The organism is Mycobacterium sp. 3519A (assembly GCF_900240945.1).
Classification (GTDB): domain Bacteria; phylum Actinomycetota; class Actinomycetes; order Mycobacteriales; family Mycobacteriaceae; genus Mycobacterium.
The window spans coordinates 2,682,853-2,740,523 of sequence record NZ_OESG01000013.1; the positions used below are offsets into that span (position 1 = coordinate 2,682,853).

Genomic DNA, 57,671 nt, shown 5'->3' on the forward strand with positions numbered 1-57,671 from the left:
GCCGCCCGTGTCGGCGCGGGTGCATAGAGTAGGGCCGTGAGCCCAGCCAGTACCGCCACCGACAAGAAGACGGCGTCCGGCAGCGCCGACCAGAAGCCGACATTGATGCTGCTGGACGGCAATTCGCTGGCGTACCGGGCCTTCTACGCGCTGCCCGCGGAGAACTTCAAGACCCAGGGCGGGTTGACCACCAACGCGGTGTACGGCTTCACCGCGATGCTGATCAACCTGCTGCGTGACGAGCAGCCTTCGCACATCGCCGCCGCGTTCGACGTCTCGCGCCAGACCTTCCGCGTCGAGAAGTACCCGGAGTACAAGGCGGGCCGCGCGTCCACGCCCGACGAGTTCCGCGGCCAGATCGACATCACCAAGGAGGTGCTGGTCGCCCTCGGCATCACCGTGCTCGCGGAGCCCGGGTTCGAGGCCGACGACATCATCGCCACGCTCGCCACCCAGGCTCAGGACGAGGGCTACCGGGTGCTGGTCGTCACCGGCGACCGGGACTCGCTACAACTGGTCAGCGACGACGTCACGGTGCTGTACCCGCGCAAGGGCGTCAGCGAGCTGACCAGGTTCACCCCGGAGGCGGTGCTCGAGAAATACGGGTTGACCCCGCAGCAGTATCCGGACTTCGCTGCCCTGCGCGGAGACCCCAGCGACAACCTGCCCGGCATCCCGGGCGTGGGGGAGAAGACCGCCACCAAGTGGATCGCCGAGTACGGTTCCCTGCAGGCGCTCGTCGACCAGGTCGACACGGTCAAGGGCAAGGTCGGCGACGCGCTTCGGGCGCATCTGTCCAGCGTCGTGCTCAACCGTGAGCTCACCGATCTGGTCAAGGACGTGCCGCTGGCGCAGACACCGGACACGCTGCGGATGCAGCCCTGGAATCGCGACCAGATCCATCGCCTGTTCGACGACCTGGAGTTCCGGGTGCTGCGCGACCGGCTGTTCGACACGCTGGCCTCGGCCGATCCGGAGGTCGACCAGGGCTTCGACGTCAAGGGCGGAATGCTGGAGCCCGGCGAACTTGCGGGCTGGCTCGCCGAGCACACCACGGGCAAGCGGTCCGGCATGGCCGTCGTCGGCACGCACCTGGCCTTCGACGCCGACGCCACCGCCCTTGCCATCGTCGCCGCGGACGGCGACGGTCGCTACCTCGACACCGCCACCCTGCACCCCGACGACGAGGCCGCGCTGGCGAAGTGGCTGGCCGACCCAAACCAGCCGAAGGCGCTGCACGAAGCCAAGCTGGCGATGCACGATCTCGAGGGACGCGGGTGGAAGCTGGCCGGCGTCACCTCCGACACTGCACTGGCCGCCTATCTGGTCCGCCCCGGACAGCGCAGCTTCGCGCTCGACGATCTGTCGCTTCGCTATCTGAAACGCGAGCTGCGCGCGGATAACCCTGAGCAACAACAGCTTTCGCTGCTCGACGACAGTGACGGCGTAGACGATCAGGCCGTACAAACCGTCATCCTGCGTGCCAGCGCCGTGATGGATCTGGCCGATGCGCTCGACGAGGAACTGGCGCGGATGGAGTGCTCGTCGCTGCTCGGCGACATGGAGTTGCCGGTCCAGCGGGCGCTCGCCGAGATGGAATCAGCGGGCATCGCCGTCGACCTCAAGCAGCTGGGTGAGCTGCAGAGCGAGTTCGCGGACCTGATCCGTGACGCGGCGGAGGCGGCGTATGCCGTGATCGGCAAGCAGATCAACCTCGGGTCGCCGAAGCAGCTGCAGGTGGTGCTGTTCGACGAGCTGGAGATGCCGAAGACCAAGCGCACCAAGACCGGTTACACCACCGACGCCGACGCGCTGCAGTCACTGTTCGACAAGACCGGCCACCCGTTCCTGCAGCACCTGCTGGCCCACCGCGACGCCACCAGGCTCAAGGTCACCGTCGACGGGCTGATCGCAGCCGTGGCCGGAGACGGGCGAATTCATACCACGTTCAACCAGACCATCGCGGCCACCGGACGGTTGTCGTCCACCGAACCGAACCTGCAGAACATCCCGATCCGCACCGAGGCGGGCCGCCGCATCCGGGACGCGTTCGTGGTCGGCAAGGGCTACCACGAGTTGATGACGGCCGACTACAGCCAGATCGAGATGCGGATCATGGCGCACCTGTCGAAGGACGCCGGCCTGATCGAGGCGTTCAACACCGGTGAGGACCTGCACTCGTTCGTCGCATCGCGGGCCTTCTCGGTGCCCATCGACGAGGTCACCGCCGAATTGCGGCGCCGCGTCAAGGCGATGTCGTACGGCCTGGCCTACGGATTGAGCGCGTATGGCCTTGCCGCCCAACTGAAGATCTCCACCGAAGAGGCCAAGGTGCAGATGGAGCAGTACTTCGACCGGTTCGGTGGGGTGCGCGACTATCTGCGTGACGTCGTCGACCAGGCACGCAAGGACGGCTACACGTCGACGGTGTTCGGCAGGCGGCGTTACCTGCCCGAGCTGGACAGCAGCAACCGCAACGTCCGCGAGGCCGCCGAACGCGCGGCGCTCAACGCGCCCATTCAGGGCAGCGCCGCCGACATCATCAAGGTCGCGATGATCAACGTCGACAAGGCGCTCAAGGACTCCGGCCTCAAGTCGCGCATGCTGCTGCAGGTGCATGACGAACTGCTGTTCGAGGTCGCCGAGGGCGAGCACGACGACCTCGAGAAGCTGGTGCGCGAGCAGATGGGCAACGCGTATCCGCTGGACGTGCCGCTCGAGGTCAGCGTGGGGTTCGGACGAAGCTGGGATGCGGCGGCGCACTGAGCGACGCCGTCCGCTCACTCGACGTCGAGCACCTTAGACAGCAACTGCATCAACCGAACGCCGCCGATGCTGTTCCCGGATCCGTCGAGGGCCGGACCGTAGATCCCGATGCCTTTCTGGTGGCGCACCACGCCCATCATCGCCCCGGACACCCCGCATTTCGCCGGGATGCCGACGTCGCAGGCGTACTGCCCGGACGCTTCGTACATGCCTGTCGACAGCATCAGCCGGCGTGCCAGCCGTAGGTACGACGCATCGAGCACTTCGTCCATCACCCGAATGTGCGTGCGCTCGGAGAGCATTCGGCCCGCGGCCGCCAGATCCACGACGTCGATCCGGATCGCGCACATCTGGCAGTACGCCCACAACAGGTCCTCGACCTCCGTTGCGACGAAATGGTGGCCGCGCAGGTAGTAGGCCAGCGCCCGGTTCTGATCCGCCATCATGAGTTCGGATCGCGCCGTGTCGAGATCGATACCGATGTCCGGATTGTTCGACAGCGCGCGAATGAAGTTCAGCACGTGCGCCACGCGGGCGTCCGGACTGCTTCCGGGCAGCATGTCGACGATGACGAGCGCGCCCGCGTTGACGAATGGGTTGACCGGGACGCCGGAGCCTCTGATGAACGACTCGAGCGAGTTGTACGAGCCGAGAGCCTGATCGCAGCCGACCCGGTCGAACACGTAATCCTTGCCGTGGTGGTGCAGCGCCAACAGCAGGGTGAACACCTTGACCACGCTCTGCAGCGTGAAGGTGGCCTCGCTGTCGCCCGCGGTGATGACGCCGTCGTCACCGAGGTCGACCGCGACGGCGAGTTCGTCGCTGCGAGCCCGGCTCAGCTCCGGCAGGTAGTTCGATACCGCGCCGGAGCCGAGCCAGGGCCGCACCTGGTCGACCAGATCGTTCAGCAATTCCGCTGTGATCGCAGCCACCGCTGGGTCCTAGTAGTACGGAAGGTGCTGGGTCCTCTCGGCCTCGCTCACCGGCAGGTGGTCCTGCTCCCATTCGGTGTGCTTTGTCGCGACGTACTCCTTGATGAACTCGTCACCGAAGACCTCGTAGCTCAGCTCGTCCTCTTCGAAGGCCTCGATCGCTTCGAGCAGAGTCCGCGGGAGCCGCTGGATCTCGTCGCGGTCCGATGCGAGTTCGATCATCTCCGGGCCAGGGTCGATCTCGTTCTCTATCCCATCCAGGCCGGCCGCGAGCAGGAACGCACCCGCGAGGTATACGTTCGCCGACGCATCGGGGTTACGCACCTCGATCGCCGGACGGTTCTCGGGGATGCGGACCATACATGACCGGTTGTTGGGCCCATAGGCGATCTTGATTGGCGCCCACGACACCGACCCGTCGACCAGCCTCGGCGTCAACCGCTTGTAGGAGTTGACAAGAGGGTTCGTGATCGCGGTCAGTGCGCGGGCATGCTTGAGCAGCCCGCCGACGAAGTACTTCGACTCCTTCGACCACTCGTCCTCGCCGCCAACGCTGGATCCGCCGATCCGCAGGACGCTTTCCTCCTCGTCGCCCAGCGTGCAAAGGCCGAGGTTGAAGTGAGCACCGGAACCCCACAAGTTGGCAAAAGGTTTTGGCATGAAGGTGACGGCCAGTCCGTGCTTCTTGGCCACCTGGTGCATCATCAGCCGGAACAACGTGAGCCGGTCGGCCATCTGGAGGAGGTCGCGGTAGTAGAAGTCGATCTCGAACTGGTTCACTCCGCCTTCGGCGCCCATCGCGAAGGCTTCGAGACCGATCTCCTTCATCGTCGACACCACTTCGTCGAGGAAGACCGACACGTCATAGGTCGTCTCGACGTCGTAGGCCGGGCTCGGCTCGACGGCACCGGATGCGGTCAGATCACCGAATCCGGTCGAGGTGAGATTCTCCGGCCGGTACAGGTAGAACTCGGGCTCGATGCCCAGCGTGCACCGGTAACCCTGATCAGCGGCGCGCCGGATCTGCCGCTTCAGGATCGACCGCGGGCACAATGCGAACGGCTCGCCCTTGTCCGACCACATATCGGAGGCCATCCATGCGAACCGCTTGTCCCACGGCAGGATCGTCAACGTGTCGGGATCCGGGAGCGCGGTGACCTCTTCCTCGACGGGGTCCATCTGGCCGATGCCGTTGATGCCGCGCGGCGTGTAGCGGGCGAAGCCGGCGAGCAGCTCCGAATAGCGTTCGACGGGATGACTCTTGCCTCGTGACCGGCCGAGGATGTCGATCCACGAGGCCGTGACATACCGGACCCCGGCGTCGGCCAACTCGCGGGTCTTCTGTGCGTGCGCGGGGTCGACCGCGCGGAGCGTATCCATTCTTGTTGTGTCTCTTTCTGTTTCGGTTGTGAAACGTACTTGTTGGTGATGCGGTGGGGTCAGCCGAAGCGGAACCGGACCTTCGAAAGGTCCATCGGCTGGATCGGCATGAAGTCGCCGTACCGTTCCGGCGGGGCGCTGGCGATGCGTGCACCTTTCGGGCCGAAGACATATGCCGGCTCCGGATTCCACTTCAGCAAGGCGATGTAGACGGCCGCGCCGACAAGAGTGCTCACGACGAAGCCCATGTCGGCACCGTCGAACAGTTCGGCTCCCGGGCCGACGTACCACCCGGTGTTGACGAACAACATCCCGACGACAACGGCTGCCAGCCAAGCGATCACCGCTCGGTGGTTGAGGCCGACGGAGGACCAGTAGCGACCGCCCATCTGGCCGCGGTTGTACACCTGGAGAGAATCCGGGTCGTAGAAGCCACGATTGTTGAAGTAGCCGATCAGGTTGATGATGCTCCACGGCGCGCCGAGCACGATGAGTATCGCGAGGTAGGAGCTCACAATCGCCGAAAGCTGTTGATAGAACGCCCCGACGAATACCAGCAGGGTCGACACGATCGACAGGTAGATGGTGGCTCGCACCCGACTCAGCCGTGGCACGACAGACGAGAAGTCGAGTCCCATGTTGTAGATGTTGATGACCGCCTGGGCGGTGCCGGGAACGAACGCCAGATACAACGCGAAGAACAGAAACCAGAACGGCACGTTGTTGGCGAACTCCGTCGCATAGGCGTTCAGCGGTTCCTTGAACGTCACGGCGGTGTACGCGCCGAACATGAAAGCGCCTCCCATGCCGAAGAATCCACCGAACCATGCCGCCACGACGGAGTGCTTGGGCGGGTACTTCTTCGTGGAGATGTGGCGGGTCCAGTCGCCCGCGTACGGACCGTAGGAGTTGACCGTTCCGGCGCACGCGAGCATGCCGAGGATCCACGTCGGCCAGAAGCTGCCCAGTACGTAATCTCCACCGGCATAACCGGGGTCGAAGTTCGGGGCGGCGACGAAGACGTAGAGCAGCATCATGCTGCCCGCGGTGGGCACCATCCACTTCGTGAACGACACCATGTTGGCGTGGCCCATCACGGCGATGACCGTCATGACAACCGCCACCAGGGTGTAAGCGAGGATCAGCAGGACGACCGTCATCGTCTGGCTCTCCACCGAGAAGATGCGAACTACGCTGCGCGCCAGCACTTCTCCTGCCGCCCAGATGCACAACGCGGCGAACACGATGTCGGCGGTGATACCGAGGGCTGAGCCGATCATCCGGCCGAGCGCCCCGAAATGGGCGCCGCTGGCGACAGGATTGTTACTGCCGCTGCGGAGGCCGAGTAGCCCCATCGGTGCCATCAGGGTCGCACCGATCGCCGAGCCCACCACGATGGCGCTGGCGGACGCCCACCAGCCCAGCCCCAGCGATACGGGTATCCAGCCGATGACGATGATCCCGAACGTCATGCTTCCGCCGAACAGAATCCACAGCAGATTCCTCGGGCGGGAGTGCCTGTCCTCGTCGGGGATGTACTCGATGCCGTAGCTCTCGACCTTGCCGACGGCATCGACCCTCGTGGGAGGGCTTTCGATCTTGTTGTGCTGTATCACGTTTTCCATACTGTTGAGTCCTTCGGTGAAACCGATGTATCCGAAGTGGGATCGACTCTCGCACATCGATCCCGCGTCACCGTCTGCTACCGAAAGCACTGCTTCGGCCGACGGATCGCTGGAGGCGCAGTCCGGTGCAGCGACTCGGGTCACATGGGGTGCAGCGCGTCCCATGCCTTGCTGAAGGGCACAAGGGGTGCTTTGGCGACGCCACCTCCGATCTGTCGTCCTGAGCGACCTGCGATCCCGATATCGAGGAACGGGGTGAGGTCGGCTTTGGCCGCGATCTTCGCCACGTCCAGCCCGAGCGGCGTGCCGCGATAGTTCAGGACTGGAATCAGAAAGTCCGGGCTCTCGGTGACGGTGATCTCGTACATCGCAGTCGTCCGCGCGATCATCGTCGACGCGTCGCGGCCGCTCGAGCGATGCAGGGGCAAGCCGGCTGCCTGCGCGAGGCCGCCGAGCCCGACCACCTCGGTGATGGTGCTTTCACCGCCCATGAACTCGATGTCGCCGGCGTCGCACCCGGATTCGAGCAGGTAGTCGTCGAACGTCGGCAGGGGACCGGTAAACCACCTGTCGCCGGTGCCCGAGGTCTGGATCCCGAACTCGGCGCAGGAGAAGGCCATGGCGGTGACCACGGAGGAGCCGTCGAAGCCGCGCATCGCGTTGGCCATCACCTTGCTGGCGGCCATCGACAGCCGCAGGAAGAAGTAGTCGTCGCACAGCGAGTCGAGCACGGCCTCCAATTCCGCACCAAGTTGTTTGGCGCCGACCAGCAGCCGCCTGAGCAGCAGCAGCGTGGCCGCGGCGTTGCGGCTGTGCAACTCGTCGCCCATGGTCACGGCCCTGGACATGATCGGCTTCAGCCGCAGCGCTTCCGTCTGAGAATTGATCAGCGCATTCAGCGCGGGAGCGATGCGCAGGCGCAGGTCCTCCAGATTGCTCCGGGTGGCCTCGGTGTAGCTGCCGTAGTTGAGGCGGTCGGCGCTGTCGCCTTCGTAGAGGGTGCAGTACGCGCGGTCGCCGCTGCGGTCGTCGGCCACGACGACGACGGGCATGGATGCGGTGGTGACACCTGCGAGCGAGCCGACGCAGCCGAATTCCTGACAACCCCGCACCTGGATGTCTCCGCGTTCGAAGGCGGCGACCGCCTCGGCCTCATCGGCCGCCAGTCCCTCATAGAGCGCACCACCGATGATCGCCGCCCGCTGCCCGCCGGTGTAGGAGCCGAACGGCATGGCGGGACCCGAGGTGAGCACGGTCGACTTCGGCAGTCCCATGGCCCGGTCGGCGCTCTCCACCGCGATCAGCACAGGGTCTGATGCGATGAGCGCCCGGATCGCGGCCAGGTTTGCTTTCTCGCGGTGATCGCGGTGGTGATGCATCGAGGGCCTCCGTGCTAAAACGTTTTGGCAGGCGGAAAAATGTGCTGCTCTGGCGTCGGATTTGGGTGATTTTGTTGGCTATGAGTGAAGCGTTGACCTCAGCCAAATGGTTTTGGCTGACGGCTCGCAGTGACAGTAGTCACAACGAATTCGGGGTGTCAAGCAATTCACGCAGATGTGGTGGCCGGGTCGGGGGCGGCTGAGGATGCTCGCGCGACGAACTGCGTGGCAATGACCCGGGTGTCGTCGACGGTCGAACCGTGTTCCACGCGGTCGATCAGCAGCTGCGCGGCCGTACCCCCGGTGCGGAACGGGAACAGGTTGGTGGCCGAGATCTGCGGCGACGTCAAGGTGAGCGATCTGGCATCGACGGCCGACGCGATGGCCAACTCGTCGGGAACGCGCACTCCGACCCGCGATGCCGCGTCGAGGAGCGCGAGCGCGAGGTCGTCGGAGCTCGTGTAGACGGCGTCCACCCGCGCCTCGCGAAGGTCGGCTAAGACGCGATCGACAGCGTCTTGATCGAGGGATGCGAGAGTCAAGGTGACGTCTCGTATTCCCTTGTCCCGCACCCACTCCCGGTAACCGGACAGCACGTCGTTGACGTAGGACCGGTGGGTGTCGTCGGCGACCATGGCCGGTCGCATCCGACCGTTCTGCTCGAAGTGGTCCAACGCGAACCGGGCCGCTGTCGCGTGATCGTTGTCGACCGCCAACACGTCATGCGTTTCGCACACGGCGATTCCGACCGTGACGACCGGAACGCCCGCGGTGAAGATCGGTTCGTCGCCCTGTGGATCGACGATGATCGCACCGTCGATCGCGAATCCGCCGAAGATGCTGGCTTTCCCGCCGGAGGGGGTGACCACCAACGCGTAACCGGCGCTGTCGGCCGCCGCTGCGGCGCCGTTGATGACGTCGAGGAAGTAGGCCGAGTCCGGCAGCGCGGGGCCTCGTGAACCCTCCAGCGCCGGCAACTGGATGGCGATGATCCGGCTTCGGCGCGTCACCAACTGTTGCGCGTGAACGTTTGCCTGATAACCCAATTGGGCCGCGGCCTGGAGAACCCGGACGCGGGTTTCCTCGGCGATCCGTCCACGGTTGTTCAGTGCGTGGGAGACGGTGGTCGCGGACACGCCGGCAGCAGCGGCCACGTCTCTGATGCTCGCCACCCTCACCTCCGTCGTTCGCGCAGTTAAACGATAGCGACTGACGGAGCCTCTGCGTCGGAACGCGGACGCGGCCAGACGTGCCGCTCGAGGTCAGCGTGGGGTTCGGGCGAAGCTGGGATGCGGCGGCGCACTGAGCGACGTGTCCTGGCGACCGGTGGCCAGCGCCAAGTGCGCGAGGCTGCGTAGCAGCCACGGGGTATGTCGGGCTACCGCCGCAACGGCCCGGTCCGACCGGCGCATCGTCGCCTGTGCGCCGGGAGTCGGCCGTGACGCCAGTTCCGCCTCAGGAGACTCCCGCCCGCCGTCGTTGCGATCAACGGCCAACAACTGCCATGCGCCAGGGACGCCCCGCAATTCGACGGTGCCGCGATCCCGGAAACTGGTCCCCGACCCGACGACCAGGTCGCGAACCGTGCGGGAAACCAGGATCTCGCTGGCCCCAGCATTGCCCAATATCCGAGCGGCAATGTGTACCGCGATTCCGCCGATGTCGCCCTCGAACAGTTCACATTCGCCGGTGTGGATGCCCGCGCGGATCTCGATGCCGAGCGCCTCGGCCTCGGCCCGCACCGCCTCGGCGCAGCGGATCGCATGAGTCGGACCATCGAACGTGGTGAGGTGACCGTCGCCGGTACTCTTCACCACCGTGCCGCCGAAGCGTTCGGCCAGCTCAGCGGCGATGTCGTCGAAGCGCTGCAGGACCGCTCGCCAGCGTCCGTCGCCGCGCGCGACGGCATGTTCGGTCGACGCGACCATGTCGGTGAACAGCACGGTGCGCAGGGCGCGGTGCGCCTGCGCCGGTGCGGCATGGGTGCCGGTCAGGAACTCCTCGAGTTCCGACAGGATCCGGTCCGGCTCGGTGAACCAGGGCGCGTGGTCGATGCCCTCGACCTCCAGCAGTCGGGCGCCGGGGATGTGATCAGCAAGGTAGCGGCCGCACTGCACCGGCACCCCCGGGTCGTGGGTGGCGTGAATGATCAGCGTCGGGGCGGTCACCGCAGGCAGAATGGGCCGAATATCAATGCGGAGCAGGGATTCGAGCGCCGCTCGGACCATGCCGGGGCTCGCGCTCATCCGCTCGAACATCGCCAGTTGACGCATCGACTTGATCGACGGGAATGCAGTGCCAGCGGTTCGCCCGTCGCCCCAGCTCGAGGTCGCTGCGCGTCCGAACTCTTGGACGCGCGCGATCTGCGCAACCGTCGGGATGTACTCCTTGTTCAGGTCTTCGCCCGCCGCGGCAATCAGCCGCCGGTGCACCTCGACCGGGTCGCGGTGCAGATCCTCCCATTCGGTGGCCATGAACGGATACGAGCCGTAGACGACCAGCGCTCGGGTCCGCTCGGGTCGTTTGGCCGCGAACACCACTGATGCGGTGCCGCCCTCGCTCATCCCAAAGACGACGGCCGATTCGAAGCCGACGGCGTCCATGACGGCTTCGATCTCGTCGGCCCGCTCGTCGAGCGTCCGGACCCTCGGAATCGGGTCGGACAACCCCAGCCCGGCCTTGTCGAACACCGCGATTCGACAGAACGTGCCCAGCTGCTCGAAGAACGACTTGTATTCGGGCAGCAGCCAGAACAGTTCGATGTGGCCGACCAGTGGCCCGACGAACACGAGCTGGAGCGGCCCGTCGCCGAAAATCTGATACGCCAGACTGAGCTCACCGCAGGGTGCGTACCGCGTGTCCCCCACGTACCGAGCGTAACTGACGTCAGCGCTAATTCTCAGCGGTTGACGTACCCGGCCAGCGCCTGCAGGACCGGCGCCGCCGCCCTGGCCGCGTACAGGCGGTAGGCCTCCTCGTTCTGCAATTCGAACACCCGCTGGTCGCCGAAGCCGCGATCGATCCGGTCCCGCACGAAGGCCAGTTCCACGACCTGGTGGGCGAAACGCTTCGCCGCCTTACCCGCGGCCCTGCCGCCCAGTCGGGCCGCCTCGGCGACCGCAGCCTTGCGGGCTTTCAGCGAGCCGAGCCAGGTGGCCTCGTTCGGGCTCACCACACCGGCCGCCACCATTCCGGGCAGCTTGGCCGCGGTGACCCGCTGTTCGCGGCGTCTGCTCTGCACGCCCAGCACGATCACCAGCACGAAGATCGGCATCATCCAGAACAGGTAGACCCCGAAATAGGCGCCCGCGCCGATCAGCGACGACCCGTTCCACAGCCCGTGCATGAACACCGCCGCGAGGTAACCGAGCGCAATCCAGCCGATCCTGGCCAGGGTGTTGCGCCGTTGCAGCGCGAAGTAGACACCGATGCCGAACATCGTGGTGAACAGCGAATGCGCGAACGGGCCCATGATCAGCCGTATCGCCGCGGTGAGCAGCGAATCGCCGACCGAGGCGCCGCCCGAGATGTAGAGGATGTCCTCCAGCCACGCGAAACCCGCGCCGACCAGCCCGGCGTAGACCAGACAGTCGGTCAGCGAATTCAACTCGTTGCGGCGCCTGCCGGTCATCATGAGCAGTAGGAACAACCCCTTGGCGGCCTCCTCAGTCAGCGGCGCCCCGAGGACCACGGAAAACGGGCTGATGTGCTCGGGATCGCCCGGGTTGATCGCCGCCTCGGCGACGATCTGCACGACCGACGCCAGCACCACCGCGACGGATGCGCCCCACAGAAACGCGAAGACAAGCAGCCGCGGCGGCTCGGGTTCCCACCGGTCAAGCCAGATATAGGCCAGCACGACGACGGTCATCGTGATGCTGGACAGCGTGAATCCGATGGCGGTGCCGACCGGGTTGACCGCGGTCAGGCCGATCACGATGAGCCCGGCGACAGTGCCGAGCAGGATGATCACGAACAGCGGCGCGCCGACCTTGCGCATCTTGCGCTGAAATGGGGGAGGAAACGTGTGCGGTGGGGGCGGTGCGCCTGTGTAGGACACCTGAGCAGCGTAGCCGCGCATTGATCATGGCTGGCCCGCTCTGGAGACCGGGTTTGTCCAGCATGTACACAGTCGAGTAACCTCGACAGGTACTCGTCTGTGGTTTTGCGATCTCTGCTGCGGGTGCACAAACAACAAAAGTCCCATGTCCCTACGATCAAACCTGTCCGGAGCAACCCACCACATGCCAAGTCCCTCCGTCACCTCGCCACAAGTAGCCGTCAACGACATTGGCTCGAGCGAGGACTTTCTCGCCGCCATCGACAAAACCATCAAATACTTCAACGATGGCGACATCGTCGAGGGAACCATCGTCAAGGTTGACCGTGACGAGGTCCTACTCGACATCGGTTACAAGACCGAAGGCGTCATCCCTTCCCGTGAGCTCTCCATCAAGCACGACGTCGACCCCAACGAGGTCGTCTCCGTCGGCGATGAGGTCGAAGCTCTGGTCCTCACCAAGGAGGACAAGGAAGGCCGCCTGATCCTGTCCAAGAAGCGCGCTCAGTACGAGCGGGCCTGGGGCACCATCGAAGAGCTCAAGGAGAAGGACGAGGCCGTCAAGGGCACCGTCATCGAGGTCGTCAAGGGCGGCCTGATCCTCGACATCGGCCTGCGCGGCTTCCTGCCCGCGTCGCTGGTCGAGATGCGGCGCGTCCGCGATCTGCAGCCGTACATCGGCAAGGAGATCGAGGCCAAGATCATCGAGCTGGACAAGAACCGCAACAACGTGGTGCTGTCGCGCCGTGCCTGGCTGGAGCAGACCCAGTCCGAGGTGCGCAGCGAGTTCCTCAACCAGCTGCAGAAGGGCGCCATCCGCAAGGGTGTCGTGTCCTCGATCGTCAACTTCGGCGCGTTCGTCGATCTCGGTGGTGTCGACGGCCTGGTGCACGTCTCCGAGCTGTCCTGGAAGCACATCGACCACCCGTCCGAGGTCGTCCAGGTGGGCGACGAGGTCACCGTCGAGGTGCTCGACGTCGACATGGACCGCGAGCGGGTTTCGTTGTCGCTCAAGGCAACTCAGGAAGACCCGTGGCGTCACTTCGCCCGTACCCACGCGATCGGCCAGATCGTGCCCGGCAAGGTCACCAAGCTGGTGCCGTTCGGCGCGTTCGTCCGCGTCGAGGAGGGCATCGAGGGTCTGGTGCACATCTCGGAGCTGTCCGAGCGCCACGTCGAGGTCCCGGACCAGGTGGTCCAGGTCGGCGACGACGCGATGGTCAAGGTCATCGATATCGACCTGGAGCGTCGCCGCATCTCGCTGAGCCTCAAGCAAGCCAACGAGGACTACACCGAGGAGTTTGACCCGTCGAAGTACGGCATGGCCGACAGCTACGACGAGCAGGGCAACTACATCTTCCCCGAGGGCTTCGACCCCGAGACCAACGAATGGCTCGAGGGCTTCGAGAAGCAGCGTGAGGAGTGGGAGTCCCGCTACGCCGAAGCCGAGCGCAGGCACAAGATGCACACCGCGCAGATGGAGAAGTTCGCCGCTGCCGAGGCCGAAGAGGCGGCGCGGCCATCGTCCGCGAACGGCGCTTCGCGCGGCGACGAGCCGGCAGCCGGTGGGTCGCTGGCCAGCGACGCCCAGCTGGCGGCGCTGCGGGAGAAGCTGGCCGGCAGCGCCTAACTGGCCTGCTGGATGCTTCGCATCGGCCTGACCGGCGGTATCGGCGCCGGTAAATCGACGGTGGCCGCCGCATTCGCGGAATGCGGCGGCATCATCGTCGACGGCGACGTCATCGCGCGCGAGGTCGTCGAACCCGGTACCGAGGGGCTGGCTGCACTGGTCGACGCGTTCGGTGCGGACATCCTGCTGCCCGACGGTGCGCTCAACCGGCCCGCACTGGCGGCAAGGGCGTTCGTCGACGACGAGAAGCGCGCGAAGCTGAACGGCATCGTGCATCCGCTGGTCGCCCGACGGCGCGAAGAGATCCTCGACGCCGTGCACGAGGACGCGGTGGTCGTGGAGGACATCCCGCTGCTGGTGGAAACCGGTCTGGCGCCGTTGTTTCCGCTCGTCGTGGTGGTCACTGCCGACGAGGAAACCCGGGTCGAGCGGCTGATCAAGCGCGGAATGGACGAGGCTGACGCCCGCGCACGCATCAAAGCACAGGCACCCGAGGACCAGCGGCGCGCGATAGCCGATGTGCTGCTGGATAATTCGGGTTCCGCGGGCGAACTGGTGGAGAAAGCCCGTGACCTCTGGTACCACCGTGTGCTGCCCTTGGCGCACAACATCCGCACCCGCCAGTGCGCGCCGCGGGTTTACCAACTGGGGCCGTATGACTCGAAATGGCCCGAGGACGCCCGACGGATCAGCAAGCGCCTCGAAATGGCTTGTGGCGCAAAGGCGTTACGGATAGACCACATCGGGTCCACTGCGGTACCCGGGATGGACGCCAAGGACGTGATCGACATGCAGATCACGGTCGCGTCGCTCGATGTCGCCGACGAGATCAACGACCCGCTGGCGAAGGTCGGCTTTCCGCGCATCGAGCACATCACGGCCGACACCCCGCATACCGAGGACGACGCGCTGTGGCGCAAGCGGATTCACTGCGCCGCTGATCCCGGAAGGCCGGCCAACATTCACATCAGGGTCGACGGCTGGCCCGGACAACGGTTTGCGCTGCTGTTCCGGGACTGGCTGGCTGCCAACCCCGGTGTGCAGACCGACTATCTGGCCGCCAAGCGCCGCGCGTTGACCGCCCCCGACTACGCCGAGGCGAAGGAACCGTGGTTCGCCGACGTGTACGGCCGCGCCCTGCAATGGGCCGACGCGACCGGGTGGCGGCCCTAGGCGGCAGCCGGCGGGGGAGCCTCGGCAGGCGGAGCCGCCGGTTGCGGTGTCGCCTGTTCGCCCGCTACCGGAATGTCGAGTGGCGCGCCACACTGCAGCACGCCGTACAGCGGATCGTCTTTGGGATGGAACAACCGCGGTGCGATGAACTGATCGGCCTGCGCGATGATCTGGTCGTCGGCCAGGATTTCACAGTGCAGATTCGACCCGTAGGGCCACTGGATCGACACCTCCATGCCCGCCTGCTTGGGGTCGTCGAGCACGGTGTTCACCTCGAACGTCTGCCCGGGCAGTAGCGTCGGCGTCTCGCTGTTGACGTTGTGGTCGTCCATCTTGTACGCGACCACCGCGCCCCGCGACGTCCCGGTGGCGCGGGCCCGGTAGGTGATGTTGTGCTTCAACCCGTCGCCGGGTGCAGGTTGCACCTGCTCGACGGGGGCGGGCGGCGCATCGGTCTGAGGTCCAGGATCCGGATCGGCGACTGCGGTTGCCGGAGCCAACTGCGTGCAGGCGCCGACGATCGCGGCGGCCGCGAGCACCCGCCATCCGCGCATGGTGGAACTCATGACAGCCGACCTTACCGTCGTCGGCTGCCGAACAGCGACGTCGATACCGGTCGACCACGGCCGAACAGCGTGATCCCGACGTGCGGACCTGCGGTTATGTGCCATCACAAGATCATCGCGCACGAGCGGACGAGCGTTACCCCAGGGTGCAGCACGCCGGCGTCGCGCACGTCGACCGCCCGTATCCGCCGGCCCGGCAGCTCATCGGCCAGCGCGCGACGGAACCCCTCTACATGGGGCAACTCAGGCACGGAGCTTGATAAGACGTTCGGCCGGACGGGTCAAGGAGCGGGCGTGTTTGCGAATGTCCGCCCACGGGTCTCCCTGCGCTGCAACACGTTTCAACACATCGCCCAGGCCAAAGCCGTCAGGCCGCAGTCCGCGCTTCTGCAGTTCGTCCCACTCCAGCGGAGTGGCGACCGGAGCACCGCGGCGTGCCCGCACCGTGTACGGGGCTGCGGCGGTCTGTGCGTACGCATTGCGCATCACGTCGACGTAGATCCGGTCGCCGCGCTTGTCCTTGCGCTGCTCGACAGTCCGGTGCGCGGGATCGTCCGCTGCGACGATCTCGGCGACGTCGCGGGCGAACTGTCTGACCGTGTCGAAGTCCGGTCCGCGGGTCAGCGGCGCGACGATATGCAGTCCCCGCGATCCGGTGGCCTTCAGATACGGCGCAAGGCCGAGATCGCGCAGCACGTCACCACAGGCTTGGGCGGCGGCGCGCACCGGCGCGAAGTCCTCAGTTGAAGGATCCAGATCGAAGATGACCTGATCGGGCTCATCGAGCCGGTCGCGCCGCGACAGCCACGAATGCACGACGAGGCAGTTCTGATTGGCCAGCCACATCAAGGCGTCGCGGCGATCGACGACTGGGTGCACGACTGTGCCGCCCTCCTTCGTGACCTCAGCCGAGCCCATCCACTCGGGCAGCGTGTCGGAGAAGTCCTGCTGCACAAAGCCGCGTTGACCGATGCCGCGGGGGTATCGCCACAACGTGAGTGGCCTGTCCTTCAGATGCGGCACCATCACGTCGGCGATTTCGGCGTAGTAACCGACCACGTCGCCCTTGGTGATGCCGTCGTCGGGGAACACCACGCGATCCGGATGCGTGATCTCGACGACCCTCGGTCTCGAAGCCATCAGTGCGTCTCCCTCACCACCTCGTCGGGGCTCTTGTCCGTGCGCAGCCCGAGATACCGGGGGTGCCGCAGCTTGCCGTCACGGGTCCATTCGCTGAACGCCACCTGGGCCACCAGTTGCGGTCGTACCCAGTGCACGCTCGGCTCGCGCACCAACCCTTTGGTGACCGGTGACGTCGGTTGTTCGATGCGCACCAACTGTTCGTGCAGGGTCCGCAGTGTCGCGTCGTCGAACCCGGTGCCGACCTTGCCCGCATAGACCAGCTCCCGGCCGTCGTAGTAGCCGAGCAGCAGCGCTCCCAGCCCCACCCGGGCACCCTTCGGGGCGGTGTACCCGACGACCACGAACTCCTGATCGCGGCTGCACTTGAACTTCAACCAGTGGCGCGAGCGACCGCCCTCGTAGGCCGATTCGGCCAACTTGGCTATCACGCCTTCGTCGCCGCGTTCGCAAGCAGCGCGATACGCCGCTTCACCGTCCTTGACTCGGTGGGTGGTGAAGCGCAGGGGATCTTGAAAGTGGAAGCTGTTGCGTAGCAGACGTTTACGCTCCAACAGCGGCCGATCAGTGATGTCTTCACCATTCAGGTTCAGCAGGTCGAACGCGTAGTAGAAGACAGGAATGCCCGACGCCTTGGCCAGGGTGGGGTCCGTGATCCCCGAGCGGCCCTGCAGTCGCGCGAAGCTCGTCCGTCGTCCCTCGAACGCGACGATCTCGCCATCCATGACGAACTGAGTCGGCGCCTGCGCTGCCAGTGCTTCGACGATCTCCGGATAGGTGTTGTTCAGCGACAAGCGGTTTCGCGATAGCAGCCGTATCCGGCCGTGGTCCCGGAAAGCAAGTCCGCGCACTCCGTCCAGCTTGCGCTCGAAGATCCAATCGGGGTCGGAGAACCGCTCGTCGGTGAGGGTCGCAAGAGTAGGGGACTGCCAGTCCGGAACCATCTCCCCGGCATACCCGCCACGGTGGGGGGCTATGCCGGGCGCCAGGTGAGCGACATCCCGCTGTCGGCCAGCCAGCGGTTCAAGTCGTAGTCGTGCCGGGACAAGCCGTCGATGGCGGACACCGCGGTCTGGACGGCCTGTTCGCCGGTCTCGGGCGTCAGCAGACCGTGGCGGACGGCGGTCAGCAGTTCGTCCACGTCAGACAGTTCCACACCGATGCCGGTGCGGACGATGAGGTCGAGGTAGTGGTCCTCGGCGTGCCAGGCGTTGGGACCCGCCGTGTAGCGGCCGACGTCGAGGTAGTAGTCCTGGTCGAGCTCGTAGCCGGGGTTGAAGTGGAACACCGTCGCGCGCAGGTTCAGCGACGGCAGCAGCCATGACTCCATGTAGTGGAACTGGGCGCGGCCGGGCGTCGGCCGCGCCATGTACAGACCCCACGGTTCGACGGTGTAGACGTCGACTGCCCGCACGATGCCCTTCGGATCGGTGTTGGTGCGGGCGGCTAGATCGAATGTCTCGTGCTTGGGTGCGTGAATAGGGTCAGCATAGGCCGCTGCGGAGTCATCGGTCGTGCCAGGAGATCGCGGTGCGCAAAGTCGCCTCCAGCGCGCGATGCACGTCGCGCAACGGCCGGATGTCGCGGCGGGCACGGCACATCAGGATGGCGCCTTCGATGCCCGCGACGACGAGCGTGGCTAACCGGCGGGCGTCGGTGCGGCCGACGCCCGCGCCGAGCAGCGCATGCGCGATCAAATCCTGCCAACGCGCGAACGCCGCGGCAGCGGCTGCCGTCGCCGTCGTCCCCGCGTCGGCCTCGGCGGCGACAGCAACAACCGGGCATCCGGCCCGAAAGTTGCTGTCCTCGAGCACCTCTCGCCAGGTGTCCACGAAGATGCCGAGCGTGACGACGGGGTCACCCTCCTCGGCCGCACGGGCGATCCGGCGCTCGATGACGCCGGATGCCCACTCCACCGTGTCAGCCGCCAACTGTTCCTTGCCGCCGGGGAAGTGGTGATAGATCGAACCGCGCGGCGCGCCGCTGTGCTCGATGACGTCACGAAAACCCGTGCCGCTGTAGCCGTTCTCTCGGAACAGCAAAGCGGCACTCTCAATCATCCGGGTTCGGCTGTCGCTGGCTATGACGACCATCATAGTCTATCGTCAGCACTATGCCAACTGTCATAGTCGAATCCCGCGACCACGTTCTGCACATGGGGCTGAACCGGCCGGCAAAGCGAAACGCATTCAACGTCGAGATGTTGGAGGAGCTCGGCCGCGCCTACGAACGCCTCGAGCGCGACGACGGTCTCCGCGCGGGGGTGCTGTACGCCGAAGGGGACAACTTCACCGCGGGCCTCGATCTGGCCGACGTGGCGCCCCGGCTGATGAACGGGTCACTGACCTTTCCCGACGATGCGCGCAATCCGTGGCGCAACGACGGCAGGCCGTGGACGAAGCCGGTGGTGGCCGCCACCCACGGCTGGTGCATGACCCTCGGCATCGAACTGCTGCTGGCGGCCGACATCCGCATCGCGGCCACCGACGCCCGCTTCGCCCAACTCGAGGTTCAGCGCGGTATCTATCCCTTTGGTGGGGCCACCACCCGACTGCCCCGCGACGCCGGCTGGGGCAATGCAATGCGCTGGTTGCTGACCGGCGACGAGTTCGACGCCGTCGAGGCCATGCGCATCGGCCTGGTGCAGGAGGTCGTCGCGCCCGGCGACCAGGTCGACCGTGCGGTTGAACTGGCCAAACGGATCGCGTCGCGGTCGGCACCGCTGGCGGTAGGCGCCACGCTGGCCGCCGCGCAGCGGGCGAATCGGGAGGGTGAGCGGGCGGCCGAAGACCGCTTCACCGAAGATGTCGTCGCGCTGTTGGGGACCGCCGACGGTGCGGAGGGTGTGCAGGCCTTCATCGAGCGACGTCAACCGCGGTTCGTGGGCGCCTGATCGGCGGGAACAACCTATGTCGGTGCCTGGTTCTACCCTGTGAACATGGCTTTCGCTACCGAACATCCCGTGCTTGCGCACTCGGAGTATCGCGCCGTCGACGAGATCGTGCGGACCGGCGGTCGCTTCGAGGTGGTCAGCCAGTACGCACCCGCGGGTGATCAGCCGGCGGCCATCGACGACCTGGAGCGCCGGATCAAGGCGGGGGAGCGCGACGTGGTGCTCCTGGGTGCCACCGGTACCGGCAAGTCGGCCACCACGGCATGGCTGATCGAGCGGCTGCAGCGGCCCACCCTGGTGATGGCGCCCAACAAGACGCTGGCCGCGCAGCTCGCGAACGAACTGCGAGAGATGTTGCCGCACAACGCTGTCGAGTACTTCGTGTCCTACTACGACTATTACCAGCCCGAGGCGTACATCGCGCAGACCGACACGTACATCGAAAAGGACAGCTCGATCAATGACGACGTCGAGCGGCTGCGGCACTCGGCGACGTCGAGCCTGCTGTCCCGTCGCGACGTGGTGGTGGTCGCATCGGTGTCCTGCATCTACGGCCTCGGCACGCCGCAGTCGTACCTCGACCGGTCGGTCGAACTGCAGGTCGGGCAGGAGGTGCCCCGCGACGCATTGCTCCGCCTGCTCGTCGACGTCCAGTACACCCGCAACGACATGGCGTTCACCCGCGGTTCGTTCCGCGTCCGGGGTGACACCGTCGAGATCATCCCGTCCTACGAAGAGCTCGCGGTCCGCATCGAGTTCTTCGGTGACGAGGTCGAGGCGCTGTACTACCTGCACCCGCTGACCGGCGACATCGTCCGCAAGGTCGACTCGCTGCGGATTTTCCCGGCCACCCACTACGTGGCGGGTCCCGAGCGGATGGCGCAGGCGATCTCGACCATCGAGGCCGAACTCGAAGAGCGGTTGGCCGAACTCGAAGGTCAGGGCAAGCTGCTCGAGGCGCAGCGGCTACGGATGCGCACCAACTACGACATCGAGATGATGCGCCAGGTCGGGTTCTGCTCGGGCATCGAGAACTACTCGCGCCACATCGACGGCAGGCCGGCGGGTTCGGCGCCGGCCACCCTGCTGGACTACTTCCCCGAGGATTTCCTGCTCGTCATCGACGAGTCACACGTGACCGTGCCGCAGATCGGCGGCATGTACGAAGGCGACATCTCCCGTAAGCGGAATTTGGTGGACTTCGGTTTCCGGCTGCCGTCGGCCATCGACAACCGCCCGCTGACGTGGGAGGAGTTCGCCGACCGCATCGGGCAGACGGTCTACTTGTCGGCCACGCCAGGGCCGTACGAACTCAGCCAGGCCGGGGGCGAGTTCGTCGAACAGGTGATCCGCCCGACCGGCCTCGTCGACCCGAAGGTGGTCGTCAAACCGACCAAGGGCCAGATCGACGACCTGATCGGCGAGATCCGCAAGCGCGCCGAAGCCGACGAGCGGGTGCTGGTCACCACGCTGACCAAGAAGATGGCCGAAGACCTGACCGACTACCTGCTCGAGATGGGCATCCGGGTGCGGTATCTGCATTCGGAAGTGGACACGTTGCGCCGCGTCGAATTGCTGCGTCAGCTGCGACTCGGTGACTACGACGTGCTGGTCGGCATCAACCTGCTGCGCGAAGGTCTCGACCTGCCCGAGGTGTCGCTGGTGGCGATCCTCGACGCCGACAAGGAAGGGTTCCTGCGGTCGACCCGCAGCCTGATTCAGACCATCGGTCGCGCCGCCCGCAACGTATCGGGCGAGGTGCACATGTACGCCGACAACATCACCGAGTCGATGCGCGAGGCCATCGACGAGACGGAGCGCCGCCGCGCCAAGCAGATCGCGTACAACGAGGAGCACGGCATCGATCCGAAGCCGTTGCGCAAGAAGATCGCCGACATTCTCGACCAGGTGTACCGCGAGGCCGACGACGTCGAAGTGGGCGGCTCCGGCCGCAACGCCTCTCGCGGCCGTCGCGCGCAGGGGGAGCCCGGTCGGGCGGTCAGTGCGGGCATCGTCGAGGGCCGCGACACCTCGAACATGCCGCGGGCCGAGCTGGCCGATCTGATCAAGGACCTGACCGAGCAGATGATGGCGGCCGCGCGGGACCTGCAATTCGAGTTGGCCGCCCGCTTCCGGGATGAGATCGCCGACTTGAAGAAGGAACTGCGCGGTATGGACGCCGCGGGTCTCAAATAAGTTGACCTCAACAGCGGTTGAGCTCCTAACGTGAGTCGGGTGAGTGACACCCCGACGATCGCTGCAGGCAGCTGGCGTGAACTGCTCGGCCCGAGGAACCTCGGTGCGTCCACCGTGCTGGCCGGTGGGGTGGCGTTGTACGCGACGAACGAGTTCCTCACCATCAGCCTGATGCCCAGTGCGGTCGCCGACATCGGCGGCCAGCGTTACTACGCGTGGGTGACGACGGTGTATCTGGTCGCCTCGGTGGTGGCCGCCACCACCGTGCATTCACTACTGCTGCGGCTCGGTCCACGGTGGGCATACCTGTTGGGGCTCAGCGTGTTCGGCGTGGGCAGCCTCGCCTGTGCGGTGGCGCCCACCATGGAGATTCTGCTCGCGGGCCGCGCGGTCCAGGGCGCGGCGGGCGGCCTGTTGGCCGGACTCGGCTACGCGGTCATCAACACCGCGCTGCCGAGTTCACTGCGGACCAAGGCGTCGGCGCTGGTGTCCGCGATGTGGGGAGTCGGAACCCTGGTCGGGCCTGCGGCCGGCGGTCTGTTCTCCCAATTCAGTTCCTGGCGTTGGGCTTTCGGCATGTTGGTGGTGCTCACCGCGGCCATGGCGGTGCTGGTCCCCGTCGCATTGCCCGCTCGGGACAGCGCCGAAGTGGATCGGGCGCACACGCCGATTCCAGTGTGGTCGCTGCTTCTGCTCGGCGCCGCCGCGCTCGCGGTCAGCGTGGCAGGCATTCCGCACGATTGGCGTGCGACGGCGGCGCTGTTGGCCCTCGGCGCCGCGCTGGTGGTCACTTTCGTCTACGTCGACCGGCGTCTGCCCGCGGCAGTGCTACCGCCGAGCACCTTCGGTTCCGGGCCGTTGAAGTGGATTTACCTGACGCTCGGGGTTTTGATGGCCGCGACGATGGCCGACATGTATGTGCCCTTGTTCGGTCAGCACCTCGCGCAACTCACGCCGGTGGCGGCCGGATTCCTCGGCGCCGGCCTCGCGGTCGGGTGGACTGTCGGCGAAATCAGCAGCGCATCGCTGCGTGACAACCGGGTGATCGTTCGAACCGTGGCGGTTGCACCGCTGGTGATGGCGACGGGGCTTGCGCTGGCCGCGTTGACGCAATACGACGGCGCGTCGACCGCGCTGGTCGCGGTATGGGCGGTTGCGCTGTTGATCACCGGCGTGGGCGTGGGCATCGCGTGGCCGCACCTGTCGGCATGGGCGATGAGTTGCGTCGATGACCCCGCCGAAGGGCCCGCGGCGGCCGCGGCCATCAACACCGTCCAATTGATCTGCGGTGCGATCGGCGCGGGACTGGCCGGCGTCGTGGTCAACATGCAAGCCGCGACCGATGCGACGGCGAGTTCGCTGTTGTTCGGTGTGTTCGCCGTCCTGGCAGCCATCGGGTGCGTGGCGTCCTACCGCTCGGGCCGTGGCCAGGCCGCGACGGTCTTACCCGCATCGAGGTAGGTGATCACGACGCGGACCCGGCGGTGGTCGTCATCGGAGCGCGGGAGGCCAAGCTTCCTGTATAGACAATTGATGTAGATTCTGACGGTTCCTGTTGCCACTTCGAGTCGCCGCGCGATCCATCATCGCGGTACACGGGTACTTTGCGCGGATCGCACAGGCTGCCGCGAGTCCGTCCGTGGTGTAGGTCGGCCAACTCGAGCAGTTCAGCGGCATCGGCAGCCTGTCCGACGACTTGAAAGCCTGCCTCATCGAGCAAGCTAACCACGGCTTCACGCAGCAGCACGTAGTCGTCGGCGATCACCACCGTGTCATCGCAAACGTCATCGCCCTGACTTTCGGTAATCACCGACGGCGCAATGTTTTCCACAGCCACGGACATGCCGCACGGGGACACCTCTTCTCCCATCGAAACAGAAATAGCGATCGCAGGTGGGCGCTAAGCCAGCCGTTTTTCGATGAACCTAGTGGATGCCACCCGCGTTGTGCTGATCGAGGAGCCGCAAGCCTGGCAGTGGACTAACTGACCGGTGTTGCTGCGTTAGATCAAGTCAGTCAACGGAATCGGAGGGCGCAGTGATCGCCGATAGCTGTGATGTCCTGATCGTGGGGGCGGGACCGGTCGGTGCCACGGCAGCGCTGCTACTGGCATCGCATGGCCTCAAGTGCATCGTCGTCGAAGCACGTAAGGAGCCGCACAGCCACCCTGCGCCACAGGTGGTTTCGGCACATTCGATGGAGATCTGGCGCGGAATCGGGTTGGCGCGAGACGTGGAAACCCTGGGTGCGCCGTTGGCCGAGCTTGGCTGCATTACCTACTGCACGACGTTGACTCGCGCCGATGTCGGGCGGGTAGCGCTTGACACACAGACGAGCGCTGCCGTGCTGCCGCTGAACATACTCGAACCCTTGTTGTGGCTGAATCTGAGTGACAATCCGCGCATCGACTTTCGCCCCGGGTGGGATTATCTGTCTCACACAGACTTTGTCGACGGGGTTGCGGTGATCATCACCGACACCGCGACTGGTTCCGATGACATCATCCTGGCCGATTACGTCGTCGCCGCGGACGGCTCGTCCAGCAGTGTGAGACGCGCGCTGCAGATCGGAATGACGGGCCCCACGCTGCCGCACATGATCAGCGTGCACTTCGCGGCCGACCTCGACGATCTCCTGCGCCATCGCCAGGGCCCGGTCGTCTGGACGAATACTGTGAACGGCCCTGGCGCGCTGCTCGTCCACAGAGCGCCCAACGACTTGGAGTTCCAGTTCCCGTACTTTCCGCCGTTCGAGTCGTTGGAGGACTTCTCGGCCGCCGCTTGCCGCGACCGGATCCTGGATGCCATCGGGGAGACCAACATCGACATCGACGTGAAGTCGGTCGAATCGCGGGCGACGCGTGCCCAGGTGGCGATTTGCTATCGGAAGGGGCGCACCTTCCTGGCCGGTGACGCAGCGCATCACGTCCCGCCCACGAGCGGCCTGGGACTCAACACCGGACTCGCTGACGTCCACAACCTGGCGTGGAAACTGGCTTGGGTTGTCGGCGCGCGCGCCGCGCCCGCGCTGCTCGAAACCTATGAGCTGGAACGCCGTCCGGCTGGGATCGCCGCCGCCGCCGAAGCAGTGGCAAGTCATGACGGGATGCTGGAAATCTTTGCGGCGCTGGGATTGCCGGTGCGAGTGGCTCGGCTGCTGCCTCGACTCGTCGCCGCTCTTCCGTCGTGGTCGCCGCGACGCCCGGTCCGGGCGGTGCTCCGCGGTGTCACCGGCCTGGCATACCAACGGTCCGCGGTGGCCCACTCGTCGGGCATGTTCGGGCGGTATGTACGACGCCGGGTCGCGGCGGCCATTGCCAGGCAGGATGAGCACTACCGCGATCACACACGCGGCGCGGCCGCGCTGAACCTCCTCAGCCGCGAGAACCTGACGCTGCTCCTGCCAGGAGATGATCGGACGTGGTTGGCTGCGGCCGAAGGGCTTCCGCTGTCGCCGGTTGTGGTCACCGACAGCGAACGAAGCGTATTCGACACAGGAGGCACGGGAAATCAACCGGACGCTCTCGTGGTGCGCCCGGACGGCCGCATTGTTGCCGCTCTGCGCTCCGACCGCGACGGCGCCGCCGCGTTGCGACACGCTCTCCAAGTCGTCGCGTCGTCATTCGCGGTCAATACAAACAGTGCGAAGCAGTCAGCGACGCTGCCGGATTGCCGGTGCAGTCTCACCGGCGTCAGAAGATGGTGGTGTGCGGGGTCGAATTGCGATGCACCGAAACGTAATCCGTGACATGCAGGTGAGTCGTGAACCAGTCCCGCGCGGCCTGCGCCGCCAGCGCGAACCCGTCACCGGTATACGCAGCAAAGTGACCGCCGTCGTTCGGCCGCGGTTTCATAGGCAGCGGCCGCTAGATTCCCGCCGGTGAGCCCGTCCTCCCGGCCGACGATCATGAGCAGGGGAGTGGGAGTGATATCGGGCAGATAGTGAGCCGGTTGGCAGGCCAACCAGCACCGCGGGATCTCTGCCGACCACGGGCCTGGCCGCACACCGCCTTCACGCGCCGGTCGATTGCGGCGACAACGAACGCGTAGCCTGCGGAGAAACTCGTTCCCCACACACCGATTCGGTCAGGGTCCACCTCGATTCGGTTCTGAGCCGGGGTGATTGCGTGCTGACAGTCGCGGATCTGTTCCCACGGGTCGACCTCGTGGCGCGGTTTCCCGGGTGCTGTGCCCGATTCACCCCAGCCATGGTTGTCGAGTACGAGCACAGCCAGCCCAGCCCTGGCGAACACTTCGGAACTTGTCGAGATAGATCTTCTTCGTCGACGTCCATCCGTGCGCGATCACCACGCACGGGCTCGAGTCGGCAGCTCCATCCGCCGGATAGAACCAGGCGTGCAGTGACGCGCCCGCGGCGTCAAACAGCAGGTTTTCGCGAATCATCGTCCAGCACCTCTCAGAGGGTCGATTCGCGGCGTTGGTGGCCGCGGCCTTCGACGCGCACGAGAAACGCTTGCAGACATCTCTGCGGCCCGTCCAATACCAATTCGGTTGCGCCGCCATACCCGTCGAGCATCTTGCCGGATGCGTCGTCGGAATCCAGCGACTTTTACCGGTAGCTGACAGCATGTATGTGATAGCGGTAGTTACGCTATGGAGGTAGGCTCATACAGTTCTTTTGAGGGTGTTGTAAACGAGGAGTTATGCGGTATCCCCCGGACCAGAAGGTCAAGGCACGCGCCGCGCTGGTGCGCGCCGGCACGCGTTCGATGAACGAGGCCGGCTTCAACGGGATCGGCGTGGAAGGGCTCGCGGCGGCAGCCGGCGTCACGTCAGGAGCTTTCTACTCGAACTTCGCGAACAAGGAAGAGATGCTCGAGGCGATCGTCTGTACCGCTGGTGAGTCATTTCTCGCCGACACGGAGACGAGCGCGAAGACCGAGTGGCGGTCGCAGCTGAAGAAGTTCATTGCGGAGTACCTCAGTGACGATCACGTGACGAACCCGGGCGACGGTTGTGTGATTCCCGCCTTGAGCGCGGATGTGGCTCGAGCGAGTGCACGTACCCGTAAGGCGTGCGAGGACAGGATGTCTGTGTTGGTAGACCGAATGGCAGACACGCTCGATGGCACCCGCGCCGACCGAAAGCGGCGGGCCTGGATCATTGTTTCCGTGCTGGTAGGAGCGGTCTCGGTGGCACGCGCCATGTCTGACACCGCGATGCAGACCGAAGTGATCGCCGCTGCGCACAAGGCAACCGATCGACTTGTCTCGGAGCCGGCGAACCGCGGACCGACGGCTTAGCCGCTCCGCGCGACTGATCCGTCGATCTCAGAAACCTCGATCGGCCAGCCAAGTTTCGATGTAACCGGCGACGGCCCTCCACTGGGGTTCGAGCATCAATTCGTGGCCGGCGCCGGGGAAAAGGACGGGTTGTGTTCCGTAAGCTGCGGCGGTCCGACGTACATGGCGGGGTGGATAAACCTGGTCGCACTCTCCGCCGACGACGAGCATCTGGGTGTGAATCTTCTTGGTGTCGACGAGGTCGCCGACCACCGTATCGAACATCATCGCCCGTGTGCTGTCGGGTTGGATACGCGTGGCGAACGCATCGACCAGGCTGGCCGGTACGTCGGCGCCGAAGAACAACTCTCGGACGCCTGCGGGGCTGCCGCACAGGTGCCGTGGTTGGGCGGTGAGTGCGAATTTCGTTGAGCGCCAAGGGTGACGACGTATGCTGCGGAACAAGGAACCCAGCTGGCCGCCGCGCGGTGGGGTCGAAGCCATCAGCACCGCGGCGGGTGCCTCGTGACTCTCCAGGTATTTCTGCACCACAAAGCCGCCGATGGAATGACCCACCAGGATCGGTGGCGACGGAAGCGTCTCGACCACAGCAGCGACATCGGTGACATAGTCGCGAATCGAACACAGCCGTAGCGGTTTACCCAACGCGCTCTTCCCGTGCCCACGGAGGCTGGGCGCCAGTACGCGAAACCCACGGTCTACAAAGAAGTCGACGAAGTTGTCCTCCCAACACCAATTCGCATGCCAGGCTCCGTGCACTAAAACCAATGGGTGCCTGCGGGTATGGCCTTCGCCTCCGCGATCGATCACCTCGAGCATGCCCGGGTCCCGTTCTCATTCCGAGCCCAAGCGCATGTCTGCGGAACGAACTCGAGTTGACTGCTCGATGCAATCGCCGCGTGCCGTAGCCGCTCCGACAAGGTGTCGATCTGAACCTGGTCGGCGGTCACTGCACCTGCCGCGATCATGTGGGGGAGGACCTCGCGAGCCAGATCCACCATCCATGTCAAGAACACCGAGTCCTCGCCGCTCTCGACAAGCGTCTGAGAGAACATCTGCGGCGCAGGCAGCCCGGCGTTGACGAACACCTCGACGAACCGTCCACCGACATCGAATGCCGTGCCTTGTCGGGTGAGGGTGTAGGTCACCGCGTCGTAGATCTCGTGCAACAGCGGGATCCGTGGACTCGACTGAATGCCGCGCGTGACGTCCATCTCGTGAAGGGCGATGACGCCACCGGTTCTCACCAGTCGACGGGTAGCCCGCAAGAAGGCAGCGGGATCCGCCTGGTGGATCAGCACGTATCGGCATACCGCGGCGTCGAAATCTGCCGGACCGACGTATGTCTCGAGGTCACACCGGATGAACTCGACGTTGCTCTGGCCGAGATGGCGGAATCGCTCTCGAGCGATATCGAGAGCAGCCTCGCTGCGATCGATGCCGACCACACTGCCCGTCGGTCCGACCAGGTCTGCGATCAGTAGCGAAACATCACCTGGCCCGCAGCCGATGTCGAGCACACGCATGCCGGGCTCGATACCGGCTGCCACCAGCAGTCGTTCCGTGATGGGCCGCAACATCTCCGCTTGCCGCATGAGACGGTCGATCTCGGGGTGGGAATGGCCCAGTACGTAATTCTGGTTCGCCATTATTCGGCTCAAGCGACGGCTGAGCGGAGTCCGAGGCTGGACCGCAGCCAGCTTCCCATTTCGTCGATCGCCAGATCGACTTCGGGAACGCGGCCCGCGCCCATGATGAACGAGTGCTGACCTTCGTCGACCTGCCGCAGTACGACGTCGACTCCGGCCTCCTTCGCCCGTGCCGACAAGGCGACGGCGTCGGACGCCAGCAGTTCGAATTCGCCGTAATAGATGGCGGTGCTTGGCAACCCGGACAACGAGGCGGACAGCAGATTCACCTGTGGATCCGTCCATGCCACGCCCGTCCCATCGAGCCAGCACGACCGGAAGAGCTCCATCAGATCGCGGTTGAGGAGCATGTCCAAATGGGCGTTGTCCTTGATCGATGCGCCTGACAGCGTGACATCGGCCCAAGGGGAGATCGACAGGATTGCCCCCGGCAAGGCCTCACCGGCGTCCCGCAAGCGCAGCGCCAGCGCGAACGCGAGATAGCCGCCGATCGAATGGCCGACACTGGCGATCCTGGGGGGCTGGTAGCCCTGCTCCAACAGCCAGTGGTAGGCGTTGACGACGTCCTCGACCTGTGCCGGGTACTTGTGCTCGGGTGACCGTCGAAAGTTCAGCACCAACGAGCGGGCGCCCGCCGCTTTCGCAAGGTGCGCAGCCGCTTTTCGGTCGGAATGCATTGACATGAGCACACTTCCGCCCATGTGGGTGTGCAACAACACGGCGTCCGGTGCGCTGTCGGTGGGAATGCACCACAACGCTTCGACGCCACCGGCATCGACCTCCGCATAGGTGACCCCCTCGGGCTCCCTGCTCGCTTGATGGATGCTTTCAGCGGCGTGGCGCACTGCCGTCAAGGGAGAGTCCGGGGTCGTCGAATTGCGGCTGAGGCTCGCAAGGAAATTCGCGAACTCCGTTGCCTGCTGACTTGCCATCGAGGGGTCCTTTCCCGGGCGCGGCACGCTGCCGCTGCGTCGTAGAGTAACGAGCGTAATCCTAAAAGCGACGATGGTCGCGCCATCAAGTCAAGCCGAAGGGAACTCACAAGATCCCGTCACCTTCGGTCTGACGGGACTGTCGGTGAGTTGACGCCTACAGCACCGGCAGCAGGCGCTGCAGAATCGCCGCCGAGGACTGCGCTGCGCGGTCGACGAACGCGGTGAAATCGAAGAGCGCGTCGCCGCCTGCGAGGTCGGACAGCGCACGGATGACCAGCCACGGAATGGCGAACGCCTCACAGACCTGAGCCACTGCGCCACCTTCCATCTCGACTGCCTTACCGCCGAACTCGGTCAGCAACCGTTGCCGCGTGGTTTCGCAGTTCAGGTATTGATCACCGGACAGCACTGTGCCGTAACTGATTTGGTCGGTTATCGACAGATCCGCCAAACGTTGCTTGACGCGGTCGAGCAGTGCGGCGTCGACTCGATAGCCCAGACGGTCCGTCGGGTTGATGACGGGCGCGTACCCGGGTTGGTAGGTCTGCACTCGCTCGTTTTCAAGCAACCCGGCATCGTGCTGAATGACGTAATCCGCGATGACGATGTCTCCGATGGCCAGTCGGGGATCGAGTCCGCCCGCCACGCCCGAGAAAACGACGGTGCGGCAGGCAAACCGGTCCGCCAGCAGGGTGGTGACAAGCGCGGCATTGACCTTGCCCATTCCCGACCCCGCCAGCACCACTTCATGTCCGTCGATGGTGCCGGTGTCGAAGACGGTGTGCGCAATGTGTTCGCTTTGCGGGTCGGTCAGGACCGCGCGGAGGTGGGCGAGTTCTTGGGGTATGGCGCAGATCAGACCAATGGGCACATGATCAATCTAGTCGGGTTCGTCGTCGAGTTGGCGGATCGAGGTCACGCCTTCGATGCCGGCCAGTACCGTTGGCGCCGCCAGAATGCCCCTGCCGGACAGGGTCAGCAGGACACCGGCGCTGCCCGCGGCGACCCGCTCGCCCGTGGTGTCGGTGGCAAGCTCGGTGAGTTGCCACTGGCGGCGGTCGCACGCCTGCAACAACTTGCTCATCACGCCGCGCCCTTCGTCGTAGGTGACGTGCATGGTGACCGAGCCGGCCAACCGCGCTGACAACCGCTTGGCCAACGGCATGAACCCGACGATGATGAGGAAGTGCATCGCGGTCACGGTGACCGCCAGCAGCAGCAAGCCGGAGCCTGCCGCCATCCCGATGGCAGCGGACTCCCAGACTGCTGCCGCGGTGGTGAGGCCGTGCACGGAGCCGCGCCGGAAGATGATGATGCCCGCGCCGAGAAAGCCTATGCCGGAAACTATTTGGGCTGCCACCCGGGACGGGTCGACGACCACCAGGCCGTCCTGCAGCACATCTGTGAATCCGTACTTGCTGACCAGCAGGATCAGAGCGGCCGCGGTTCCGACGATGGTCTGGGTGCGCACGCCGGCGCTCTTGCCCTGGATCTCGCGTTCCAGGCCGATCAACGAGGTGAGGCCGAAGGCGACGAACAATTCCACGATTTGTCGTGTGCCTTGTCCGGGGCCGCCGAAGAACGGCGGATCGGCCAGCAGAAGGTTCATCGGCGCGCCTCGCGTCGGGCGTAGGAAATCATGCCCGATTTTTGCATCCGCCTGCCGCGCTCAGCGCAGCAATTGCATGCTCTCCACCACCGTGTTGTTGAACTCGGTCGGCCGCTGTTCGTAGATCGCGATGTCGGAATCCGGCAGCAACCACGCCTGGTGGATCTGCGTCGTCGTGAATTCGTCCGGACAGTTCGCCCGCCACACGCGGTAGTCGGCGGTGCGATCGCCCATCTTGCGGCGGGGCGTGCCGTCACCGGTTTGCGCGGTGATGTCCTCGACGCTGGCCGCGGGATGCGGCGGGTCGCCGTGGTGGTAGCAAGCGGTCTCGGCGGGCGGCTGCAAGTCCTCGATCGTGCCTTCGAATGCGACGTCGAACCGCAGCGGTATATCCAGGTTGCCGCCGGCGGCGTAGCCGATCAGACCCCGCGTTGCGGGGGCATCCGAGTCCTCGATGACAGACCACTGCTCGGGCAGCGTGGCCCGGAGAATCTCAGCGCCGCCGGTGAATTCGGGGTTCGGAATGACTACTGAATACGTCCCGGGGCCACCGGGGTAGGAGGGTTCCGCCGAGGCCGTCGCCATTGTCGGGTCGTCCGCACATCCTGCACTCAGTGCGACTGCCACCGCGGCGGTGCCCATCATCGACACCTTTGTCGGCATATTCACCACCATAGACACGTCTTCGCCGCTGACAAGTCCAGTGCGCGATGACTTTCGAGCCTCCGCGGAGTCCATATTCGTGAGGCTCAACCGTGAGGAGAATGACCATGCCCGTTACCCCTGCCGCCTACCCCGAGGTCACCACGCGGGAGGACTGGGTCGCCGCCCGCAAGAAACTGCTGGCCCGCGAGCGCGAGGTGACCCATCTGCGCGACGCGGTCAACGCCGAGCGCCGCAGGCTGCCGATGGTGAAGGTCGAGAAGGACTACGCGTTCGAGGGGCCGGACGGCGAATTGCGCCTCATCGACATGTTCGACGGCAGGCCGCAACTCTACATTCATCACTTCATGTGGATCGACGCGATCGACAAGGGTTGCCCCAGTTGCACCATGGCCGCCGATCTCACCTTCACCGAACGCGACCGCGCGCTGCTCGACGCCAAGGGAGTCACGTTCGCCGCGGTGTCGAGGGCGCCGTACGCCAGCATCGCGCGCTACAAGGCCGAGCACGACTGGACATTCGACTGGTATTCATCTCGTGACAACGATTTCACCTACGACTACCACGTCACGCTCGATCCGCAGCGCGCGCCGATCGAGTACAACTACATGTCCGTCGACGAGTTGCACGACGCAGGATTCGACGACGGCGCGCTGCGCGGAGACTGGCCTGGCGCCAGCGTCTTTCTTCGCCGCGGCGACGAGGTGTTCCACACTTACTCGGCGTACGCCCGCGGACTCGACCATTCGGCGCCGGGCTATCCGTTCCTCGATCTGACGCCGTACGGCAGGCAGGAAACCTGGGAAGACTCACCTGTCGGGTGGCCGCAGGGCGGCGATGCCGTCGGCGTGCCGATGACGGACTAGATACCGAATAGTCGTGCGCGGCCGCCGCGGCTTACCTAACGTTTGCACCGATGGACAATCCAGGAGTTCGCTCGGTCAACCCTTCGATTCGCGACGCGATGACCCGGCGACTGCACCGACGGTCGGTCGTCGACGGAAAGATCACCCTGCCCGCCGTTCCCGGCATGATCGAGCAGTACGTATCGCTGTGCGAGACGCTGTTCGCGACGCTGGGCCGGCCGTTCACGGCCGAGCAGATGGCCCACGTCCGGGAAGTCCTCGAGGGCCAACTCGCGGAGGCATACGCCAATTCGCCGCGATCCAACATCGTGATCACCTACGACGCGCCCGTCGGGACCGTGCTCAACTATCACGTCAGGGCCGAATGGTGGACGGTCGAGGGTGCCTACGAGAACTGGATCAGCACGCGCAAACCGCCGCTGTTCGGGACCGAACCTGATGCGCGGGTGTCGGCGCTGGCCGGCCAGGCGCTCGATCCGTCCACGCACCGGGTCCTCGACATCGGTGGCGGCACCGGCCGCAACACGTTGGCCCTCGCCCGGCGCGGCCATCCGGTCGATGTGGTGGAGATGACCCCGAAGTTCGCCGAGATCATCCGCGCCGAGGCCGCGAAGGAATCACTCGACGTGCGGGTGATCGAACGCGACATCTTCTCTACCGAGGACGACCTGCGCCGTGACTACAGCCTGATACTGCTTTCCGAAGTGGTATCGGACTTCCGGTCGGCACAGCAGTTGCGCGCGGTGTTCGAATTGGCCACCCAGTGCCTGGTCGCGGGCGGCCATCTGGTGTTCAACATCTTCCTTGCAAAACCGGGATATACGCCTGACGACGGCGCGCGTGAGCTCGGGCAGCAGTGCTACACAACGATTTTCACGGTGCAGGAGCTGTCATCGGCGGCGTCCGGTCTACCCCTGCAGCTGGTGTCCGACGACTCCGTCTACGAGTACGAGATGACGAATCTGCCGGACGGCGGTTGGCCGCCGACGAGTTGGTACGCGGACTGGGTCAGCGGACGCGACGTATTCGACATGCCGCGTGAGCAGAGCCCGATCGAGATGCGCTGGCTGGTCTACCAGAAGCCGGCCTGGTAGCCGCGCGTGGCCAAACTCGAGTTGTCCCGCGACCTGTCCCTGCCGCCAGAGGACGCGTGGGCGCATGCCTCCAATCTGGCCGACCTCGGTGACTGGTTGGTCATGCACCAAGGGTGGCGCGGCGAGCTACCGGCCGAACTCGCCATCGGCGTGACCCTGGTCGGCGTCGCGGCGGCGAAAGGTTTGCGTAACCGCGTCACGTGGACGGTGCGGCAAGTCGATCCGCCGCGGCTACTCGAGATGACCGGCGAGGGAGTCGGCGGCACGAAGTATGGGCTGCGGATGACGGTCACGCCGACGGCCTCGGGGTCGTCGTTCACGTTCAAGCTCGAACTCGGTGGCAGGCCGCTGTTCGGGCCGATCGGAGCGGCGGCGGCGCGAGCGGTGAAGGGCGACATCGAGCGGTCGATCCAGCGCTTCGAGGAGTTGTACGGCTGACTGCCCGCAGGTGTTTGCGTGTCGACGTCGTCAATGTGCCGATCCCGTTGCCCGGCAAGCGCCCATAGCCAAAAGCGCTGGCGCTCAGCAACGTTGATGCTATAGCTGCGTACGTCTGCGTCAATTTTGCCGGTGAGTTCGTGTCCACAGCGGATACCCAGCGGGCACGAAGGAGATTAGGATGGACCACGGGTCGGATACTCAATTTTGCTGCACCAGTGGAGAATTGATCGTGAGCGTGAAGAGAATCGGGGCCGCAGCGGCGATCGTGTCAGCATTCGCCGTCGCCGCAGTGGGTGCCAGCAGCGGTGTCGCCAGCGCCGACCAACCGGTGCCGAGCACGCCGGGTATGACGTGGAAACTCGACCATGGCCACGGCCACGGCCACGGCTGGGATTGGGACGACGACGACTGGAACGGCCGGTGGGACGGCGGCTGGGCGCCGCCCGCACAGTGCGGCGTGGGGTATTGGGTGCCGCCCGCCGTATCGCAGTGGATACCGCCTGCCGCCTGGGGTTGCTAGCTGACCGGGTCCGCCTCGATCAGCGCCAACTCGTGCGTCACGTCGAGAGATCGGGTGAGCAGCACGTAGACAATACCGGAGACCAGCAGTCCGACGGCGAACGCGATGTCGACGTCGCCCATCGCCGCCGCGACCGGGCCGGTGAAGAACGGCAGCACCACGAACGGGATCTCGGCGAGGATGCCGACCAGAAACGCGGTGATACCCCGCCATGACCATGCCCCGTAGATGCCGTCAGGGGTGAACAGGTCGGCGATCGCGTAGTGACCGCGTCGCACGAAGAAGTAGTCGGTGAGGTTCACCGCGGTCCACGGAACCAGCAGGTACAGCATGATCAGCAGCGTGGTGTTGAGCGCCGTCGTCGCGTTGGTCAGCAGCAGGCTCATCACGAACCATGCGACGGCCAACACGACGATCGTCACCACCCGCAGCCGTCGAGTGGGCCGGACCGGCCGCAGCGAGTCCAAAGCCGTTACCACCGTGAGCATTCCGCTGTAGGCGTTCAGGCCCATGGTGGCCACCAGCACCAGCGTGGACACGACCGCGAGCACGCCGCCGAGATGCCATGCCGCCGCGTTACCGGTTTCGTTGATGCCCGCCAACGCGTCACTGGCGCCGAGATACGTCGCCATCCACGCCCCGATCGGGATCAACCAGGCGGGCGAACCCGCAGCCCCGATGAACACCGACGCGATGATCGAGGACGGTTTGGTGTTGCGGGGCAGGTAGCGGCTGTAGTCGGAGACGTAGGGCGCATAGGTGATGTTGTACGAGGCTGCGACACCGAACTGCGCCAGGAAGCCGACCCAGGAGAACGCGGCGGCGGCCGGCGGGCCACCTCCGACGCCACCGAACACCACGCGGACGGTCAGAATGACCCACAGCGGCAACGAAATCCAGAACAGAATGCGGAACGACTTGTGCAGCAGGTCGTGTCCGTAGATGGCGAGCAGCGCCGCGACCACGGTGATGGCCGCAGCCACCACGACCGGGTTCCAGCCGAAGATCGATTGCAGGCCCGACTTGATGATCACGACGTCGACAACGTTGAAGCCGACGAACGTGAACAATGTGCCGATCAGCGGAAGCAGCACACCGCGGAACCCGAACTGAGCGCGGGACTGGATCATCTGCGGCAACCCGAGCACCGGTCCCTGGGTGGCGTGAAAGGCCATGAACAGGGTGCCGAACGCGATGCCTGCGATGCCCGCGACGATGCTCCACCACAGCGACAGTCCGAGGCTCGGGCCGACGAACCCGAGCGCCAGCGTGAAGGGCTGGAAGTTCCCGACGAACCAGAACGGGCCCTGGTGGCTGACCTTGCCGTGGCGTTCGTCGTCAGGGACGTAGTCGATGGACCGCGTTTCGATCCTGCTGGCGGCGGGAGATTCCACGGGACATACCTTGCGCCGCACCCCGCCGCCGCGCCATGGCGAAGATGTCCAACTGGTGACGATGCAGTGGACAATCTGTCCAGCGCTCGCGACGGGCCGTCTTGACGTAACCTCCCACCATGGTCAGGATCGCGTGCTGCCAGATCGACCCGAAGATCGGCGAGTTGGCTGCCAACACGGAGTTGATCGAGGAGCAGATTCGTGAGGCGGTGTCGGCAGGCGGGGACATCGTGGTGCTTCCCGAGCTTGCCACGTCCGGATACATGCTCACCGATGCCGAAGAGGCGCGGGCGGTCGCGGTGACACCCGCGCACCCGACGTTCGCCAAATGGTCTGCGGTCGCAGGCGATTCGATCGTCATCGCGGGCGTCTGCGAACTCGGCGACGACGAGCGGCTGTACAACACCGCGGTCATGGTCGACGCGGACGGGGTGGTCGCCACGTATCGCAAAACGCATCTGTGGGACCGCGAGAAGTTCATCTTCACTCCGGGTGGCGTACTGCCGCCGGTCATCAAGACCCGGCACGGGGCGATCGCGGTCATGGTCTGCTACGACGTCGAGTTCGGCGAACTGACCCGGCGGGTGGCACTCGACGGTGCGGAACTGATCGCTGCCCCGGTGAACTGGCCGCTGTTCCCGCGGCCGGAGGGGGAGCGTCCCGGCGAGGTGATCACCGCCATGTCGACGGCCAGGACCAACAAAATCGCCGTCGCATGCTGTGACCGCGCGGGCGTCGAGCGCGGCCAACCGTGGACCGAGGGCACCGCGATCATCGACCCCGACGGGTGGGTCGTCGCCTCGGCGGGCCCTGGCGCGGCGATGGCCGTCGCCGATGTCGACCTGACCGCCACGCACGACAAGACGCTGACCGAACACGTTCACCTGTTCGACGACCGTCGCGTCGACCTGTATTAGCCGCGCAGCAGCCCGGCCGCGAACCGCAGGTCCGACACCAGCCCCTCGAACGCCTTCTCCCTGTCCTCAGGCGGCCCCCGCAGCACAGAGGACGGATGCACCGTCACCGCCACGCGCGGATCGAAAACCTCGGTCTCGGGCAGGTGCAACGCTTCGCCTCGATGCTGAGTCAATCGAAAGTCGTTGCCCATCAACGATTTCGCCGCCGTCGCGCCGAGCAGCACCACCACGTCGGGCTCGACCGACATCATCTCCGCGAACAGCCAGGGTCGGCACGCGACCACCTCGGTGCGGCTCGGGGTCTTGTGAATCCGGCGCTTACCGCGCTCGGCCAGGGTGAACTTGAAGTGCTTGACCGCGTTGGTGACGTACAGCCGGTCCCTGTCGACGCCCGCCGCGGCGAGCGCCCTGTCCAGCAGCCTGCCCGCGGGTCCCACGAACGGGGCGCCCGCCTTGTCCTCCTGATCGCCAGGCTGCTCACCGACGAGCATCATGTCGGCATCCCGCGCACCCGCGCCGAACACCGTCTGGGTGGCGTTGATGTACAGGTCGCAGCCCTTGCAGCCGTGCGAAGCCTCTTCCAGGGTGTCGAGGTCGCGGGTGTCGGGGACGAAGTCGGCGGCGGTCACACTGGACGGTTACCCCGCAACGGGTCGACTTCACCACCTGAGGTCGAATCGCCATCGTTCGACTATGTGATCGAGATCTCCACCCGCTCGCGAAAGACCGCTACCACCTCAAATTTTGACGCTGTCGTAGGACCGGCCCCCGACTTCCGTTGTGGCCGTGGCGCGTTCAGATGTTTGATCTGGATCACGTTGGCAATACCGTTGCGACACGGGCGTTCGAGTCAGCAACGGCGTCACTTCCATCACTTGAGGTGCGCTTGCGGCCCAACTCACGGTTACCATCTGGTGTCGTGAATCGTGCCCCTGGTCAACGGGCAACGGGTTACTGTCTCGGGTGGCGTTGTAACTGACACTGGGAGGATTTGGATGAGCGGCTACACCACCATCGTCGTCGGCACGGACGGATCAGATTCGTCGTTGCGCGCGGTGGACAAGGCCGGCCAGATCGCCGCCGGGTCGGATGCGACGGTGATCGTCGCCACCGCCTACTTCCCCCAGAGTGAGGATCAGCGCGCGGCGGACGTGCTCAAGGACGAGGGCTACAAGATGGCGGGCAACGCGCCGATCTACGCCATCCTGCGCGAGGCCAGGGACCGCGCCACGGCCGCCGGTGCGAAGAACGTCGAAGAGAAGGCGATCGTCGGCGCCCCCGTTGACGCGCTCGTCGATCTGGCGGCTGAAGTCAACGCCGATTTGCTCGTGGTGGGCAACGTCGGCCTGAGCACCATCGCCGGGCGGTTGCTCGGTTCGGTGCCTGCCAACGTGGCACGCCGGTCGAAGACCGACGTGCTCATCGTCCACACCACCCCGTGATATCGGCTTTACGTACTCGACGCCTTCGCGATCTCGGCGATCGCTGAATCCAGCGTCGCGTTGAACTCCTGATCGCTCTGCTGCGCGGTCAGCCCTTCGGTCAGCGCCCGCGAGAAGCTGGCGATCACACCGTTGTTGCGCGCGAGCTTCTCGCACGCCTCGGCGCGGCTGTAACCGCCGGACAGCGCCACCACCCGGACCACCTTGGGGTGCGCGACCAGTTCGGCGTACAGGTTGTCGGTGTCGGGCAGCGTCAGCTTCAGCATGACGGCCTGATCGTCGCTGAGCTTGTTGACGCCGTCCAAAAGAGCGGCCTTCAACTGGTCCTCGGCCTCGGCCTTGCGCGGGCTGTGGATGTCGACTTCGGGCTCGATGATCGGCACCAGGCCCTTGGCCAACACCTGCTGGGCCACCTCGAACTGCTGCTCGACGACCGCATCGAGGCCGGCGCCGGGCAACTTGATGACCGAGCGCTCCTTGGTGCCGAACACGCCGTTCTCGACAGCGCGATCCAGCAGGGCGTCGAGGCCAGGCATCGGCTTCATCACCTGGGCGCCGTCCTTCTCCTCGGCCAGGCCCTTGTCGATCTTCAGGAACGGCACGATGTTCTTCACGTTCCACAGGTAGTCGGCGGACGGCCTGCCGTCGATGGTGCGGTCCATCGTCATCTCGAACAGGATCGCGCCCATGATGCGGTCTCCGTCGAAGACGGGGCTGGTGATGATGCGGGTCCGCATCTCGTGCACGAGGTCGAACATTTGCTCGTCGCCGGAGTACGCGTCCTCACCGATGCCGTAGAGCTTCAATGCCTTGGGCGTGCTGCCGCCGCTCTGGTCCAGTGCGGCGATGAATCCGGCGCCGTTCTTGGCCTTCTCAAACTGTGCGGTGTTCATGTCTGCCCTTTCGTCCTCGTCGGCTCACAGGCAATCTAGCGTTGCCCGCACAGTCGACCGTCAGCTGGCTCACTCAAATTCTCCTCATTCCGGGTCTGCGGTGGGACACTCCAAGTGGCGGGAGGGTCAATTATGACGTCGACGTTGCACCGGGCCGGGATCACGCGCCGCGAGAACGGCGTCCCACCTCCTGACGTTCCGCTCGCCGACATCGACCTGGCGTCGCTCGAGTTCTGGGGCCGCGACGACGACGTCCGTGATGGCGCGTTCGCCACGTTACGGCGCGAGTCGCCCATTGCGTTCTTCGAGGTGACGGAGGTCGAGGGGTTCCCGTCGGGCGTCGGCCATTGGGCTCTGACCCGGTTCGACGACATTCACCACGCCAGTCGGCACCCGGAAATCTTCAGCTCGATACCGACCAGCACGTCACTCAACGACGTGCCGCCCGAGACAGCGGAGTTCGCCGGGTCGATGATCAACCTGGACGACCCCCGACACCTGCGGCTGCGCAAGATCGTCAACCGGGCCTTCACGCCGAAGGTGGTGGCCCGCATCGAGCAGAGCGTGCGGGACCGGGCACGGGCAATCGTCACCGACATGGTGGCCAACCATCCCAACGGCGAAGCCGACTTCGTCGCCGAGGCGTCCAGTCCGCTACCGCTCCAAGTGATCTGCGACATGATGGGCATCCCGGAGGAAGACGAGGAGAAGGTCTTCCACTGGACCACAGTGATGTTGGGCGTCGGCGACGACGAGGTATCCGGCGAATTCGCCGAGGTGGTGGCGACGGTGGTCGAAATGGCCGACTACGCCATGCGACTCGCCGAGCAACGACGAGCGGATCCGCACGAGGACCTCACCACGAGTCTGGTGCAGGCCGAAGTCGACGGAGAGCGGCTGACGTCCAGTGAGATCGCGTCGTTCTTCATCCTGTTGTCGGCGGCGGGAAACGAAACCACTCGCAACGCGATCAGCCACGGCATGGTGGCGCTGACCCGCTATCCCGAGGAACGCGAGAAGTGGTGGGCCGACTTCGACGCCGTCGCGCCCACCGCCGTCGAGGAGATCGTGCGGTGGGCGACGCCGGTTATCTTCATGCGGCGCAACCTAACTCAGGACATCGAGATGCACGGCATCGAGATGAAGGCGGGGGACAAGGTCTCGCTGTGGTACAACTCCGGCAACCGCGACGAAGCCAAGTTCGGCAACCCGTGGCTCTTCGACGTGACCCGGGATCCCAACCCGCACATCGGCTATGGCGGCGGCGGTGCACACTTCTGCCTCGGGGCGAACCTGGCCCGTCGGGAAATCCGGGTGCTGTTCGAAGAACTGCACCGCCAGATTCCCGACATCGTCGCGGTGGAGGAGCCGGCGATCCTGCACTCGGCGTTCATCCACGGCATCAAGCGGCTCCCCGTCGCCTGGTGAGCCCGGGCCGTCCAGCGGCTACCAGCCGCGCTGCTTCCACTCGTCGAGATGTGGGCGCTCCGCGCCGAGGGTGGTGTCGTCGCCGTGGCCCGGGTAGACCACCGTCGAATCGCCGTAGACGTCGAACACCCGGCTGGTGACGCCGCCGAGCAGCGTCTCGAAGTCGCCTTCCTTCCACGTCTTGCCGACACCGCCAGGGAAAAGGCAGTCGCCGGTGAACAGATGGGTGGCCTCGTCGGCGCCGGTCAGGGCCAGCGCCACCGAACCTGGGGTGTGGCCCTGCAGGTGGATGACATCGAAGGACAGTTGGCCGATCTTGACGGTGTCGCCGTGGGCCAGCGTGCGCTGCGGCTTGACCGGCAGCGGTCCGGAGTCCAGCTGGTGTGCGGCGGTCGGCACCCCGGTGGCCTTGGCGACCTGCTCGAGCGCCAGCCAGTGGTCCTGGTGCTGGTGGCTGGTGACGATCAGCGACAGCTTGGGCGCGTAGGCCTCGATCAGCTCGAGCAGTATCTCGGCGTCGTTGGCGGCGTCGATGAGTAGCGTTTCGCCGGTCTGGGAACACGTGACCAGGTAGGCGTTGTTGTCCATCGGGCCCACGGAGACCTTCACGATCGACGCGCCGGGCAGCGTGCGCCGCGCCGCGGTTCGGGGATCTACGTGGCCGGTGTAGTTGTCATCGACGGTAGTCATGCTGCTCACGCTACAAGCGGCCGACAGCGCCCGCGAACTTGTCGGTGGGGGGACATAGCATGGGCATGACTTCTGTCTGCGGGAGGAAACAGTTGGCAGACCGCCTGATCATCAAGGGTGCGCGTGAGCACAATCTGCGGAGCATTGATCTTGATCTACCACGTGACGCGCTGATCGTTTTCACCGGATTGTCCGGTTCCGGTAAGTCGTCGTTGGCGTTCGACACGATCTTCGCCGAAGGGCAGCGCCGCTACGTGGAGTCGCTGTCCGCATACGCGCGGCAGTTCCTCGGCCAGATGGACAAACCCGACGTCGACTTCATCGAGGGTTTGTCGCCCGCGGTGTCCATCGACCAGAAGTCCACCAACCGCAACCCGCGCTCGACCGTGGGCACCATCACCGAGGTGTACGACTACCTGCGTCTGCTCTATGCGCGGGCCGGTACGCCGCACTGTCCGGTGTGCGGTGAGCGGATCGCCCGCCAGACCCCGCAGCAGATCGTCGACCAGGTGCTCGCCATGGACGAGGGGCTGCGGTTCCAGGTGCTGGCCCCGGTGGTGCGCACCCGCAAGGGCGAGTTCGTCGACCTGTTCGACAAACTCAACTCGCAGGGATACAGCCGGGTGCGGGTGGACGGGGTGGTGCACTCGCTGACCGACCCGCCGAAGCTGAAGAAGCAGGAGAAACACGATATCGAGGTGGTCGTCGACCGCCTGACCGTCAAGGCCAGTGCCAAGCAACGGTTGACCGACTCGGTGGAGACGGCGCTGAACCTGGCCGACGGCATCGTGGTGCTCGAGTTCGTCGACCGCGAGGACGACCACCCGCATCGCGAACAGCGCTTCTCGGAGAAACTGGCCTGCCCGAACGGGCACCCGTTGGCCGTCGACGACCTGGAGCCACGGTCGTTCTCGTTCAACTCGCCGTACGGCGCGTGCCCCGAGTGCACCGGCCTCGGTATCAAGAAGGAGGTCGACCCGGACCTCGTCGTGCCCGACCCGGACCTGACCCTCGCCGAGGGCGCCATCGCGCCGTGGTCGATGGGGCAGACCGCCGAGTACTTCACCCGGATGCTGGCGGGCCTCGGCGACCAACTCGGTTTCGACGTCGACACCCCGTGGAAGAAGCTGCCCGCCAAGGCGCGCAGGGCGATTCTCGAGGGCTGCGACGAGCAGGTGCACGTCCGGTATCGCAACCGGTACGGCCGAACCCGTTCGTACTACGCCGATTTCGAAGGCGTGATGGCGTTCCTGCAGCGCAAGATGGAGCAGACCGACTCCGAGCAGATGAAGGAGCGCTACGAGGGCTTCATGCGCGACGTGCCGTGCCCGGAGTGCGAGGGCACCAGGCTGAAGCCGGAGATTCTGGCGGTGACGCTGGCGGCGGACAGCGAGCACAAGTCCATCGCCGAGGTCGCCGAACTGTCGATAGCCGATTGTTCGCAATTCCTCAACGCGCTGACGCTCGGGCCGCGCGAGCAGGCGATCGCCGGGCAGGTACTCAAGGAGATCCAGTCGCGGCTGGGCTTCCTGCTCGATGTCGGGCTCGACTATCTGTCGTTGTCGCGGGCCGCGGCCACGCTCTCCGGCGGTGAGGCGCAACGCATTCGGTTGGCCACCCAGATCGGGTCGGGACTGGTCGGCGTGCTCTATGTGCTCGACGAGCCGTCCATCGGCCTGCATCAGCGGGACAACCGCAGGCTCATCGAAACGTTGATCCGGCTGAGGGATCTTGGCAACACGCTGATCGTCGTCGAACACGACCTGGACACCATCGCGCACGCCGACTGGGTGGTCGACATCGGGCCGTACGCCGGTGAGCACGGCGGGCGCATCGTGCACAGCGGTCCGTACGACGAACTGTTGCGTAACCCGGATTCGCTTACCGGAGCGTATCTTTCGGGCAAGGAGCAGATCGCGGTGCCAGCCATCCGGCGGCCGACCGACCGCAAGCGTCAACTCACGGTGGTGGGTGCGCGCGAGCACAACCTGCGTGAGATCGACGTGGCGTTCCCGCTCGGTGTGCTGACCTCGGTGACGGGCGTCTCCGGGTCCGGCAAGTCGACGTTGGTCAACGACATCCTGGCCTCGGTGCTGGCGAACAAGCTCAACGGCGCGCGGCAGGTGCCGGGCAGGCACACCCGCGTCACCGGGCTGGACAAGCTCGACAAGCTGGTTCGGGTCGATCAGTCGCCGATCGGCCGCACCCCACGGTCGAATCCGGCCACTTACACCGGCGTTTTCGACAAGATCCGCACACTGTTCGCTGCGACCACCGAGGCAAAGGTGCGGGGCTATCAACCGGGCCGCTTCTCGTTCAACGTCAAAGGTGGCCGCTGCGAAGCATGTTCGGGTGACGGCACCATCAAGATCGAGATGAACTTCCTGCCCGACGTGTACGTGCCGTGCGAGGTCTGCCAGGGCGCCCGGTACAACAGGGAAACGCTCGAGGTGCACTACAAGGGCAAGACCATCGCCGAGGTGCTCGACATGTCGATCGAGGATGCGGCGGAATTCTTCGCGCCGATCAGCTCGATCCACCGGTACCTGCAGACGCTGGTCGACGTCGGACTTGGATATGTGCGGCTGGGGCAGCCCGCGCCGACGTTGTCGGGCGGTGAGGCGCAGCGGGTGAAGCTGGCCTCGGAACTGCAGAAGCGGTCGACCGGACGCACCGTGTACATCCTCGACGAGCCGACCACCGGACTGCACTTCGAGGACATCCGCAAGCTGCTCGGCGTCATCAATGGCCTCGTCGACAAGGGCAATTCGGTGATCGTCATCGAGCACAACCTCGACGTGATCAAGACGTCGGACTGGATCATCGACATGGGTCCCGAAGGCGGTGCAGGCGGCGGCACGGTGGTCGCGGCGGGCACGCCGGAGGAAGTAGCCGCCAACCCCGACAGCTATACCGGGCATTTTCTCGCCGAGATACTCGACGTGCCGAGGCCCAAGCCGACGAAACGCGGCCGCAAGGTCAGCGCGTAGTTACCGCTAGCAGGTAGCGCGAATGGGGCGCTAGCTGTGCAGACGCTGACGGCTGCCGACGCGATGCTTGTTGGCTATGACGTTCTTCATTGCGACATCGGTGGCCGCGGTGGTCACCGGCGTCGTCGTCGAGTGGGCCCAGCGCCGCTGTGAGCTGTGGGCCCAGCTCCGCGACAAAGACAAGTGACGCCTTGCGCGGCGACGAGTCGTTGACTCTGCGCTCAGGGATGTCCTCTCGCGCATTTGTGCGCCATAGACGCAGAGTGAACTAGCCGCGAGACAACGGCGACGGGAAGCGCGGGCTGACCCGAATCCCGTCCAGCCACGCCGTCAACTCCTCGGCCCGCTTAGTCAGCGCCCGCCTCGCATCGCGGCTGACACTCTCCAGTAGTCGCAGTTCCACCCGGCCGGCGTCGTCCTGACCCCACCCGCCGACGATCCGCCCGTTCCACCACGCCGTCGGACCGCCATTGCCATTGGTGTCGAACACCTGGCCGCGGTGCCCGCCGAGATACCAGTCCCTGCCGTACCAGCCCATCGTCGTGACGTCGAGACCAGGCAGCAGCGCACACCACGGTTCAACGTCGGCTTCGGTGTCGAGATCGTCGGGCAGCGCATAGCCGGGCGTGCCGTCGAGGTCGACCTCGACCGCGTCGATGTCCCGCAGCGCGTGCCGCGCCCACGTCAGCGTGTTGCCGAACCACCACTTGACGTCGGCCTCGGTGGCGGGCCCGAACGTGCGCAGCCACCTTCGCACCAACTCGGCGCGCGCCGCCTCCGGCGTCTCGGACGTGACGCCCGACGACAGCCAATCGCCCATCGGCGTCCACCGTGGCCGCGACACCGTCCACGCGCCGTCATTGGGCCCCCGCACGACGTCGCCGCGTACCGAAAGCACCGTCAAAACCCTTGGCGCCAAGGGTGTTTCGCCACCCCACCGCTTGCCGGGCGCATAGTCGTAGCGTCCCGCCAGCTCGGGCAGCGCCTCGCGCAGTTCCTTTGCGCTGGCCGCGCCGTGCTCGCCGAGGTGTCGCAGCACCGCGGCGCAGGCGGTGTCCAGCCACGCGGCGCCGTCCTCCGCGATCCCCGCCTTCTGCGCGTCGGCGACCAGCCGCCTGCGCTCGTTGTCGGCCACCCGGTCGCTGGCCGCGGACTGGATCAGCCGCAGGTCTGCGGCTCGCACCGTCCACAGGGTGCGCCGCATCGCGAGGTGCTTGAGCAGCGTGCGGCGTTCGTAGAGTTCGGTGTCCAGATCGCGGACGGTGAAACCGCTGAGCCGTGCCCACAGCGACAGGTACGGCGTGGCCGGATCGGTGGCGTGCAGGCCGACGAGGTCTGCCACCGCATGGTCGATCGAGTCCGCCGGCTGGGCGAGGAAATGCCTGCGCGCGAGGCGTGCCCGCCGCTCCTCAACAGTGAATGACCGCATCGCCGAGGAACCGTACCTGCGTCGGCCGACAAAGTTTGGGATCGGTAGCGGTTGCCGCGAACTTGACTGACTTCACAACGGACGCCATCGGGGCGACGTATGGAGAAGGGAAGATTCGATGAATCGAATTGTCGTGGGTGTGGTCGGGCTGGCCGCCGCCGCCGCGGTGCTGGTGGGTTGCTCGGACGACAAGAGCACGTCGCTCCCGGCCAGCGGGACGGCCAGCACCGGCGGTTCTACAGAGGTGAAGGTCGACGGCAAGGACCTCTCCGGCCTGGACATGAAGTCGGTTACCTGCGTCAAGCAGGGCGGCAAGATCAACGTCGCCAGCGGGGCGATCAACGGCCAGGCGGGCCTCGCGGTCGTGATGAGCGACGCGAACCCACCGACCGTCGATTCGCTGGGCATGTCGGTCGACGGAAACGCGCTGGCGGTCACCAACACGATGGGCGCGCAGGTCGGTAAGGCCGACGTCAAGGTCGACGGCAGCACCTACACGATCACCGGTGAGGCCACGGGCGCAGACATCAAGAACCCGATGGCAGGGATGATCACCAAGCCGTTCACCGTGAAGGTGACGTGCAGCTGATCGGTCCCACCCCTGAAGCGGCGGGCGCCCCTCCCGCGCCCGCCGCTTCCTACAATTCGGCTATGACGATCGTCACCGACCTCGAGCGGGCTCGTCAGCTGATCTTCGCCGCCGAGGAGGAGACGGCGAAGCAGTTGCTGCTGTCTCTCGGTGAGCAGATCGAAGCCGTCGACCGCGATGATCTCCTGCTCGAGGTCTACGCCCAATTGGGCGAGATCTATCTGGTCCGCACCGCGTACAACGGCGTCGAGGAAGCACTCCGCCGCATCACCGACTGCCTCGCCATCTATCAGTCGATCCGGGCAGGCACCAACCCGGAAGCGGCTGCGCAGGTGACGATGTCCGACACCGAGATCGACCACATGATCTGCCGGTACACGCGGCGCGCGCAATTCCTGCGCACCGGCTTGGCCGCCGCCGCGCACGGCGACCACGAGGCCGCCGAGGCCGCGCTGCTGGCGCTGACCGACGACACGTCCACGGAGTTCGCCGACTTGGCCGCCGAACACCGGTTCCTCATCACCTACGCTCGCATCCTGTGCGCCGTCGCGCTGTGCGACGACGACCTGCACGTCCGCTCAGTTCCGTTGTGGGAACTCGCGATCGATGCGGTCGAGCGATCCATCGACGGCACCGAATCCGACGACTTCCTGCTCGTCCAGGTGGGCACCGGATACGGCCGGTTCTGTGTCGAAACCGGGCGACTGGCCGAAGCCGAGCCGTGGCTGCAGCGTGCAGGCGCTCGGGCGCAGAAGCGGGGATGGAAACTGGCAACCGCCAGAACACAATTCGAGCGCTGCACGGCGGCGTGGGCGGCGGGGGACCGGGCGCGCGCCCAGGACCTGGTGCACGCGGCGTACCCCGCCCTGGCCGAAGGCTATCGTGCGCACGACGTATCGCGGTCCTGGCTGTATTTCGGCCTGATCGCGCTGTCCATCGAGAAACTGGACGACGCCGACGAACGCTTCGGTCACGCAGAGCGGCATTGGCGCGAAGTCGAGAAGCCGCTGCACATCCACCGAATTCTGTTGCAACGCAGCTGGGTTGACATCTTCCGCGGCAACTTCGACGCGGCGCGGGAACGCGCCGAGGAGGCGCGCACGCTGCTGGACTCGTGGCCGCGGCACAGCTGGCTGCAATATGCCAGGCTCGACGACCATCTCGGCAACATCCTGCGCGCCGAGGCGCTAGCCGACTCCGGCGGCGCGGCAGCGAAATTCGAACAGGCCGCAGACCTGAAGGTGCCCGCGGCACTTGCCGTCGACTCGGTGCGGCTGTCGATGGCTGACGCCGACGCACGCATGCGGTGGGCCACCCACGTCTCGGCACGAATCCTGGCGGGCGCCTTCGCGGTGGCCTGGGAGTGGGGTAACACCGAACTCGTCAGTGAGCTCGTCGAATACCACAGTGCACGGGGCAGCTTCAGCACCGAACCGGAGGCTTCACAAATCGCCGGCTGGGCCGAGACCGCGACCGCCGCCGTTCCGGTCGAGACGGTCGACGACTACGCGCTCGTCGCGGCGGGGCCCGCGGTGGCCGGTGGCGCTGCGCTGACCCGACTCGGGCCGTTGCCGCCTCTGCAGATGGATCCGGCAGGCGGACCGATCATGAGCCGGTATCGTACGCTGGCGTTCGAGCGGTACGGGTGCGCCGTCACCGCCGACGAAGCGGCATGGTCGACGTGGCCGTAACTCTCGTTCTGCGCTTCGCCGACGTCGGCGTCGCCACCTACGCCAGCCTCCGCGTGGTCGGCGAGCCAGCACGGACGGTTACCTGGGTGGTGCAGGAGCCCGAACTCGTTGCGGGACTTGACCAATTGAAGACCGCGCTACCCGATCCGGTGGCCGGCGAAAGTCGCCGTGACGCTGTGCAGCGGGCAGTCGCCATCGGCCCGTTCGCAACACCCGAGTCGGAAACGGCCATCGCCCGCACGTTGGGCGCCAGCCTGCTGGGGCCTGCGGCGTGGCAATTGCTCGTCGACTGCGTGGCGTCGCCGCGGGCCGCCTTGTTCGTCTCGCCCAGCGCCCGTCTGGCGCGGATGCCGTGGGGACTGCTCGCCCTACCCGGTGACGACGGCTTCCGGCTGAACGAATTGGTCGACGTGTTGATGGCGGCACCGTCGAACATCGTCAACTCGGCGCGCACATCGGCGCTCTGGGACGATCGCCGCGACAACCCGCCGCTGCTGCTTCTCGACCCACGGGTGCCAGGCCAGCGCCCCGATTCGGCGCTCGGTTCGGTGCTTGGCAGGCCGTCGTCGGAAACCCCTCTGGCACAACATTTCACAGAGACGATGCGGCAACGGGCGGTGCTACCTGACGTCACCGACGCGGTCGAGCTGTTCCGTCGGACAGACGCCGACCGCTCGTGGCTTGGCAGCCAACTCGACCGGAAACCGAGTCGGCTGCTGTACGTCGGTCACGCCACCGCCGCCGACGGCGACGTCGGGCACGCGGCCCGCGCCGCGCTGCACCTCGCCGACGAGCATCCGTTGACAGCAGCGGATCTGATGTCGGCGAAGTTGCCGATGCCGCCGCGAATCGCGATGATCGCCTGCGCGTCCGGCGGCGACTACCAGTTCGACGAGGCGACCGGCCTGGTGGCGGCGATGATTCTCGGCGGCGCTCAACTGGTCACGGCCACACTGTGGTCGCTGCCGACCGCGGCCGGTTACCGACAGTTCGCCGCAGGCGATCACGACCCGATGGCCGACGCGATCATCGCCGTCGACCGCGCTCACGAAGACGCGGACGCGGGTCGGGCGGTCAATCGCTGGCAGCGGGAGCAGATGCGTCGCTGGCGCGGCGGCGATGTCGGTGCCAGCCCGCTGTATTGGGCCGCGCTGGCGACATTCGCGGTCGACGGTGCGCGATGAACCCGTCAGCCGGGCGCAACGCAGACGGCCACCGACGACTCGTCGCCGGACCGGTAGTAGGTGTCGATGATGCTGCCGGGGGACACCTTGGCCAGCGACGAGGCCGGTATCAACGCGGTCTCGTGCGCCGGAAACTGGCCGCCTCCTGGCTTTCTGACGATCACATCGAGCACGACCTCCCGGTGGTCCTCACGGAACCCGCCGGTGGGGCGCATACCTGTGACCACGCCCTGCGATTTGGTGCCCTTGCGGATCAGCTCGAGCTGGTCCCCGGTGAGCAGCCCTTTTTGGATCAGCATGTCATCGAAGGCGGCGCGTACGGCCAGCATGTCGGTGACGGTGGCGAGTCGTTCGTCGGCCTCGTCGGACCGCGGTCGGGCGGGCACGGGGGCCCGGTTGTCAGGAATGAGTGTGGCGGCGCTGCCGGCGACCAGAAAGCCGAAGTAGACGATGTTGACAAGCTGGTCGGCGGCGATTCCGAGCAACAATGCGGTGGACATGCCATTAGCGTCAGCTCTTGCGCTGGCTACCGAACCCAACTTTATGCTGGTGCGATGAGCGCGGGCTCCGAAGTGGCGGCGACGACCGCCGTCAGCCAACCGCGCCGCGCCGTCATCGACCGCGCATGGCGCGCCATCGGCCCCGGTGTCGAGGTGCTCAGCGGCGACGACGGCGGCCCGCTGCGCCGCACGGTCAAACGCATCCTCGACCCGCTGGTGCTGCGTTTGCGCGCCAACACCGCATATTCGGCGCCGTTCGTCGACGTCGACACCGCGGTCGCCATGCACGAACTGATCGTCGGGCATGGACCCCAATTACGCGCTGCGGCAGCATGGTTCGAGGTGCTCAAGCGTGAGCGCCGCCGCCTGCGCATCACCACCGGCAACGCCCAGGAGCTGTATTTCCCCGTCTGCTTCGAGCTGGCGGTGACGAAAGGCGCTCCGGCGCAACAGGATGACGGCTCCGCCGAAGCGGTGTTGCGAGGCATCCACGGCGACCGGGACCGCACCGCGAGCGAGGTGCTCAACCAGTACGCGTCCGATCCGCAGGTCGTCGCCAAGCTGACCGACCAACTGGCCCGCAGCTGGACAGACGTAACGCCCGGTCAGGAGATCACCGATCCCTTTCTCGCGGGCCTGACCACGGTGCTGGGTCCCGCGCAGGGTCACAACGCGGCGGTCGCCCGGCAGCGGGTCTGGTCGGCGCTGATCGCCGACGCGACGCCGTACAACCTGGGTGCCCGCGCACATCACACCACCGACGATCTGCCGTGGTCGATCGTCGCGCTCGGACTGAGTTCCGTTGCCCCGCAACCGCCCCCTCCAGTTATGGCCGGAGCGGACGGTGACCGCCCGCTGAACCGCTCCGTCGTCGACCGGGTGCGGGCCACCCTGCGGCGAGCCATGGACCGCGATGAGCTGCCCGACATCCCGCTGTTGTGCGCCGAGGAGGTAGATCGGGCAAGTGCGCCTTGGGGTCTGCTGGCCGAGGACAAGCAGGCCGCACTGGTCGCCGGGATCGAGATCGGTGCGTGCCTGGCGCCGCTGAGCGAAACGGCCGTGACGAAATACGAACTGGCCGCCCAGATTCAGGCCCGGCTGCGCAAGGAAGCCTATGTCCTGCACGCCCGTCGCTACCTGGCCGAAGGCGGGCCCATGCACCCGCGGCAGCAACAGGTGATCGATGACCTCGCGTCGTTCGCACGCCCCTATCTGAGCCGGTTGTGGGCCCGGCTGCACGGTCGCGACGTGTGGCAGGAGCCCTGCGACGACGTCGACGATGTCCGGGGCCTTCTGGAGGGTGTGGCACGCTCGGTGAGCCTCGACCACCGACAGCGGATCAAGGCGATGCTGGAATTGCGGGTGGCCGGATGAGACTCGTCGCCGATGCCGGATTGTGGAGCACGGGCCACCAGGCGGCGCAGCCGCAACTCGTCGCCGTCCTGGAGGTCAGTGGTGCCGTGCTGTCGTGGACCGTTGACGACCCCACCCACGCCGCGCAGATCACCTTCACCGATCTGGACCGCGCCGATTGGCTGTGGCGGGTGCTCGGCGAACCGGGGCATGTCGCACTCGCCGCGGCGGTGAACGGCCGGCCGCCCGGCGCGGACGTCGAGATCGCCGGCGTCGACCTGCGACCCGAATCGCTCGAACCGCTGCGCAGACTCGCGCTCGGGCACTGGTTGCGGCGGTGGTGGCCGGTCAGCGGGCGCGACGGCATCGCGGCGCTCGACGGCGCACTTTTGGACGCCGAGATCGCGATGCTCACGGCGGCCGCCGAGGATTACTTCACCGACGACACCTTCGATTCCGACGTGGCGGCGCTGCTGCGCCCGCACACCGCGGCGCTCAGCGCGCATCTGCATGCCGGCGATCCGCGGGTGATCGAACTCGTCACGGGCTGTGTCGATCTCGCCGACGACGTCGGCGTCGCGCTCACCGAATCCCCCGGCCTCACGCAGCGTCGCGACGACTTCGCGCTGGCCGCCGGTGCAGACGGACGTAGCCGCGGCGCGGGTGCGGTCGCCGCAGGGACCGACTCCGTGAAGTGGAGCGCAGTGCCGCCCGGCGTCTTCGATTCCGCAGAGGACACCGTCGAGTGGCGAGTCGACGTGACCGATGGGACGGCGAAAGCCGTTGTACGCGTGGCATTGTCAGGTTCAGGACTGTCCGCGGGCATCCCTGTGCTGCTGCAGTCCGAAGGGTTCGCGGGTTCGGGCGTGCTCGACGCCGACGGGGTCACCGCGTTCCTGCTTCTCGATGCGGAGCACCAACCTGTCACGCAATCGGCCGCCTGGGACCACGATTGGCGGTCGACCGCGGTGACGGTAGGCGCGGACACCGACGAGTCACCACAGACCCGCGAACGGATCAGGGAGTTCGCACGGTCGCGGCTGCGTACACCTGCCGGCGATGCGTTCCTAGCCGAAGTGTTGGCCGCCGAATCGGACTACTGAGCGTCGTCCTCGTCGCGGTGCATCGATTCACGGATCTCGGCGAGTCGTTCGGCGGCCGCCCGCTGACGCGCGTCGTACTGCTCCTCCACGGTGCGGCCCTCAGGTGTCTCGGCGGCCAGTTCTGACGCGCCGATCGCGGTGCCGTACCGCGTTTCGATCTTCTCGCGCACCGATTCGAACGTCGGCACGCCGCCGGGTGTGTAGCCGGTATCTGCTGGTTCCGCGGGCGGCGGTGCCGGGGTGTCGTCAGCGGTCGGTTCCGGGGTGGTGTCGTCCGGCATACCGCCCACGCTACCGGCCTACTTCGCGGCCGCCTGCAGTTTCGGTCCCGAGTGCGGTGCGGCGGGCGGCGACCCCGCCTTCGTCATCACCGTCGACGGTGGCAGCGGCACCAGGGGGACCCCCGGAGTGCCGAGTTGGCTCGCGAGCCATGGCAGCCCCGCCGCGAACGCGCGCGCCGCGAACGGCCAATCGTGCCTGCCCGGCCTCATCTCGACAGCGCATTTGATTCCGAATGCGCTGCCGGTCGCGCACAGCGAATTCGCGGCCGCCGTCTGATCGTTCGGATGCGCCGCGGCATTCACGATGTGCGGTTGCGCCGACGGCGTGCCGTTGATGTCGAACCACCCGGTCACCCCGACATAGGGCCCGTGGCGGGTGATCACCGTGGTCGGGTCGAACGCCGCATAGGCCGCCGCGTTGCCACCGAAGAGACGCTGGATCGTCTGGGTCTTGTTGCCCGAATTGGGTGTCAGATCGCCCGCGATATCCTCGAACGCGCTGAACATATCGGGGTGCATCACCGTCAGGTCGACCGCACAGGTGCCGCCCATCGACCATCCCACGATGCCCCAGTTGGCCCGGCTGGGCGACACCCGGTAGTTCGAAATCATGAACGGCACAACGTCTTTGGTGAGGTGGTCGGCGGCGTTGCCGCGGCTGCCGTTGACGCATTCGGTGTCGTTGTTGAATGCGCCGCCGGAGTCGACGAAGACGAACACCGGTGCGTTGCCGCCGTGTGCGGCCGCGAACGCGTCGATCGTGTTGATGGCGTTGCCTGCCCGCATCCAGTCGGCGGGGGTGTTGAACTCGCCGCCGACCATCATCACCGTCGGCAACGGCGGCGGGGGATCGGTGGCGTACCAGGCGGGCGGTAGATAGACCAGCTCACCGCGGTGTTTGAAGCCCGACGCGGTGTCGGGGATGCTGACCGGCACCACCGTGCCCTTCGGCGGAATCGCGTGCCGTTGCTGCATGGCGACCACCGTGGTGGTGTCGGTCTGATCGGGCAGCGGGCCTGCGCTGACCTGGTTCCACGCGTTCTGCACGGTGGGGAAGTAGCCGACCCAGAGGTTGAGCGCCAGCGCCGCGCACAGCAGGCACGCGGGCAGCGCCACCGCGGACACCCCGCGCCGCCACCAGCGGGCGCTGCGCCAGCCCGCGAGCAGCACGGCCGCCGCCACACCGGTCAACCCGATCCAGATCCACAGCGAGACGGGGGCCGGATTGTTGTCGTCGCTGAGCCCTTGCGAGGCGATGTACCAGTACACCGCGACCGCCAGTGCCGCGCCGACGAGCGCCGTCCACGGCAGCCACACCAAACGCCAACGCCGTGTCCGCCAGCCGATCGCGGCCAGCAGCAACAAGCCGGTGATGACTTGCACGGTGATCGGCAGCCATCCATGCATCAGCGAGAGATGGTGGCGAAACTGGTCGGGTAACGTCACGGCAACAATCGTGGCCGTGTTTCCTTGGCGCTGGCTGTGAGCCAGCTGCTAACGCGGTTTGGCTAGTGGGAACGGCAACGTCTCGCGGATGCTGCGGCCGGTGATCAACATGACGACCCGGTCCACACCCATGCCGAGCCCGCCCGTCGGAGGCATCGCGTACTCCATCGCCTGGAGGAAGTCCTCGTCGAGTTCCATCGCCTCCGGATCGCCGCCCGCGGCCAGCAGCGACTGCTCCTGCAACCGCCTGCGCTGTTCGACCGGGTCGGTCAGCTCGCTGTAGGCGGTGCCCAACTCCACGCCCCACGCGACCAGGTCCCAGCGTTCGGCCACCCCGGGGATGCTGCGGTGCGGGCGGGTCAGCGGCGACACCGATGTCGGGAAGTCCTTGTAGAAGGTGGGCTCCTCGGTGCGGTCCTCGACGAGCCGCTCGTAGAGTTCGAGTACCACCGCGCCTGCGTCCCAGTGCGTGAGATACGGAATGCCCGCCGCGTCGCAAAGCTTGCGCAGCACAGGAAGTTCCGTGTCCGGCCTGACCTCCTCGCCGAGCGCCTCCGATACCGCGCCGTGCACCGTCTTGACCGCCCACTCACCGGAGATGTCGACGGGTTCGAGGGTGCCGTCGGCGCGCGGGCGCAGGAAAACGTGTGCCCCGTTGGCGGCCTGGGCGGCGTTCTGAATCAGTTCGCGGCAACCGTCGATCCACACGTTGTAGTCGGCGTGCGCCTGATAGGCCTCCAGCAGGGTGAACTCGGGGTTGTGGCTGAAGTCCACGCCCTCGTTGCGGAACGCGCGGCCGAGTTCAAAGACCCGCTCGACGCCGCCGACGCACAACCGCTTGAGGTACAACTCGGGCGCGATGCGCAGATACAGGTCGAGGTCGTAGGCGTTGATGTGGGTGAGAAACGGTCGTGCGTTGGCGCCACCGTGGATCTGCTGCAGGATCGGGGTCTCGACCTCCAAAAAGCCCTTGCCGACCAAAGTTTCGCGGATGGCGTGCAGCACACCGCTACGTGCGCGGATCAGGTCGCGGGCCTCGGTGTTGATCGCCAGGTCGACGTAGCGGGCCCGCACCCGCGCTTCCTGATCGGTCAGCCCCTTCCACTTGTCCGGCAGCGGGCGCAGGCACTTGCCGATCAGCCGCCACGTGAGGACCAGCAGCGACCGGGTGCCCTTCTTGCTGTAGCCCATCGTCCCGGACACCTGGATGAGATCACCCAGATCGATGGCCTGGGTGAAGTCCGCGGTGTCGCCCTGCTCCAGGGTCGAATTGTCGAGCAGCAGTTGGACTTCCCCTGACCAGTCGCGCAGTTGGGCGAACAGCACACCGCCGTAGTCACGGATCCGCAGCACCCGCCCGGCCACCGTGACGGTGCCCGCGCCCTCGGATTCGACCGCCTGCGCGATGGTGTGGCTGGGCGCCTCCCCGACGGGGTACGCGTCGACGCCGTTGTCCTGCAACGATTTCAGCTTGGCCATCCGCACCCGCACCTGCTCCGGCAGACGCTGGCCGTCTTCCGCCTCGGGCAGATCGGCCTGCAACGAGTCCAAATCGGGTGCGCTGCCGTCGTGGTGCAACACGCCGCTGGCGACCAGATCGTCGGGAGCCGAGATGTGATGGCCGGTGTGCGGTTGCTCGTTGCGCCGCGAGAACGGAAGCACCAGAAAGCCTTCGGCGATCACCGAGGCGACGCCGACGCGGGGGACCAACCGTGCGTCTTCGTAGCAGGCATACCGAGGCACCCACTGCGGCTGGTACTTCATGTTCGACCGGTACAGCGTCTCGAGTTGCCACCAGCGTGAGAAGAACACCAACAGGCCGCGCCAGAGTCGGGCGATCGGGCCGGCGCCCAACTGCGCACCCTGTTCGAAGGCCGTGCGGAACATCGCGAAGTTCAGCGAAATCCGGCTCACCCCAATATCTTCGGCCTGCATGCAGAGCTCGCTGACCATCAGTTCGATGGTGCCGTTGGGGGATTGCGGCGAGCGGCGCATCAGGTCGAGTGACGCGCCGTTGGTGCCCCACGGCACCAGCGACAGCATCGCCACCACGTCATCGTTCTGCAGGGCCTCGACCAGCAGGCAGTCGCCGTCGGCGGGGTCGCCGAGCCTGCCAAGTGCCATCGAGAAGCCTCGCTCGGTCTCGGTGTCGCGCCACGCATCGGCGCGTTCGATGACCTTGGCCATTTCCTCGCCGGACAGGTCGCGGTGCCGCCGGATCCGCACCGACGCACCGGCCCGTCGCGCCCGCGTCACGGCCTGGCGCACGGCGCGCATATCCGGCCCGGAGAGCCGGAAGTTGTCCGGGTACAGGATCGCCTCGTCGCCGAGTTGCAGCGCGTTGAGGCCCGCGAGACGGAACGCCTCAGCGCCTGTCGAACTGGCGCCCATCACCCCGGGCGCCCAACCGTACGTCTGGCACAGGGCCAGCCACGCGTGGATGGCTTGTTGCCACGCCTTCGGATCACCGACCGGATCGCCGCTGGCCAGGCAGACGCCGACTTCGACCCGGTAGGTGATGGCCGCCCGCCCGTTGGGCGCGAACACGACCGCCTTGTCGCGGCGGGTGGCGAAATAACCGAGCGAGTCGTTCTTGCCGAACAGTTCGAGCAGGCCCCGGATTGCCGATTCGTCCTCGCCGGTGAGCGCGTTGTCGGCGCGCTGCGACTGGAACAGCACGATCGCCGTCACCATCAAGGCGAGCGCGCCGAACAGGCCGAGCAACGCGTTGACGAACACGTGGGGGTAGCCGGTGAACGACTCGGAACCGGCGCCTGCGAACGCGCTGACGCGGTTCAGCGCGTACCAGAACCGGTCCTCGCGGGCCAGCGAGCCAGGGAACACCTCCAACAGCGCCCAGCCGATCAGCGTGCCGACCGCCATGCTGACCACCAGCGTGGCGGCCGCCTTCAGCAGCGCGCCGCGGCGGACCTTCGCCCAGAACTCCTTGCGGGCCAGCACCAGAAACAAAATCGATGCGGTGTGGAACACCAGCCCGACGACCTCGCCGATGTCGTCCAGCACCGACTTCGGACTGGTGACAAGGCCGCCGACGTTCCAGACGATGGACGCCAGCATGTAACCGACGAGGATCCACCACGCGATCCGCTTGCGTGCGGCCAGTGCCGCCGCCAGCAACGCGAGCACGAAGGCCCACGCGAAACTGGTGTCGGGGAAGTTGAAGATGTAGTCGTTGACGAACTCGCGCGGCTCCTTGATGACCCATCGGATGCCGGGCGAGACGCTCGCGATCAACGACAGTGTGGCGATGGTGCCGACCGTCCAGCCGGCGGCTGCGGGGACCCACGAGTAGCGAGAGGCCCGACGCGTCAACGTGGCGGTCATAGGCCGCGAGGATATTCGCTCAAGCTCAGAAATTGTTGTGACTGCGCCCAGCTACCAAACGGGGCCGGTGTATTTCTCACCGGGCCCATGGCCCGGTTCGTCCGGTGCGGCGCTGGCTTCGCGGAACGCCAACTGCAATGTTTTCAGTCCGTCGCGCACCGGCCCGGCATGCGGTCCGAGGTATTCAGCGGAGGCGGTGACCAGTCCGGCCAGCGC

General features: G+C 66.1%; 51 protein-coding genes (1 of these 51 running past the window's edge). 21 read left to right on the forward strand and 30 right to left on the reverse strand.

All coding sequences use genetic code 11. From position 1 onward, the window contains the following. Positions 1-105 precede the first annotated feature (105 nt). The gene (polA, locus tag C1A30_RS20730; protein ID WP_200828384.1) at positions 106-2,766 is read left to right on the forward strand and encodes a DNA polymerase I; all 2,661 of its coding nucleotides are present in this window, start codon (positions 106-108) and stop codon (positions 2,764-2,766) included. Between the two features lie 14 nt (positions 2,767-2,780). Here the strand turns inward: polA and glsA are convergent, their stop codons facing one another. From glsA to C1A30_RS20765, 7 genes are all read right to left on the reverse strand, one after another. Beyond that, a complete protein-coding gene (gene glsA / locus C1A30_RS20735) occupies positions 2,781-3,698 on the reverse strand; it encodes a glutaminase A (protein ID WP_235010020.1) in 918 nt (305 codons plus the stop codon). A gap of 9 nt (positions 3,699-3,707) precedes the next feature. Next, positions 3,708-5,078, reverse strand: a complete 1,371-nt coding sequence (locus tag C1A30_RS20740) for a glutamine synthetase family protein (RefSeq protein WP_101949982.1) — start codon at positions 5,076-5,078, stop codon at positions 3,708-3,710. 59 nt (positions 5,079-5,137) lie between these two features. Continuing rightward, positions 5,138-6,703, reverse strand: a complete 1,566-nt coding sequence (locus tag C1A30_RS20745) for a cytosine permease (RefSeq protein ID WP_101950363.1) — start codon at positions 6,701-6,703, stop codon at positions 5,138-5,140. 140 nt (positions 6,704-6,843) lie between these two features. Beyond that, positions 6,844-8,082 (reverse strand): DUF1116 domain-containing protein, encoded by a 1,239-nt coding sequence (locus C1A30_RS20750; RefSeq protein ID WP_101949983.1) that lies wholly within the window; start codon positions 8,080-8,082, stop codon positions 6,844-6,846. A 167-nt stretch (positions 8,083-8,249) separates the two neighbouring features. Next, positions 8,250-9,254 (reverse strand): LacI family DNA-binding transcriptional regulator, encoded by a 1,005-nt coding sequence (locus C1A30_RS20755; protein WP_101949984.1) that lies wholly within the window; start codon positions 9,252-9,254, stop codon positions 8,250-8,252. 90 nt (positions 9,255-9,344) lie between these two features. Continuing rightward, a complete protein-coding gene (locus tag C1A30_RS20760; protein WP_101949985.1) occupies positions 9,345-10,949 on the reverse strand; it encodes an adenylate/guanylate cyclase domain-containing protein in 1,605 nt (534 codons plus the stop codon). 32 nt (positions 10,950-10,981) lie between these two features. Further along, entirely contained in the window at positions 10,982-12,163 is a 1,182-nt protein-coding gene (locus C1A30_RS20765; RefSeq protein ID WP_101949986.1) for a PrsW family intramembrane metalloprotease, read from the reverse strand. 163 nt (positions 12,164-12,326) lie between these two features. On the opposite strand from C1A30_RS20765, the gene rpsA reads away from it, so the two are divergent. After that, positions 12,327-13,772, forward strand: a complete 1,446-nt coding sequence (rpsA, locus tag C1A30_RS20770; RefSeq protein ID WP_101949987.1) for a 30S ribosomal protein S1 — start codon at positions 12,327-12,329, stop codon at positions 13,770-13,772. 12 nt (positions 13,773-13,784) lie between these two features. After that, positions 13,785-14,945 (forward strand): dephospho-CoA kinase, encoded by a 1,161-nt coding sequence (gene coaE / locus C1A30_RS20775; protein ID WP_101949988.1) that lies wholly within the window; start codon positions 13,785-13,787, stop codon positions 14,943-14,945. On the opposite strand, the gene C1A30_RS20780 is transcribed toward coaE, so the two are convergent. From C1A30_RS20780 to C1A30_RS20805, 5 genes are all read right to left on the reverse strand, one after another. After that, positions 14,942-15,511 carry a hypothetical protein gene (locus C1A30_RS20780; RefSeq protein WP_101949989.1) on the reverse strand — a complete coding sequence of 190 codons (570 nt, stop codon included), beginning with the start codon at positions 15,509-15,511 and terminating at the stop codon, positions 14,942-14,944. The two genes, coaE and C1A30_RS20780, sit on opposite strands and share 4 nt — an antisense overlap. 243 nt (positions 15,512-15,754) lie before the next feature. Next, positions 15,755-16,651: a non-homologous end-joining DNA ligase gene (gene ligD, locus C1A30_RS20790; protein ID WP_101949990.1), complete on the reverse strand. Its 897-nt coding sequence runs from the start codon at positions 16,649-16,651 to the stop codon at positions 15,755-15,757. Beyond that, positions 16,651-17,595 carry a non-homologous end-joining DNA ligase gene (gene ligD / locus C1A30_RS20795; RefSeq protein ID WP_101949991.1) on the reverse strand — a complete coding sequence of 315 codons (945 nt, stop codon included), beginning with the start codon at positions 17,593-17,595 and terminating at the stop codon, positions 16,651-16,653. Before ligD (C1A30_RS20795) ends, ligD (C1A30_RS20790) begins: the two co-directional genes overlap by 1 nt. Before the next feature lie 29 nt (positions 17,596-17,624). Next, positions 17,625-18,131, reverse strand: coding sequence for a DUF402 domain-containing protein (locus C1A30_RS20800; RefSeq protein ID WP_101950364.1), 507 nt, complete (start codon positions 18,129-18,131; stop codon positions 17,625-17,627). Positions 18,132-18,156: 25 nt separating this feature from the next. Then, positions 18,157-18,711, reverse strand: a complete 555-nt coding sequence (locus tag C1A30_RS20805; protein ID WP_101950365.1) for a TetR/AcrR family transcriptional regulator — start codon at positions 18,709-18,711, stop codon at positions 18,157-18,159. Between the two features lie 53 nt (positions 18,712-18,764). Between C1A30_RS20805 and C1A30_RS20810 the strand changes: the two genes are divergently transcribed. Genes C1A30_RS20810 through C1A30_RS20820 form a run of 3 tightly spaced genes read left to right on the forward strand, consistent with a single transcriptional unit; the run spans position 18,765 to position 23,201 of the window. Beyond that, the gene (locus C1A30_RS20810; RefSeq protein WP_101949992.1) at positions 18,765-19,544 is read left to right on the forward strand and encodes a crotonase/enoyl-CoA hydratase family protein; all 780 of its coding nucleotides are present in this window, start codon (positions 18,765-18,767) and stop codon (positions 19,542-19,544) included. Positions 19,545-19,589: 45 nt separating this feature from the next. Next, positions 19,590-21,740, forward strand: a complete 2,151-nt coding sequence (gene uvrB / locus C1A30_RS20815) for an excinuclease ABC subunit UvrB (RefSeq protein ID WP_101950366.1) — start codon at positions 19,590-19,592, stop codon at positions 21,738-21,740. A 39-nt stretch (positions 21,741-21,779) separates the two neighbouring features. Beyond that, the gene (locus tag C1A30_RS20820) at positions 21,780-23,201 is read left to right on the forward strand and encodes an MFS transporter (protein ID WP_101949993.1); all 1,422 of its coding nucleotides are present in this window, start codon (positions 21,780-21,782) and stop codon (positions 23,199-23,201) included. Positions 23,202-23,205: 4 nt separating this feature from the next. Here C1A30_RS20820 and C1A30_RS20825 read toward each other — a convergent pair whose 3' ends face one another. Further along, positions 23,206-23,583: a hypothetical protein gene (locus tag C1A30_RS20825; protein ID WP_369974142.1), complete on the reverse strand. Its 378-nt coding sequence runs from the start codon at positions 23,581-23,583 to the stop codon at positions 23,206-23,208. A 194-nt stretch (positions 23,584-23,777) separates the two neighbouring features. Between C1A30_RS20825 and C1A30_RS20830 the strand changes: the two genes are divergently transcribed. Beyond that, positions 23,778-25,487: an FAD-dependent monooxygenase gene (locus C1A30_RS20830; RefSeq protein WP_101949994.1), complete on the forward strand. Its 1,710-nt coding sequence runs from the start codon at positions 23,778-23,780 to the stop codon at positions 25,485-25,487. 449 nt (positions 25,488-25,936) lie between these two features. On the opposite strand, the gene C1A30_RS36110 is transcribed toward C1A30_RS20830, so the two are convergent. Next, on the reverse strand, positions 25,937-26,143 hold the full coding sequence (locus C1A30_RS36110) for a hypothetical protein (protein WP_235010022.1): 207 nt from the start codon (positions 26,141-26,143) through the stop codon (positions 25,937-25,939). Positions 26,144-26,403: 260 nt separating this feature from the next. Here C1A30_RS36110 and C1A30_RS20840 point away from each other — a divergent pair, with 260 nt between their 5' ends. Continuing rightward, entirely contained in the window at positions 26,404-27,003 is a 600-nt protein-coding gene (locus C1A30_RS20840; protein ID WP_101949995.1) for a TetR/AcrR family transcriptional regulator, read from the forward strand. 27 nt (positions 27,004-27,030) lie between these two features. Here C1A30_RS20840 and C1A30_RS20845 read toward each other — a convergent pair whose 3' ends face one another. From C1A30_RS20845 to C1A30_RS20870, 6 genes are all read right to left on the reverse strand, one after another. Then, positions 27,031-27,822 (reverse strand): alpha/beta hydrolase, encoded by a 792-nt coding sequence (locus C1A30_RS20845; protein WP_101949996.1) that lies wholly within the window; start codon positions 27,820-27,822, stop codon positions 27,031-27,033. Continuing rightward, entirely contained in the window at positions 27,810-28,652 is an 843-nt protein-coding gene (locus C1A30_RS20850; RefSeq protein ID WP_101949997.1) for a class I SAM-dependent methyltransferase, read from the reverse strand. Before C1A30_RS20850 ends, C1A30_RS20845 begins: the two co-directional genes overlap by 13 nt. An 8-nt stretch (positions 28,653-28,660) precedes the next feature. Further along, positions 28,661-29,584 carry an alpha/beta fold hydrolase gene (locus C1A30_RS20855; RefSeq protein WP_101949998.1) on the reverse strand — a complete coding sequence of 308 codons (924 nt, stop codon included), beginning with the start codon at positions 29,582-29,584 and terminating at the stop codon, positions 28,661-28,663. A 157-nt stretch (positions 29,585-29,741) separates the two neighbouring features. Further along, positions 29,742-30,458 (reverse strand): 5'-methylthioadenosine/adenosylhomocysteine nucleosidase, encoded by a 717-nt coding sequence (locus tag C1A30_RS20860; RefSeq protein ID WP_101949999.1) that lies wholly within the window; start codon positions 30,456-30,458, stop codon positions 29,742-29,744. A 9-nt stretch (positions 30,459-30,467) separates the two neighbouring features. Further along, positions 30,468-31,196, reverse strand: coding sequence for an MgtC/SapB family protein (locus tag C1A30_RS20865; protein ID WP_101950000.1), 729 nt, complete (start codon positions 31,194-31,196; stop codon positions 30,468-30,470). Positions 31,197-31,256: 60 nt separating this feature from the next. Further along, on the reverse strand, positions 31,257-31,859 hold the full coding sequence (locus C1A30_RS20870; protein ID WP_142392636.1) for a hypothetical protein: 603 nt from the start codon (positions 31,857-31,859) through the stop codon (positions 31,257-31,259). A 101-nt stretch (positions 31,860-31,960) separates the two neighbouring features. On the opposite strand from C1A30_RS20870, the gene C1A30_RS20875 reads away from it, so the two are divergent. The 4 genes from C1A30_RS20875 (at position 31,961) to C1A30_RS20890 (ending at position 34,780) form a co-directional block, all read left to right on the forward strand. Continuing rightward, entirely contained in the window at positions 31,961-32,725 is a 765-nt protein-coding gene (locus tag C1A30_RS20875; RefSeq protein WP_235010024.1) for a DUF899 domain-containing protein, read from the forward strand. A gap of 50 nt (positions 32,726-32,775) precedes the next feature. After that, the gene (locus tag C1A30_RS20880) at positions 32,776-33,819 is read left to right on the forward strand and encodes a bifunctional 2-polyprenyl-6-hydroxyphenol methylase/3-demethylubiquinol 3-O-methyltransferase UbiG (RefSeq protein ID WP_101950002.1); all 1,044 of its coding nucleotides are present in this window, start codon (positions 32,776-32,778) and stop codon (positions 33,817-33,819) included. 6 nt (positions 33,820-33,825) lie between these two features. Then, a complete protein-coding gene (locus C1A30_RS20885) occupies positions 33,826-34,257 on the forward strand; it encodes an SRPBCC family protein (protein WP_101950003.1) in 432 nt (143 codons plus the stop codon). 232 nt (positions 34,258-34,489) lie between these two features. Then, positions 34,490-34,780, forward strand: coding sequence for a hypothetical protein (locus tag C1A30_RS20890; RefSeq protein WP_101950004.1), 291 nt, complete (start codon positions 34,490-34,492; stop codon positions 34,778-34,780). Here the strand turns inward: C1A30_RS20890 and C1A30_RS20895 are convergent. Then, positions 34,777-36,174 carry a cytosine permease gene (locus tag C1A30_RS20895; RefSeq protein ID WP_101950005.1) on the reverse strand — a complete coding sequence of 466 codons (1,398 nt, stop codon included), beginning with the start codon at positions 36,172-36,174 and terminating at the stop codon, positions 34,777-34,779. The genes C1A30_RS20890 and C1A30_RS20895 overlap by 4 nt on opposite strands. A 119-nt stretch (positions 36,175-36,293) precedes the next feature. On the opposite strand from C1A30_RS20895, the gene C1A30_RS20900 reads away from it, so the two are divergent. Beyond that, positions 36,294-37,091, forward strand: a complete 798-nt coding sequence (locus tag C1A30_RS20900) for a nitrilase-related carbon-nitrogen hydrolase (protein WP_101950006.1) — start codon at positions 36,294-36,296, stop codon at positions 37,089-37,091. On the opposite strand, the gene C1A30_RS20905 is transcribed toward C1A30_RS20900, so the two are convergent. Beyond that, the gene (locus tag C1A30_RS20905; protein WP_101950007.1) at positions 37,088-37,720 is read right to left on the reverse strand and encodes a UdgX family uracil-DNA binding protein; all 633 of its coding nucleotides are present in this window, start codon (positions 37,718-37,720) and stop codon (positions 37,088-37,090) included. The genes C1A30_RS20900 and C1A30_RS20905 overlap by 4 nt on opposite strands. Before the next feature lie 366 nt (positions 37,721-38,086). Here C1A30_RS20905 and C1A30_RS20910 point away from each other — a divergent pair, with 366 nt between their 5' ends. After that, positions 38,087-38,533 (forward strand): universal stress protein, encoded by a 447-nt coding sequence (locus tag C1A30_RS20910; protein ID WP_101950008.1) that lies wholly within the window; start codon positions 38,087-38,089, stop codon positions 38,531-38,533. A gap of 8 nt (positions 38,534-38,541) precedes the next feature. Here C1A30_RS20910 and C1A30_RS20915 read toward each other — a convergent pair whose 3' ends face one another. Continuing rightward, positions 38,542-39,426 (reverse strand): fructose bisphosphate aldolase, encoded by an 885-nt coding sequence (locus tag C1A30_RS20915; RefSeq protein ID WP_101950009.1) that lies wholly within the window; start codon positions 39,424-39,426, stop codon positions 38,542-38,544. A 132-nt stretch (positions 39,427-39,558) separates the two neighbouring features. Here C1A30_RS20915 and C1A30_RS20920 point away from each other — a divergent pair, with 132 nt between their 5' ends. After that, on the forward strand, positions 39,559-40,854 hold the full coding sequence (locus C1A30_RS20920; RefSeq protein WP_101950010.1) for a cytochrome P450: 1,296 nt from the start codon (positions 39,559-39,561) through the stop codon (positions 40,852-40,854). A gap of 18 nt (positions 40,855-40,872) precedes the next feature. On the opposite strand, the gene C1A30_RS20925 is transcribed toward C1A30_RS20920, so the two are convergent. After that, positions 40,873-41,544 (reverse strand): MBL fold metallo-hydrolase, encoded by a 672-nt coding sequence (locus C1A30_RS20925; RefSeq protein WP_101950011.1) that lies wholly within the window; start codon positions 41,542-41,544, stop codon positions 40,873-40,875. A gap of 92 nt (positions 41,545-41,636) precedes the next feature. On the opposite strand from C1A30_RS20925, the gene uvrA reads away from it, so the two are divergent. Beyond that, positions 41,637-44,534 (forward strand): excinuclease ABC subunit UvrA, encoded by a 2,898-nt coding sequence (gene uvrA / locus C1A30_RS20930; protein WP_101950012.1) that lies wholly within the window; start codon positions 41,637-41,639, stop codon positions 44,532-44,534. A gap of 268 nt (positions 44,535-44,802) precedes the next feature. Here uvrA and C1A30_RS20935 read toward each other — a convergent pair whose 3' ends face one another. Beyond that, positions 44,803-45,963, reverse strand: a complete 1,161-nt coding sequence (locus tag C1A30_RS20935; protein WP_101950013.1) for a winged helix DNA-binding domain-containing protein — start codon at positions 45,961-45,963, stop codon at positions 44,803-44,805. A 118-nt stretch (positions 45,964-46,081) separates the two neighbouring features. Between C1A30_RS20935 and C1A30_RS20940 the strand changes: the two genes are divergently transcribed. The 3 genes from C1A30_RS20940 (at position 46,082) to C1A30_RS20950 (ending at position 49,427) form a co-directional block, all read left to right on the forward strand. After that, positions 46,082-46,552, forward strand: a complete 471-nt coding sequence (locus C1A30_RS20940) for a lipoprotein LpqH (protein ID WP_101950014.1) — start codon at positions 46,082-46,084, stop codon at positions 46,550-46,552. Between the two features lie 62 nt (positions 46,553-46,614). Then, positions 46,615-48,243, forward strand: a complete 1,629-nt coding sequence (locus tag C1A30_RS20945) for a hypothetical protein (RefSeq protein WP_101950015.1) — start codon at positions 46,615-46,617, stop codon at positions 48,241-48,243. Next, positions 48,225-49,427 (forward strand): CHAT domain-containing protein, encoded by a 1,203-nt coding sequence (locus C1A30_RS20950; RefSeq protein WP_101950016.1) that lies wholly within the window; start codon positions 48,225-48,227, stop codon positions 49,425-49,427. The genes C1A30_RS20945 and C1A30_RS20950 overlap by 19 nt, the downstream gene beginning before the upstream one ends. A 5-nt stretch (positions 49,428-49,432) precedes the next feature. Here the strand turns inward: C1A30_RS20950 and C1A30_RS20955 are convergent, their stop codons facing one another. After that, entirely contained in the window at positions 49,433-49,927 is a 495-nt protein-coding gene (locus C1A30_RS20955; protein WP_101950017.1) for a hypothetical protein, read from the reverse strand. Positions 49,928-49,981: 54 nt separating this feature from the next. Here C1A30_RS20955 and C1A30_RS20960 point away from each other — a divergent pair, with 54 nt between their 5' ends. Continuing rightward, complete coding sequence (locus C1A30_RS20960; RefSeq protein WP_101950018.1) at positions 49,982-51,301, forward strand: hypothetical protein; 1,320 nt, start codon at positions 49,982-49,984, stop codon at positions 51,299-51,301. Beyond that, positions 51,298-52,383: a hypothetical protein gene (locus C1A30_RS20965; protein ID WP_101950019.1), complete on the forward strand. Its 1,086-nt coding sequence runs from the start codon at positions 51,298-51,300 to the stop codon at positions 52,381-52,383. The genes C1A30_RS20960 and C1A30_RS20965 overlap by 4 nt, the downstream gene beginning before the upstream one ends. Here C1A30_RS20965 and C1A30_RS20970 read toward each other — a convergent pair. From C1A30_RS20970 to C1A30_RS20985, 4 genes are all read right to left on the reverse strand, one after another. After that, a complete protein-coding gene (locus tag C1A30_RS20970; protein ID WP_101950368.1) occupies positions 52,377-52,664 on the reverse strand; it encodes a hypothetical protein in 288 nt (95 codons plus the stop codon). The two genes, C1A30_RS20965 and C1A30_RS20970, sit on opposite strands and share 7 nt — an antisense overlap. A gap of 18 nt (positions 52,665-52,682) precedes the next feature. Further along, entirely contained in the window at positions 52,683-54,071 is a 1,389-nt protein-coding gene (locus C1A30_RS20975) for an alpha/beta hydrolase family protein (protein WP_101950369.1), read from the reverse strand. Between the two features lie 87 nt (positions 54,072-54,158). Then, complete coding sequence (gene lysX, locus C1A30_RS20980; protein WP_101950020.1) at positions 54,159-57,455, reverse strand: bifunctional lysylphosphatidylglycerol synthetase/lysine--tRNA ligase LysX; 3,297 nt, start codon at positions 57,453-57,455, stop codon at positions 54,159-54,161. A 51-nt stretch (positions 57,456-57,506) separates the two neighbouring features. Further along, on the reverse strand, positions 57,507-57,671 hold the end of the coding sequence (locus tag C1A30_RS20985) for a DUF1844 domain-containing protein (protein WP_101950021.1). It continues 171 nt past the right edge of the window; 165 of the gene's 336 nt are visible here — the last part of the coding sequence; its start codon lies off the right edge, out of view — the gene reads right to left on this strand; its stop codon occupies positions 57,507-57,509.

Bases quoted from the DNA above. Each gene is read 5' to 3' on its own strand.
- polA (WP_200828384.1), top strand. From the start codon at position 106: ATGCTGCTGGACGGCAATTCGCTGGCGTACCGGGCCTTCTACGCGCTG.
- C1A30_RS20740 (WP_101949982.1), bottom strand. From the start codon at position 5,078: ATGGATACGCTCCGCGCGGTCGACCCCGCGCACGCACAGAAGACCCGC.
- C1A30_RS20745 (WP_101950363.1), bottom strand. From the start codon at position 6,703: ATGGAAAACGTGATACAGCACAACAAGATCGAAAGCCCTCCCACGAGG.
- C1A30_RS20750 (WP_101949983.1), bottom strand. From the start codon at position 8,082: ATGCATCACCACCGCGATCACCGCGAGAAAGCAAACCTGGCCGCGATC.
- C1A30_RS20765 (WP_101949986.1), bottom strand. From the start codon at position 12,163: ATGCGCGGCTACGCTGCTCAGGTGTCCTACACAGGCGCACCGCCCCCA.
- rpsA (WP_101949987.1), top strand. From the start codon at position 12,327: ATGCCAAGTCCCTCCGTCACCTCGCCACAAGTAGCCGTCAACGACATT.
- coaE (WP_101949988.1), top strand. From the start codon at position 13,785: ATGCTTCGCATCGGCCTGACCGGCGGTATCGGCGCCGGTAAATCGACG.
- C1A30_RS20780 (WP_101949989.1), bottom strand. From the start codon at position 15,511: ATGAGTTCCACCATGCGCGGATGGCGGGTGCTCGCGGCCGCCGCGATC.
- ligD (WP_101949990.1), bottom strand. From the start codon at position 16,651: ATGGCTTCGAGACCGAGGGTCGTCGAGATCACGCATCCGGATCGCGTG.
- ligD (WP_101949991.1), bottom strand. From the start codon at position 17,595: ATGGTTCCGGACTGGCAGTCCCCTACTCTTGCGACCCTCACCGACGAG.
- C1A30_RS20805 (WP_101950365.1), bottom strand. From the start codon at position 18,711: ATGATTGAGAGTGCCGCTTTGCTGTTCCGAGAGAACGGCTACAGCGGC.
- C1A30_RS20810 (WP_101949992.1), top strand. From the start codon at position 18,765: ATGCCAACTGTCATAGTCGAATCCCGCGACCACGTTCTGCACATGGGG.
- uvrB (WP_101950366.1), top strand. From the start codon at position 19,590: ATGGCTTTCGCTACCGAACATCCCGTGCTTGCGCACTCGGAGTATCGC.
- C1A30_RS20825 (WP_369974142.1), bottom strand. From the start codon at position 23,583: ATGTCCGTGGCTGTGGAAAACATTGCGCCGTCGGTGATTACCGAAAGT.
- C1A30_RS36110 (WP_235010022.1), bottom strand. From the start codon at position 26,143: ATGATTCGCGAAAACCTGCTGTTTGACGCCGCGGGCGCGTCACTGCAC.
- C1A30_RS20840 (WP_101949995.1), top strand. From the start codon at position 26,404: ATGCGGTATCCCCCGGACCAGAAGGTCAAGGCACGCGCCGCGCTGGTG.
- C1A30_RS20845 (WP_101949996.1), bottom strand. From the start codon at position 27,822: ATGCTCGAGGTGATCGATCGCGGAGGCGAAGGCCATACCCGCAGGCAC.
- C1A30_RS20850 (WP_101949997.1), bottom strand. From the start codon at position 28,652: ATGGCGAACCAGAATTACGTACTGGGCCATTCCCACCCCGAGATCGAC.
- C1A30_RS20855 (WP_101949998.1), bottom strand. From the start codon at position 29,584: ATGGCAAGTCAGCAGGCAACGGAGTTCGCGAATTTCCTTGCGAGCCTC.
- C1A30_RS20865 (WP_101950000.1), bottom strand. From the start codon at position 31,196: ATGAACCTTCTGCTGGCCGATCCGCCGTTCTTCGGCGGCCCCGGACAA.
- C1A30_RS20870 (WP_142392636.1), bottom strand. From the start codon at position 31,859: ATGCCGACAAAGGTGTCGATGATGGGCACCGCCGCGGTGGCAGTCGCA.
- C1A30_RS20875 (WP_235010024.1), top strand. From the start codon at position 31,961: ATGACCATGCCCGTTACCCCTGCCGCCTACCCCGAGGTCACCACGCGG.
- C1A30_RS20880 (WP_101950002.1), top strand. From the start codon at position 32,776: ATGGACAATCCAGGAGTTCGCTCGGTCAACCCTTCGATTCGCGACGCG.
- C1A30_RS20900 (WP_101950006.1), top strand. From the start codon at position 36,294: ATGGTCAGGATCGCGTGCTGCCAGATCGACCCGAAGATCGGCGAGTTG.
- C1A30_RS20910 (WP_101950008.1), top strand. From the start codon at position 38,087: ATGAGCGGCTACACCACCATCGTCGTCGGCACGGACGGATCAGATTCG.
- C1A30_RS20915 (WP_101950009.1), bottom strand. From the start codon at position 39,426: ATGAACACCGCACAGTTTGAGAAGGCCAAGAACGGCGCCGGATTCATC.
- C1A30_RS20920 (WP_101950010.1), top strand. From the start codon at position 39,559: ATGACGTCGACGTTGCACCGGGCCGGGATCACGCGCCGCGAGAACGGC.
- C1A30_RS20925 (WP_101950011.1), bottom strand. From the start codon at position 41,544: ATGACTACCGTCGATGACAACTACACCGGCCACGTAGATCCCCGAACC.
- C1A30_RS20935 (WP_101950013.1), bottom strand. From the start codon at position 45,963: ATGCGGTCATTCACTGTTGAGGAGCGGCGGGCACGCCTCGCGCGCAGG.
- C1A30_RS20940 (WP_101950014.1), top strand. From the start codon at position 46,082: ATGAATCGAATTGTCGTGGGTGTGGTCGGGCTGGCCGCCGCCGCCGCG.
- C1A30_RS20945 (WP_101950015.1), top strand. From the start codon at position 46,615: ATGACGATCGTCACCGACCTCGAGCGGGCTCGTCAGCTGATCTTCGCC.
- C1A30_RS20950 (WP_101950016.1), top strand. From the start codon at position 48,225: ATGGTCGACGTGGCCGTAACTCTCGTTCTGCGCTTCGCCGACGTCGGC.
- C1A30_RS20955 (WP_101950017.1), bottom strand. From the start codon at position 49,927: ATGTCCACCGCATTGTTGCTCGGAATCGCCGCCGACCAGCTTGTCAAC.
- C1A30_RS20960 (WP_101950018.1), top strand. From the start codon at position 49,982: ATGAGCGCGGGCTCCGAAGTGGCGGCGACGACCGCCGTCAGCCAACCG.
- C1A30_RS20965 (WP_101950019.1), top strand. From the start codon at position 51,298: ATGAGACTCGTCGCCGATGCCGGATTGTGGAGCACGGGCCACCAGGCG.
- C1A30_RS20970 (WP_101950368.1), bottom strand. From the start codon at position 52,664: ATGCCGGACGACACCACCCCGGAACCGACCGCTGACGACACCCCGGCA.
- C1A30_RS20975 (WP_101950369.1), bottom strand. From the start codon at position 54,071: ATGCATGGATGGCTGCCGATCACCGTGCAAGTCATCACCGGCTTGTTG.
- lysX (WP_101950020.1), bottom strand. From the start codon at position 57,455: ATGACCGCCACGTTGACGCGTCGGGCCTCTCGCTACTCGTGGGTCCCC.